This is a genomic window from Phaeobacter sp. CECT 5382, from assembly GCF_001457775.1.
In the GTDB taxonomy this organism is placed as follows: Bacteria; Pseudomonadota; Alphaproteobacteria; order Rhodobacterales; family Rhodobacteraceae; genus Pseudophaeobacter.
This window is the reverse complement of the sequence record NZ_CYSG01000018.1, coordinates 1-55,304: the sequence shown is the minus strand read 5'-3', so window position 1 is coordinate 55,304 and position 55,304 is coordinate 1. Positions and strand designations below refer to the sequence as shown.

Sequence of the window (55,304 nt, the reverse complement as noted above, 5' to 3'; positions counted from 1 at the left end):
GGCCCTGAACATTTCTCTCGGTCGGCTGAATACTCAGCTTCGCACCGCAACCGAAGCCGGGCTGATCACCATCAGCGACAGACCCGGCCCGGATAAAAGGCAGCGTTACGCCTATACGCTGACCACGCGCGGTGCAGCTGAAAAGAACCAGCTCACCGATCAATTCCTGGCCCGCAAGCTTGCCGAATACAACGCATTACATGCGGAACTTACCGGCACCGCAAGCGGCCTGCCCCACGTCAAACACAGGACACATCCAATGGAAAACAACCTGGCCCCCATCCCAGAGCTCTATGTCTCTTACGATTCTGCACAGAAACTCAAAATTGAGGCCGGCGAGCTGAAAAGCCACGATCTTACTCCGCGCCAGATCTGTGACCTCGAACTCTTGATGAACGGCGGCTTCAGCCCGCTGAAGGGGTTCTTGGGCGAAGCCGACTACAATGGCGTTGTCGAAAACATGCGTCTGGAAAACGGCGCCCTGTGGCCCATGCCCATCACTCTGGATGTCTCCGAAGATTTTGCTGCCAGCCTGAATGCAGGCGAAGACATCGCTCTGCGCGACCAGGAAGGCGTGATCCTGGCCACCATGACCGTGACCGACAGCTGGGAGCCAAACAAATCCCGCGAAGCCGAAAAGGTCTTTGGCGCCGATGACGACGCCCACCCGGCGGTCAACTACCTACACAATCAAGCTGGCAAAATCTACCTGGGCGGTCCCGTGACCGGCATTCAACAGCCTGTGCACTATGACTTCCGCGCCCGTCGCGACACCCCCAACGAGCTGCGCGCCTATTTCCGCAAGGTTGGCTGGCGCAAGGTTGTCGCCTTCCAGACCCGCAACCCTCTGCACCGCGCCCACCAGGAGCTGACCTTCCGCGCCGCGCGTGAAGCTCAGGCCAACCTGCTGATCCATCCGGTTGTGGGCATGACCAAGCCAGGTGACGTTGACCACTTCACCCGCGTGCGCTGTTACGAGGCGGTTCTGGACAAATACCCCGCCTCTACCACCTCGATGAGCCTGCTGAACCTGGCGATGCGCATGGCTGGCCCACGCGAAGCCGTCTGGCATGGCCTGATTCGCAAAAACCACGGCTGCACCCACTTCATCGTTGGCCGCGACCACGCAGGCCCCGGCAAAAACTCTGCCGGTGAAGATTTCTATGGCCCCTATGATGCACAGGACCTGTTCCGAGCCCATCAAGAAGAAATGGGCATCGAAATGGTCGATTTCAAACATATGGTCTGGGTGTCGGAACGCGCACAATATGAGGCCATCGACGAGATCGAAGACAAGGATAATGTCACCATCCTCAACATCTCGGGCACCGAGTTGCGCCGCCGTCTGGCCGAAGGTCTGGAAATCCCCGAGTGGTTCTCTTTCCCCGAAGTGGTCAAGGAGTTGCGCAAGACCAAGCCACCACGTTCCAAGCAGGGTTTCACTGTGTTCTTCACCGGCTTCTCCGGGTCAGGCAAATCCACCATCGCCAACGCGCTGATGGTCAAGCTGATGGAAATGGGTGGCCGCCCCGTGACACTGCTGGACGGTGACATCGTGCGCAAGAACCTCAGCTCTGAGCTGGGTTTCTCGAAAGAGCACCGCGACCTCAACATCCGCCGCATCGGCTATGTTGCCTCCGAGATCACCAAAAACGGCGGCATCGCCATCTGTGCCCCTATCGCGCCCTACGCGACCACCCGTCGTGCGGTACGTGAAGACGTTGAATCCTTTGGTGCGTTTGTCGAAGTGCATGTCGCCACCTCGATCGAGGAATGCGAACGCCGTGACCGCAAAGGGCTCTACAAGTTGGCCCGCGAAGGCAAGATCAAGGAATTCACCGGCATCTCCGACCCCTATGATGTGCCTGCCAATCCTGAACTGAGCGTTGAGACCGAGAATGTCGAAGTCGACAACTGCGCCCATCAGGTTCTGCTGAAGCTGGAAAACATGGGTCTGATCGCAGGCTAAGCCCGACAAGATCATGACAAATAGGAAAAGGCCGACGCTTTTGTCGGCCTTTTTTCGTGACTGCAGGCTTTGTCGGCAACCGCGCCCACCTCAAATTCAATGCAATAGCTGGCAGTGCCTTTGGGCAACCGCCCTACAGGCTGTTTTGCAAGGCCAGCGCCGCGCGCAGGGGCAGATCACAAAAGGCCGACGCTTGTTCCTTCAGCGCACGTAGGGCTGGCAGTCGCCGGGCATAATCGTCAGGGCCGATGGTCTTCAGGGCCGTCTCGAAATCCTGTTGGTCGGTGCACAGGATCATCCCGTCGCCGCTGAAGAAATCCGTGACATTGGGACAGCCCCAATAGATCGGCACGGTCTCACACAAGATCGCATCAATCAATTTTTCCGAGAAGTAATTCGGTTCCTGCACATTTTCGATCACCACGGAATAGCGATAGGGAGCCAGCCCTTCGGCCTTGTCCTCAAAGGGCGTGTAGCCACGCCCCAGGATCTGGGCCTCGGGCATATGCGCCTGCAAATAGGTAACAATTTGATGGCGCAGCTTGTGGCCGGGGTGATCGTTTTTGGCCGAGGCAATCAGTGAAAGATCTGTGGTCTTGGTAGTATCCAGCTGCCGCCAATCTGGCACCCAGGTGGTGCCATAGGGCAGCATCAGCCCATTCGGCAGACGCGCCAAAAGATCGGGATCGTAGGTAAAGACACGAAAGAAACGCCGATGGCTCAGGCGGAGCATCCGGTGATGCGCCAGCGACATGATCTTGGGCTCCATCACCATCATGGATATCTGGGCCGGGCAGCCGCGATGTGACTGAAAATGCATCGCCCGCTTGGAAAAAACGATCAGGTGGTCGTCCTTCGCCATGTCTTTCACCTGACGTCCGATCAGGCGCTCCGGGCAACCCAGTGGCCAGATCATCTCCGACAAGGGGCGCGCCGCCAGGCTTTTGCCAAGCTTGCCGCCATAGGGCATGACTGCGATTGCAGGGGTCGACATTGTCACAGGTCTCCACGTTTCAGATCTGGACTCACAGCTGATCCGGCAGATCAACTGAGCCACGCATCAGCACAAAGCCTTTGCCAGCAACCTTAACGCCTTGCAAGTCGTCAGCACTGCCAATCCGGGTTACGCGGGCCTTCCCCGGTCGACCCAAACCATGCCCCTGCTCTGCCACGAAACTGTCTTTTGACATCAAGCCATGGCGCCAAAGATAGGCCGCCATCGCGCCTGTAGCAGAACCGGTAAAGGGGTCCTCTGGCGGGCTGGGCGGGGCCATCAGCAGGCGCGAATAGGTGTCCCCCGCTTCAGTTGCGCCATTCAACGTCACCAGAAAGGGCTCCATCATGTCGATCCCATCGGCGCCCAGCGCCTGTCCTAACTTTGCCAGCGCTGTCAGATCCAGCCTGGCAGCTTTCAGGGCGGCCTGATCGCGCAGGACCGTGATGCAAAATGGCAAACCCGTAGAGACTTTTTGCGGCGCACCGACGATGGCCTCAACCGGCAGCGAAACCGCTGCCGCCACCAGTTCAGGATCGGGACAAATGCCGAAAACTGGCTGCACCTGGGTCATTTCAATGAGATCCCCATCTATGGTCACCGGCACCAGTCCGGCACCGGTCTCCAGCACCACTTCCCCCTCCCCGATCAACCCGCGATCCCGCATGGCTGCAACCGTGGCAATCGTCGGATGGCCAGCAAAGGGAATTTCGCGACTGGCCAGAAAATAGCGTACCTTGATGTCCGCGATCTCGGATGGTCCGGTAAAGGTGCATTCGACCAAAGAGGTTTCGCGCACATAAGCTGTACAGACCGCCTCAGGAAGATGTGCAGCGGCGTGCACCACGGCGCAGCCATTGCCGCCAAATGCGCGATCAGAAAAGGCATCGACCCAATCAAATTCAAATCGGCCAGTCTCCAACCGACCAGTCTCAACTTGGCTCATTGCGCTCTCCCATGTCTGCGACGCTTTGATCTCAGCTATAGCGATGATGCTCCTGCTTTGGAACAACAGCGAGGGGTGAGGTCTGATTTGGGGAGGCGCAGAAGTAAAATACGGCAGCCCCAGCGCTTATGGCTGGTCTGCCGTATCTCTTTGGCGTCATAGGGTCCGCCTGCTCAGCAAGCAGCCCTGACTTTAGTGCACTGGAACTGGCGAGAGATCATTCTGGCGCGCCAGAACAAAAGCTGTGTTGCGATCCGCAACCAGCGCCAGCTGTTCGCCCGCCGCGTCGTGCACCGCATAAAGCAGGTCGCGGCCTTCGGCGCTGGCGCGCATATCTTCGGGCAGATCGGAGACGGCAACCGCCTTCACGTAGACGATCCGCGCGCTGGTATTGCCAAAATCAAATGGTGTGTGCATTGCTCTTACCCCTTCTTGATATTGATTGTCTGAACCACGGTTTCGGGCCGCGAACGGGTGAGATCCACGTGCAGCAGCCCGTTTTCCATCACCGCTTCGCCAACATCGACCCCATCGGCGAGAACAAACATGCGCTGAAACTGGCGCGCCGCGATTCCCCGGTGCAAAAAGACGCGGCCTTCGCTGTCTTCGCCCTGGCGTCCGCGAATGACCAGCTGACGGTCTTCGACAGTTATCGACAGATCTTCCTCGGCAAACCCGGCAACCGCCAGGGTGATCCGGTAGGAAAAATCCGACGTCTGTTCAATGTTATATGGCGGATAGCCTTCATTCCCGGACTTGGCAGACCGTTCCAGCAAGCGTTCCAATTGCTCAAACCCTAACATATGCGGGTATGAGCCCAGAGTGAGTTTCGACACGTATTTCGTCCTTTATCTTAAAAGCGACGGTGAGAACGGCCCCGTTTCGGCAACCGCGTCTCTAGGATATGGTAACTTATGGCAAATTCTCAAGTGTATGGCTGCATAGGTCTAGCGGAAAAGATGTTAAGGAAGTATCTTGGCGCTCCCAGTGCCCCCCAAATTTCGAGTCGCTCATGAACGCTACAACAGACATTTCAATGAAGACCAACGAGGTACTGAAGGTCGAGTTGGAAGTCTTTCGCAGGCAACACCGGGATCTTGATGAGGCCATTGCAGCACTGCAGGAACGTGACACCAGTGATCAGCTAACAATCCGACGGCTCAAAAAGAAGAAACTTGGTCTCAAAGACAAGATCGCGCAGATCGAAGACCGTTTGACGCCAGACATCATCGCCTGACATGAATCGTCGCCTGTAACGCACCATTGCCTGTCACGCATCATTGCCTGTTACAGGGCTTTGCCGCATTGGTCCTGACATCGTGCATCTCAGTTCTCCGTTTTGTTGTAGCATTGTCGCATTGCACGAAAACCCGCATCGACTATAGTGCGCGCTCCTTCCACCCCAGCGGCCCAGTGACGGGCATGCGGCATGACAGGACCGAATTACATGCCAGACAGTTCTTCTGACATCAAAGTAGGCATCATCATGGGCAGCCAGTCTGACTGGCCAACCCTGAAAGAAGCCGCCACCCTTCTGGATGAGCTCTACATTCCCTACGAGGCCAAGATCGTTTCGGCGCATCGCACCCCTGACCGGTTGTGGGCCTATGGAAAATCTGCGGCAGATCGTGGTTTGCAGGTCATCATTGCAGGTGCAGGTGGTGCTGCCCATCTGCCCGGCATGGTTGCCTCCAAGACCCGCGTGCCTGTTGTAGGCGTGCCGGTACAGACCCGCGCGCTTTCTGGTGTCGACTCGCTCTATTCCATCGTGCAGATGCCCAAGGGATTTCCTGTCGCCACCATGGCGATTGGCGCCGCCGGGGCTGCCAATGCCGGCCTGATGGCCGCCGGCATTCTGGCCCTGCAGGATCCCGCACTGGCGCAGCGACTGGATGACTGGCGCGCCGCGCTGTCTGCCTCGATCCCAGAGGAGCCTGTTGATGACTGAAGCGTTACAACCTGGTGCCACCATCGGCATTCTGGGTGGCGGGCAATTGGGGCGCATGCTGTCGGCTGCCGCGTCGCGGCTGGGGTTCAAAACCCACATCTTTGAACCCGGTGCCAACCCACCCGCAGGCGACGTGGCCCATCGCATTACCACCGCAGGCTACGAAGACCACGCAGCGCTAGTCGCCTTTGCCCAGTCGGTCGATGTTGTCACCTATGAATTTGAAAACATCCCAACCGCCGCCCTAGACGTGCTTGAACAGCACTGCACCATTCGCCCAGGACGCGAAGCGCTGCGTATTTCCCAAGACCGGCTGACGGAAAAGACTTTCCTGCAGGAACTGGGCCTCAAGACCGCCCCCTTTGCCGATATCAGCGATGCAGCCAGTCTGGACGCCGCGCTGGCAGAGATCGGCGCACCTGCAATCCTCAAGACGCGCCGGTTCGGCTATGATGGCAAGGGCCAGGCCCGCATCATGACGCTGGACGCCGCCCCCGAGGCCCTGGATGCCATGGCTGGGGCCCCCTCGGTGCTCGAAGGATTTATCAATTTCAGCCATGAGGTTTCGGTGATTGCCGCGCGCGGGGCGACCGGCGAGGTCTCCTGCTATGACCCCGGCGAAAACGTGCACCGCGATGGCATCCTGCACACAACCACGGTTCCGGCCCGCCTGAGCGCAAGCCAGCGCATGGATGCGGTTCTGCTGGCCGCCAAGATCCTCAATGCGCTGGACTATGTTGGCGTGATGGGGGTTGAGCTGTTTGTCACGCCACAGGGTCTGGTGGTGAACGAGATCGCGCCACGGGTGCATAATTCCGGCCACTGGACCCAGAACGGCTGCGCGGTGGATCAGTTCGAACAGCACATCCGCGCTGTGGTCGGCTGGCCATTGGGTGACGGGCAGCGTCATGTCGATGTGGTGATGGAGAACCTCATCGGCGATGACATGGACCGCCTGCCCGATCTGGCCAAGGAGCGCGACTGCGCACTGCATCTCTATGGCAAGGCCGAGGCCAAACCCGGCCGCAAGATGGCCCATGTGAACCGGATTGTTCGCTCCAAAACCTGATCAAGAAGCGAGAGCCACCTATTAGGTGGCCTCGTGGCCCGACCATCACGACAACTGAAACAGTTTCAAGAACGATCACCCCCTGCGTTAGCCAACGGGGTGATCAACCAAAGAAACGTGTAGCAACCTCACCGGACATATAACTCACGCGACCACCGGAGACTGTTGCCGCCACCCTTTCGCTCACCTTGTCGAGGATCACCAAATCTGCACGCATGCCAAGCGTGAAATCGCCACGGTCCGCCAGCCCCAGCAAATCTGCCGGACCAGATGAGACCAAAGCCCAGGCCCCAGCCAGATCCAATAAGCCCGACCGCGCCAGCATCAGCGCCGCGCGGCGCGGGCTGGGATAGTGATAATCCGAGGCCAGCGCATCACAGAGCCCCATGGCAATGAGATCCAGCGCCGAGGCATTGCCCTTGTGCGAGCCCCCGCGCACCACATTGGGTGCGCCCAGAATGATATGATCGCCACCCGCGCGCGCGGCCTCTGCCGCTTCAAGCGTTTCGGGAAATTCACTGATCTCAGCGCCGCGCGCCCGCCATGTCGCTCGATCCTCCGCCTTACGGTCGTCATGGCTACCAATGCGCAGCCCCTGTGCCGCCAAACTGGCGCAGAGTGCTTCCAGTGCGGTCGGAACCTCAGGACTGCGGCGATGCATCTCCAGCAGCATCTCAAAGTGTTTCTCAGGGTTGCGCCCCGCTTTCAGCGCCTGCCCTGTCAGCCGAGGCGGCTTTCTGCCTTCGGCCAGACGGTCATGGGGCAGGTGATCATTGAAGACCACATAGGGCACCTGCCAGACCGCGATCTTTTCGGCAAGGTCAGCGTAGTCCTCCAGCATGTGGGTTTCAAACCGCAGCTGGGGCACAAGATCCGTCACCAGATCGCCACGCACCAGCCGGATGGCCTCAAAGACCTGCGCCGCATAGTCGGGGCTGCGCAATCCCCCTTCCCAGCTGTAGAACTGCGCCAAGACAGCGGTGGTCATACCATTGGCCGCCAACTCTGCCTCAGAGGCGACAACGCCCTCTTCCATCTGCTTCATGGCGCCGCGCCGCGGGGCCATGTGACGCTCAAAACCGTCGCCGTGCGGGTCAATGATCCCCGGCAAAACCAAATAGCCAGACACATCAACTTTGCGTGCGGCAGATGTCGCACTAATCCGACCATCGGCCAGGTTCAACTCACTATGGCTATCCAGCCCGTCCGGGTGCAGAATATCCGCCCCTTGCAGGGTCATCTCAAGCGTATTCATTGATCTTCCGTTCTTATCGTTCAATCGGCCTGAGCAGCAGCTTATTGCGCAGCGCAGCGCGCGCCCAGACAGCGCCCGTCGATAACCCCATAGAGCGCCTCTAGCCAAGTGATTTCACGATCAAACTGCCCGGTCGACAAAAAGGACAGCACCTGCGCGATCACTTCGGGGTCATTCATCATGAAGGTATGCGTCACCGGCAGCACGATATGATCCGCCATTCCTGCAACACGGGTGCTGGCGACGGAGACCTTGCCATCATCAACGCCCGGAATCAGCGCAGAAAACACCGGGCTGATGGATTGGTTGCCGGCGATCACGCCCAGAGGGAAATCCACCGAAGGCAGGGATTTTGGCAGGCTGTCCGGGCCAGTTCCCAAGGAAGCCCCGGCAGGCCCGTTGATCAAGCCAAAGACCTTCCAATCGCCCAGCTCATCAACCACTTCGCTGCCCTGATTTGGAGGCCCCAGCATCACCGTGCGCCCCAGATCTTTCGGGAGATGTTCAGGCGCTTTGAACCAGTCACGCAGCAGAATGCCCCCCATGGAGTGGGTGACGAAATGCACTCTTTGCGCCCCACAGTGGGCAATCGCGTCTGGCAAGGTTTCAGCCGCCAGGTCCGCTATAGGACGTTCGGTTGATGCATATCCTGGCCGCACTACCTGAAACCCGCGAGCTTCAAGCACCTGTTCCATAACCACAAAGGAGGTCTCCGATCTGGCAAGCCCGTGCAACAGCACAACACAATCAGCTATAGCCGTGCTTGGCAGCAACGCCAGAACCACGGCAGAAAAACGGGGCAAGATATGTTTCACAAAACGTCGCATCCCTTGCAGATAGGTCGAATACTCCAACGAGAAAAGCCCTGACGGCATTTGCAGCCTTTGAAAAAGCCAGATCCCTTGTCAAAGGCGCTTTGGCGACCAGATGACCAGTGCGATGCCGCCCAGAACTGCCGCTGTGCCCAGGGTCAGCCGCAGCCCGACCGGTTCTGCCAGGAATACCACACCACCAAGGATGGCAATCACCGGAACGCTCAGCTGAATGGTGGCGGCAAGGGCCGGCTGCAACTGCGGCAGGACCCGGTACCACAGCGCATAGCCAAGACCCGAGGTTATGGCCCCCGAAACCACCGCCAGAGCAAGGCCAAGCCCACTGACAACCAAGCTTTCCTGCAAGATCAAAACAAAGGGCAGCATCATCACAGCCGCCCAGATAAAATTGACGCTTGTTGCCACCAGAGGATCACGCTGCGCGCGCCCCAAAAGGCTGTAAATCGCCCAGCCCAACCCGCTCATGCCCATGAGAAGCGCATCCCTGAACGTCACCTGCAGGCTCTCATCGGGCCAAATCACATAGGCCAGCCCAGCAAAGGCAATTGCCGCCCCAGCCAGCTGTCCCGGACTGACGCGACTGCCCGTCACGGCCCCCCAGCCAAACATGGCAATCTGCACAACGCCAAACAGGATCAAGGCGCCAAGCCCCGCGTCAAGCCCCTGATAGGCCAGGCAAAATCCGATCATATAGAGCGTAAGTGACCCGCCCCCCTTGAGGCTGGACATCAAGGGTTGCCGTGGCACGGCACCACGCAGATAACATAAAAACACTAGCATGGCCGCCCCGGATGCTAGCCGCAAAAGGCCAAAGCCAAGGGCATCCATGTACCCTCCGCCGATGGCCATACGGCCAAGCACCGAATTGGCTGCAAAGGCGACCAAAACAACAACAATCAGCGCAATCAGCTGCATCCCCGGCCCTCGGTCAGGCCGGTAGTGCCGGCTCAGTCGTGAAGTATCCGCAAATCGGTATCACCATGACCACAGGTGTAGCAACAGTCCTCGCAACGCTGTGAATTGTTCAGCCCGACCCCCCAGTATTTGTCAGTATTGCCGCGCACCCAGGCGCCATAACAAATGGTCTCGCCAGTGCTGCAATTCAGATTGTAGACCTTCTCATCGTAGTCATCGAGAAGATAGACTTCGTCATCCCCGGGCCAGGCACGATTATAGTCCTGACTGTAGAATTCCAGACTGACGATATGCGGGTAGTCGCTGCGGATGGTCCATCTCAGGTTATCGGCTGAAGCCGGAACAACGCTTCCTATAACCAGTGCTACTGCTGCAAAAAATGCCAGAAACTTCATGTCTTCCCCCAGAGCTGCTCATCCAAACAGTTTCAAGGTTAGGGGCCGACGAAGAAAAATCAAAACTTTTTGCGGATTACACCTCGGCAAAAGCAGCCGGATAGATCAGCTCCGCCTCAGGCACATCCTCTCCGGGGGCCGCAAGCATTGTGTATTCCAGCGGATAGGGTGTCGTCAGCCGTGCCGCACGCGCGCGGGAAAAGCCGCATGTCTCGTAAAAACCTGGCTGCCCAAGAACCACGATAGCGGGCACCTCAGTACCTTTCGGGATTTCAGCCGCCAATGCGAGTTCACTCACCAGACGTCGCCCTATTTGCCACGCACCTTTGGGTTGTCCCTGCGGTGCACTGGCTCCGCGCTGAAAGGCTGGCCAGACGGCAACTGGCGCCAGGCACAATCAACCTGCAGGGGCTACCATGCGTGACAGGGCTGCATAGCCAGCAATACGCCCCTGCCAGTAAACCACTGTTTCGCTTACCATGTCACCGTTGCGGCGCAGGGCATGGACAAGCGCAACCTCCGCTTCACCACCAAAGGCGACCCGCAAAAGCGCATCAACTTCGGTCACCTCATCTGGTCGCATGTCTCGGCTGCTACCCGGTCCGATTGGCATGTGCTTTCTCCAGACTTGGCTTTCAGCAACGTATCACCAACTTTCCTTGGGCGAGCAACAAAAAAGGGGCCGCCCAAAGGCGACCCCAAATCATCCAGCAGGATGGCGTGATTTACCTTTTCGGCAGGTCTTCCATATGGAAGACCGCCTGTCAGGCATCACAAACCCAAAGGGTTTGCAATTACATCATGCCGCCCATGCCGCCCATGCCGCCCATGTCGGGCATGCCGCCGCCAGCTGCGCCGCCGTCTTTCGACGGTTTGTCCGCAACCATGGCTTCGGTGGTGATCAGCAGACCCGCAACCGAAGCTGCATCTTCCAGCGCGGTACGTGCCACTTTGGCAGGGTCGATCACACCAAAGGCAAACATGTCGCCATATTCTTCGGTCTGAGCGTTGAAGCCAAAGTTGTTGTCGTCGCTTTCGCGCACTTTGCCAGCAACCACTGCACCGTCAACACCGGCGTTTTCAGCGATTTGACGCAGAGGCGCTTCAATGGCTTTACGCACGATCACGATACCAGCGTTCTGGTCAGCATTTGCGCCTTCCAAGTTTGCCAGCGCTTTACCAGCCTGAACCAGAGCAACACCACCACCAACGATGACGCCCTCCTGAACAGCAGCGCGTGTCGCGTTCAGTGCATCGTCAACGCGGTCTTTGCGCTCTTTGACTTCGACTTCGGTCATGCCGCCAACGCGGATAACAGCAACACCGCCAGCCAGTTTGGCAACGCGTTCTTGCAGTTTTTCACGGTCATAGTCGGAAGAAGTTTCTTCAATCTGAGCACGGATCTGAGTGACGCGCGCTTCGATTTCTGCTTTCTCGCCGGCACCGTCAACGATAGTGGTCTCGTCTTTGGTGATTTCGACTTTCTTGGCTGTGCCCAGCATGTCCATGGTGACGGACTCAAGCTTCATGCCCAGATCTTCGGAGATCACCTGACCGCCGGTCAGAATGGCCAGATCCTGCATCATGGCTTTGCGGCGATCGCCGAAACCAGGTGCTTTGACTGCAGCAATTTTCAGGCCGCCGCGCAGTTTGTTGACAACCAAAGTTGCTAGGGCTTCGCCTTCGACGTCTTCGGCGATGATCAGCAGTGGCTTTTGCGACTGGATCACCTGCTCGAGCAGTGGAACCATCGACTGCAGCGAAGAGAGTTTCTTCTCGTGCAGCAGGATCATGCAGTCTTCGAGATCTGCGATCATTTTGTCGGCGTTGGTCACGAAGTAGGGTGACAGGTAGCCACGGTCAAACTGCATGCCTTCGACAACATCGGTCTCTGTTTCCAGGCCTTTGTTTTCTTCGACAGTGATCACGCCTTCGTTGCCAACTTTCTGCATCGCGTCTGCGATCTGCTGGCCGATGGCGGCTTCGCCGTTGGCGGAGATGGTGCCAACTTGCGCAACTTCAGCGGAGTCTTTGACTTCGCGTGCCATGTCTTTGATGCCCTGAACAACAGTCGAAGTCGCAAGATCGATGCCGCGCTTCAGATCCATTGGGTTCAGGCCAGCAGCAACCTGCTTGAGGCCTTCTTTGACGATGGCCTGGGCCAGAACGGTGGCTGTCGTGGTGCCGTCGCCTGCTTCGTCATTGGTGCGGGAAGCAACTTCCTTGACCATCTGAGCGCCCATGTTTTCGAACTTGTCTTCCAGTTCGATTTCTTTGGCAACGGACACACCATCTTTGGTGATGCGCGGTGCGCCAAAGCTTTTGTCCAGAATGACATTGCGGCCTTTGGGGCCCAGGGTCACTTTGACAGCGTCAGCCAGAATGTTGACGCCGGCCAGCATACGGTTGCGGGCATCGGTGTCGAATTTGACGTCCTTAGCAGCCATGTTTTATTCTCCTCGAGAAAATCTGTGTTTGATAGCGAAATGTCTTGGGATCAGAGAAGCGGTAAGGCTTACTCGATGATACCCATGATGTCGCTTTCCTTCATCATCAGCAGCTCTTCGCCGTCGACGGTGACTTCGGTGCCGGACCATTTGCCGAACAGGATGGTGTCGCCGGCTTTGACAGCCATTGCGATCAGCTCACCGTTGTCTTTGCGTGCACCTTCGCCGGTTGCGACGACCTGGCCTTCGCTGGGCTTTTCTTTGGCGGATTCGGGAATGATCAGGCCACCAGCGGTTTTTTCTTCGCTTTCAGTGCGACGAACCAGCACGCGGTCGTGAAGTGGTTTCAATGCCATCTTTGCAGCTCCTTATAAGGCTCAAAGGTTGTTATCTCTATTCCCTCTACTCCCCGCAGAGGGCGTTATCACTCACACCTGATGAGTGCTAACGGAGGAATAGCTAGGCACGAGATCGGCATGAGTCAACCAAAATGGACAAGAAATTTTGTGCAAAAATACGCCACCGGCGACAAAGCGGGAAAAATCACTCGGAGGCGGCTGCTTCATCCGTCTCAGACGTCACAGGCTCCCAGCTATAGGCCCAGTGTTTCAGCCCTGCCTGCCCTGCTTCTGTCAGCTGATAAATGCCTGTGGAAACCCTTTCGAACCAGCCATAATGATTGGCCGCCATCAGCGATGTCGCCCGCCCCACCCCCGATGCCTTGGCGACCTCTGCGCCTTTGCTTGCGCCCGCCTCGGCCAGGCAGGCCGCGCAGCGCAGCGCATCCTGGCGGTAGGCGGTGACGATGCCCTGGCGCGTGGCCCCACCGGCATTTGGATCTCCCTCAAGCCGGTTGAATTCCCGCAGCAGTCGCTGTTGGCGCTTTTTAGACTTGCGCGGCGCATAGGGGCCGGGATCGCAGTGCACCTCGCAGCGGCCGTCCGGCAGCACGGTAATCAGACCAAGGCACAGCCGCCGACAAAGCGCCAGATTGTCCTTGAGCATCCGCCGCGCTTGCCGCCCCTTGGGGCGCGGCACCGCGATATAGACCAGATCGGTCACCGATTGGCGGGTTACTGCCTGATGGAACAGAGACAGCGAAAACCGCAGCTTCAGCTCCACAATCACGGGATCCTCATCGCCGCGGCGCGCCATCACATCGGCGGCACCGACCTCGCCCTTGACCTCATAGCCCTGCGCTTGCAGCAGGCTTTTAACGGGCGGGTATAACTGATCTTCGCGGTCCATGAATGCGACCATAGGTCGGCCTCAGGGAAAACGAAAGAGCAAGAGGCGTCAGGCTAAAAGGTTGCAACACCCGAAGGCCAAGGCTAGCCTCAGGAGGTGTTTTCACGGAGGCAGAATGCGCTTTCTTCTCATCATTTTCTGGCTGTTTTTCCCCGCTTTGGCGCAGGCCGCATGCTCCGGGGAAGATCTGCGCCCACGGCTTTCTGCTAAATCAGCAGCACGGCTGGAACAGGCCGTTGCGAAAGTCCCCTTTGCCGAAGGCAATCACTGGATTGCCAGACGCGGAGAGCAAAGCATCCATGTTGTCGGCACCATGCATTTGGGAGATGGGCGCATGCACCGCGTGATGCGCCAATTACGTCCCCTGATCCTGTCGTCGGACCTGGTCTTCCTTGAACAACTCGCCTCAAACCTGCCGGAGGATCCGCAGGAGGTCATGAAAACATATCAGCATCATTTTGTGATGCCCCGTGGCAAGCGCCTTGATCAGCTCCTCAGCCCTGCCGATTATGACGCCATCAGACTGCAAGCCCAGCTCCTGGGGATCAGCCAGGACATTGCCCCCTTCGTCCAACCATGGGTCTATTCGCGGCGCTTGCGGGCTTCTGGTTGCGGCCCCCGTGGATTGACCGGACCCCGCGGTCTGGACGAGCGCATTCGCAGGTTTTCGCTGAAAAGAGGGATTGCACTGGCCGCACTGGAAAAACCGGGGGACGGGTTACGCGCTTTTTCAGGGCGACCGCTGAAGGATCAGCTGCGTTTGCTAGAGCTGAACCTCCATAACTCCTTTTCCAATAATGACCTGGCCGTCACACGTCGTGAAGCCTTTTTCGACGAAAATCTCACCGAGGGATGGATCCTCACCAGCTGGAAACGCGCTGAAGCCGCAGGCAGAGATCGCGCGCAGATAGAGCGCCTTGACGCACAGCTATTTCGACGTCTTCACGACAATCGTAACAAAGCTTGGATGTCGGTGTTGCGCAGCCGGACGGAGAAAGACATCCTGGTGGCCGTTGGAGCTGCACATCTGCCCGGTCGCAACGGTGTTTTGAATCTTTTGCAACGCCAAGGCTACATCTTGGAGCGCACCAAGTTTCGCTAGAGAACGTACAAATGCCGCATCGCAGCACGGGTGCGGTACAGGTGGGGTGACAAGCTGAGACCTGCAGCTTATAAGGCGCGCAAACTCTCCCTTTAGTTCACAGGATAGCATGATGACCGTCCAAGTTTTTGGCCATAAATCCCCCGACACCGATTCCACTGGCTCTCCTATCATCTGGGCCTGGTACCTGAACGAGATCAAAGGCGTCGCGGCTGAGCCCAAATTGCTGGGCGAACCAAACACCGAAGCTGCCTTCATGCTGCAGCGCTGGAACCTGGACAAGCCCGCGATCATCGCCGATGTGGCTGACGATCAGGCCGTTGTCATCGTCGATACCAACAACCCGGCTGAGCTGCCCGCCAATATCAATGGCGCCGATGTTCAGGCCATCATCGACCACCACAAACTGGTTGGCGGCCTGGAGACCAAAGGCCCTATCGACATCACCATCCGTCCACTGGCCTGCACCGCCACCATCATGCACGACCTGATCGGCGACGATATGGCCAAGATGCCCGAAGCCGTCAAAGGTGCTGCGTTGACCTGCATCCTGTCGGACACGCTGGAATTCCGCTCGCCCACCACCACCGATCATGATCGCGCCGTGGCCGAAAAGCTGGCTGCCGATCTGGGCATCGACATTGCCTCCTATGCCGCCGACATGTTCGCCGCCAAATCCGATGTCTCGTCCTTCTCTGACGCAGAACTGCTGCGCATGGACAGCAAGGAATACGCAGTGGACGGCACCAAGTTCCGCGTTTCGGTACTGGAAACCACAGCCCCCGCAGTTGTGCTGGACCGCAAGGCCTCGATCATCGACAGCATGACAGCGGTCGCCACTGAAGATGGCGTTGATCAGGTTCTGCTCTTTGTTGTTGATATTCTCAACGAAGAAGCCACCCTGCTGGTGCCCAATGATCTGGTGAAAGCCGTTGCAGAAAAAAGCTTTGGCGCAGCAGTTTCTGGCGACGCAGTTGTGTTGCCCGGCATCATGAGCCGCAAAAAACAGATCATCCCGAACCTCAAAGTCTGAGGCGCGCGGCACAACCGTTGGCCGCATCCGTAAGCATCAGGGCGTCCTTGTCAGGGCGCCCTTTTTTTCTGTGTTGCTTTCCTGCGTTGCCGCTGTCGTTCTTAACTCCAGACCGTCTGCGCCTTTGCAAACGCAGCCCCCTCGCACCGCAGCCAGAAATGTATATACATTGCAACGACATTGTAGTAACAAAGTTGTGCTCAAAAGGGAGCCGCCAGATGGCCAAGACTGAAAAACCCAAAAAAGGACGCAAGGATTCCCAGCTGATCATTCGTATTTCGAAAGAAGAGCGGGATGCATTTGTGGATCTTTGTGATGCGCTCGATACGAGTGCCGCGCGCGAAATTCGCCGCTTCATCCGGGGGTTCCTGACCGAGCACGACACCAAAACATCCGACGGCTAAGCGAAGGGATCACAGACATGACCAAAAAAGCAAAACTCAAAGACCTGAAAAAAGAAGTCGACCTGCGTAAGAGCAAGGTCGCACGCCAGGGAGAGAAACTGAAGGCTGCCAAAAGAGCACTTAAGAAAGCTGCCAAAAAGGCTCTTAAGAAAGCCGCATAAGCTTTCTTGCTTCAGGAGCAATGACCAGCGGCGCCGGAGCGCCGCCGGTTCTGGCTCTGCAGCCTTCGTGGCCCCTTGGGCCGACAAAAGCTGCAAAGTCCTGTCATTTAAGCAATCAGTGTCCGTTGCCGCCGCCGCCATTGCCACCGCCGCCATTGCCACCGCCGCCGTTACCACCGCCGCCATTGCCACCGCCGCCATTGCCACCGCCGCCGTTACCACCGCCGCCGCTGCCACCGCCGCCATTGCCGCCACCGCCGCCGTTACCGCCGCCGCCGTTGCCACCGCCGCCGTTGCCACCGCCGCCATTGCCGCCACCGCCGCCGTTACCAAGGCTGCCTCCGCCACTTCCGCGGTTGGCCGAGCCGGTTTTGCCTGCCCCTGTCAGAGCTCTGTCGCCCTTCATCTCGTCCTGCCCAGGCGTGCCTTTAGACTTGACCTGGTTCTCGTCATGGAACTGAGAAAAGACAACATCGTCATCTTCTGCCCAGGGATTCCCGTGAGCCGCAAATGCGGGGGTGGCTGAAACTCCAATTACCGCGGACGCCAAAGCCGGCGCAAGAAATTGAATGAAACCTTTGTTACTCATTGCTCTGCCTTTCCAGACTGCTTTTACAGTTCGCGCGCTATCACATGGCTAATTTTGAATGTTTAATAAACCCTTACTCCTGAGACATTTAAGAACCTGAGCAAAATCCTGCCACTTGGGCAGGACGCCGCTGACCACCGGCAGGGTTTTCCGAGTGGCGTAAGGCGAGTATCTCGTTCATATCTGGGCCTGCATTGCCACACCCCCAGGTTCACACAGGAAAGGCCCGTTTTATGACCCGCATTATTGAAACGCTTGCAGAGATTTCTGATCCCTATAAGGCACTGTTTGTCGATCTCTGGGGCTGTGTGCACAATGGCATCACCGCCTTCCCTGATGCTGTCGCTGCCCTCCAGGGCTACCGCGCCCGAGGCGGCAAGGTTGTGCTGGTGACCAACTCTCCCAAACCCCGCGCCGGTGTTGCCAGCCAACTCGCAGAGTTTGGCGTGCCGGACGATGCCTATGACACCATTGCCACCTCTGGCGATTCTGCGCGCTCCGCAATGTTTACCGGGGCCGTTGGCAACAAGGTCTACTTCATGGGCGAATGGCAGCGCGATGCCGGGTTCTTTGAACCCCTGCACGTCATCCACAACCCGGTCGAGATCACCCGTGTTTCCCTGGCCGAGGCCGAAGGCATTGTCTGCTGCGGCCCCTTTGACACCATGGCCGATCCGGATGTGAACCGTGCCGATTTTCTGCTGGCCAAACAAAAGGGGCTGAAACTGCTTTGCGCCAACCCTGACATCATTGTTGACCGGGGCGAGACCCGCGAATGGTGCGCCGGTGCTCTGGCGCGCCTATACACCGAAATGGGCGGCCAGAGCCTTTATTTTGGCAAGCCGCATCCCCCTATCTACGACCTCGCGCGCCGCCGTCTGGCAGAACTGGGCAGCGATATTGCAGATGGCGATATTCTCGCCATTGGCGATGGTCCCCATACGGATATTGCCGGTGGTATGGGCGAGGGGATCGATTCCCTTTTCATCACAGGCGGTCTGGCAGCCAGTGAAACAAAAACCACGCAACAGCCCGATGCCGCGGCCCTAGCCACCTATCTTGAGCAGGAACAATCGGCTCCCACCTATAGCATTGGCTTTTTGCGATAGGGCGAACAACCTATTATTTACAAATAGTTAAAACCCGAAAACCTGATCGGCAGAAGCTTGGCTTCTGCCGTTTTTCGTTGCGCTATCTTTCAACGTTTTGTCGCTGATCTCCCCGACACGGCGCTAGAAAAACCACTTGATTTTCTGCACCTGCAAAGTAATAAAGTTGCGACAGCTCCAATCCGAGCGCCTGAAAATTTCAAAGCCACCTTCAACGGGGCGATCTCATGGAGGATCAAATGTTGGACAACATGCCACGCGGAACCATCTGCATCGAAGACATCGAAATGGGCATGACACGCTTTGTCCGCAAAGTGATCACCGATGAGGATATCGAGATGTTCTCGCAGGTCTCCACCGACCGCAATCCGGTGCACCTGGACGATGACTATGCACAGGACACCATCTTTCAGGGCCGTATCGCCCATGGGATGCTGACAGCGGGTCTGATCTCTGCCGTCATCGGTGAGCAACTGCCCGGCCACGGCACCATCTACATGAGCCAGTCGCTGAAATTCCTCGCCCCCGTGCGCCCCGGTGATCTGGTTCTGGCCGAGGTCGAAGTGACCGATATCATCATCGACAAACGCCGGGTCAAACTGGATTGCCGCTGCATGGTCGATGGCAAAAAGGTTCTGGTCGGCGAGGCCATGGTCATGGCCCCCTCGCGCAAGTTCGACTAGGCACCTTTGCTTGTCTGAGAATGCATTTTAGCAGCAGCTAAAGAGATGGCACCGCGCGATGGCGAACCCAGTGCGTTGTCTTGGTGATCAGGCGCTTGCAAGCCCCTCGCATGGGCGCTAGGCAGTTCCTATGCGCATCATACGAGACTATCAATTTGTGGAAGAGCAAGATCGCGGCGCCAGCGTTGCGATCGGCAATTTCGACGGGGTTCACCGCGGCCATCAGTCGGTGATCGATCTGGCACGCGCTGCTGCACCAGACGCGCCTTTGGGCGTGATGACCTTTGAGCCGCACCCGCGCGAATTCTTTTCCCCCAATGCCCCGCCCTTTCGGCTGATGTCGCCCGAGGCGCGTGCCTCGCGTCTGGAAAAACTCGGCGTTTCGCGCCTGTACCAGCTGAATTTCAACGCAGCCCTCTCTGGCCTGACCCCGGAAGATTTCGCCCGCAAGGTCATCGCCGAGGGTCTGGGCCTGCGTCATGTGGTTGTGGGCGCTGATTTCTGTTTTGGCAAAGGCCGCAGCGGCACCGTTGAGGATCTGAAACGTTATGGTTCTGAGATGGGCTTTGGCGTCACCATCGCCCCCCTGATGGAACATTCAGAAGATACGGTGTCCTCCACGGCCATTCGCACCGCTCTCAGCGAGGGACGCCCCCGCGACGCAGCCGCCATGCTCAGCCATTGGCACCGGATCGAGGGCGAAGTCATCGGCGGCGAGCAACGCGGCCGTGATCTTGGTTTCCCAACGGCCAATATGTCGATCGACGGGCTGCATCCACCTGCCTTTGGTGTCTATGCGGTGCTGGTCGATGTGCTCGACGGGCCGCACAAGGGCAGTTATCAGGGGGCAGCTTCGGTTGGTGTGCGCCCGATGTTTGATGGCGAACACCCCAATATTGAAACCTTCCTGTTTGATTTCACCGGTAACCTGTATGGTGCCACGCTGTCGGTGGCGCTGGTGGACTATCTGCGCCCCGAAATGAAGTTCGACGGGCTGGAGGGGCTGGTGGCACAAATGAATACAGATTGCGCCCGTGCCCGTGACATCCTCGATCATGAGGCACAACTACCGACAAAGGCACTTCCATGAGCGAAGGCATCGACCGACGCGGTCTGGGCAAACGGTTCTGGGAAAAGAAACCGCTGGCAAAACTCAACGATCAGGAATGGGAAGCGCTGTGCGACGGCTGTGGCAAATGCTGCCTCAACAAGCTGGAGGACGAAGACAGTGGCGAGGTTGCCCTCACCCGTGTCGCCTGCCGCCTGCTGGATGACGCCACATGTCGCTGTGCGCATTATGAAAACCGCCACCAGTTCATTCCCGAATGCATCGTGCTAAAGCCCGATAATCTTGACACGCATGCCTATTGGATGCCGCAGACCTGCGCCTATCGTCTGCTCTGGGAGGGCAAGCCCCTGCCGCAATGGCATCCGCTGCTGACCGGTGATCCCGACAGTGTGCATGCGGCAGGTGTTTCGGTGCGCGGCTGGACCGTTTCCGAATTCGACACCCCGGAAGAAGACTGGGAAGACCACATCATCGAGGAGCCTATCTGATGTTTTTTGCCTCTGACAATTCCGGCCCCATCCCTGCGCAGGTGCTTCAGGCCCTGACGGAGGCAAACACAGGCTACGCCATGGGCTATGGCGCAGATGCCGAGATGGAACAGGTCACCACCCGCATCCGCGAGATCTTTGAGGCCCCTGACGCTGCCGTGTACCTGGTGGCAACGGGCACTGCGGCAAATTCATTGGCGCTGGCAACCCTGTGCAAACCGTTTGAGACGATCTTTTGCACCCCCACCGCGCATATCCACGAAGACGAGTGCAACGCGCCTGAGTTCTATACTGGTGGTGCCAAGCTGACGCTTGTGCCTGGCGCCCCCGGCTTTGACGACAAGATGACACCCGAAGCCCTGCGCGCAACCATTGCCAAGGAAGAAACCCGCGGCGTGCACGGCCCGCAGCGCGGCCCAGTCTCGCTGACGCAGGTGACCGAACGCGGCACCATCTATTCGCTGGCAGAGCTGCAAGCGCTATCGGCGGTCACGCGCGAATTCGGCCTGCCACTGCATATGGACGGCGCGAGATTCACCAATGCCCTGGTGGCGCTGGACTGCACCCCGGCCGAGATGACCTGGAAAGCTGGCGTCAACGCGGTGTCGTTTGGCGGCACCAAGAACGGACTCATGGGGGTCGAGGCGGTGATCTTCTTTGATCCCAAGCACGCCTGGGAATTTGAGCTGCGGCGCAAGCGCGGTGGCCATCTGTTTTCCAAACATCGCTACCTGTCGGCGCAGATGCTGGCCTATCTGACGGATGATCTGTGGCTGACGAACGCCCGCGCGGCCAATGCCAATTGCGCTACGCTGACTGCTGGTCTGCACCAGAAGGGCGCTCCCTTCCTGCATGACCCACAGGCCAATATGATCTTTGCTGCCCTGCCTCGGGCAACGCATCAGCGCCTATACGACAATGGTGCCTCTTATCACCTGTGGGATGGACCGCTGGAAGGCAACCCAGACGAGCTGGTTGCAGCGCGTTTTGTCTGTGATTGGGCCATCAGCCGCGATCAGATTGATCAGTTTCTCAACCTGATCTGACCGGTATCTTGCCGAGGTATATCTGCGATAAAACTTGGCCTGATGTCCAAACCAAATACAAAAACACCCCGGCCCAAGCCGGGGTGTTTTTGTAGTCGTTACGTTTTTTGCTCGTTAGGTAGAAATGCAGATCCATGCATGGGGCTCAACCTAGCGCTCCAAACTAGCGCTCCAAATCCGCCCAAAAGCTGCGCAGGATTTCCGCCGTCGTTTCAGCATGCGTGATCGGCAACATATGCCCGGCCTCCGGCACGACCAGCGCCTTGGCATGTTTCAAGCGACGGACCAGCCCGTCATTGATCAGCGGCATCACAGCCTGGCTTTTGCCACCGCTCAGCAGCAAAACTGGCATAGAGACCAGATCCAGCCCGCCGGGAGCCAGCAAGCCGATATCGTCCAGATAGAGCGTATCATGGCTGGCCGGAACCACCTTCATGGCGCGGATCATCGCAGCGCGGGCCTGTTCCGGCAGATCCGGCCACTTTGGCTCCCCCGTGCCCCACATGCGGTTAAAGAACCGCGTCGCGTTCTCCAGATCTCCTGCGGCGTAGAACTCGGCAAAGGGCGCCTCTTCAGCCTCCAATGCGGCCTGCGCCTCCGGGGCTTCAGCCCGCGTCACAGCAAACAGAACCGGCTCAATCAGCGTGAGGCTTTTTACCAGATCCGGGCGGGCGCGGGCCATACGCAACGCGACGGTCGCCCCAAAAGAATGCCCGACCAGATCGACCGGTTCCTCCTCTGCCTGCAACAGCTGAAGGCCAGCCTCAACATTGGCAGTTTGGAAATTGCCCTGCCCGTCCCAGTCTGGGCTGCGCCCGTGGGAATACATGTCAAAACCGGTCAGGGTGATCTCATCCTGCATTGCGGCTGCCAGTGCGCGCCAGGCACCGGAATGCGCCAGCGAGCAATGCACCGCCAGAACCCGGCGGGCACCTGCCCCAAAACTTCGCGAATAGATCTCGCTCAAAATGCCATCCTTTGTTTCATACCCTTTGTTGACCTAACCTGCGATATGCTGTTCCAGATCCTCGATCCGATCTTGCCCCCAGAACCGTGCCCCATCAGCCGTCACATAGAACGGCGCGCCAAAGACACCGGCCTTTACCGCATCCTCGAGGTTTTGCGCATATCTCTCCGCGCCGGCCAAAAGCCCGCTCTCCGCCAGTGCGGGGTCGAAGCCGGCGTTTTGCAAACAATCCTTGATCACGTCGTCCTGCGCGATATCGCGATCTTCAGCCCAGACCGCCCGCAGCAGCCCGTGCACCAATGCGCCCATATCGCCGCCACCAGCCGTCTGAGCTGCGATAATCGCATAAGACGACGGCGCCGCGTTGGTTGGCCAATGGGCAGGTTTCAGATTGATCACCATGCCTGACTTTTTCGCCTGCCGTTCCATCTCGATCAACCGGTACTCCTGCCGAGAGACGTGACGTTCCTTGGGGGCTGTACCTCCGGTGCGACCAAATAGCGCCATGATATCCAGTGGTTTGTAATTCACCTGCGCATTCTGGCGCGCCATCGCCTCTTCCAGCCGGGTTCCGGCCAGATATGCATAGGGTGACAGGGTCGAGAAATAGTAATCAATGGTCGCCATGGTGGTTTTCTCCAGCTTAGAACTAGGCTGGACGCTACGCGCATGCTAAGCGGTGAGCAAGATCACGAATCTGTCACATAGCCATTGCTGCCGGGGATATCAGCCAATGCCGACTTTGAACGAACCCAAGCTTATCGCTGGGAACGCCAACCTCCCGCTTGCCAAAACCATTGCCCGCCGTATGAGCATGCACCGCGGTGTCGACCAGGGACTGGTGGATGCACGTGTTGAACGTTTCAACGATGGCGAAATCTTTGTTGAGGTTTACGAAAACGTCCGCGGAGAGGACATGTTCATCATTCAGCCGACCTCCAATCCGGCGAATGACAACCTGATGGAGCTGCTGATCATCTCTGATGCGCTGCGCCGCTCGTCAGCCCAGCGGATCACCGCCGTGATCCCCTATTTCGGCTACGCCCGTCAGGACCGCCGCACCAAGGCCCGCACACCCATTTCTGCCAAATTGGTTGCGAACATGCTCACCGGAGCCGGCATCGAGCGGGTCCTGACAATGGATCTGCATGCTGCCCAAATTCAGGGTTTCTTTGATATCCCTGTCGACAACCTCTATGCCTCGCCAATCTTTGCGCTGGACGTGAAAAACCAGTTCAAGGATCGGATGGACGATCTCATGGTGGTCTCTCCCGACGTTGGCGGTGTTGCGCGTGCACGTGAGCTGGCCAAACGGATCAACGCGCCTTTGTCGATTGTCGACAAGCGTCGCGAAAAGGCCGGCGAAGTCGCCGAGATGACCGTCATTGGTGACGTCACCGACAAGATCTGCCTGATCATCGACGATATGTGCGACACTGCCGGTACATTGTGCAAGGCGGCCCAGGTGCTGCTCGACAATGGCGCCAAGGAAGTACACGCCTATATCACACACGGTGTGATGAGCGGCCCTGCTGTGGAACGCGTCAGCAACTCGGTAATGAAGTCACTGGTGTTGACCGATTCCATTCAACCCACCGAGGCTGTACTGGCAGCGCCCAATATCCGGATCCTGCCAACAGCACCGCTGTTTACACAGGCCATTCTGAATATCTGGCATGGCACCTCTGTATCCTCCCTGTTTGAAGACAAGACCCTGATCCCGATCTACGAGTCCCTTGGCTCCAACGGGGCCTGAGTCCCTCTCAGACCATTTTGAAAGGCCCCGCGCAGCTATCTGCCGGGGCCTTTTTCGTATCGAGTGTGGTCGACAATGCTGTGACGCGTCATCTTGTTCTTCAATGTCTGCAATGAGCCCAAATTGCAGGATGCTGCAGAATTCACGGATGGCTGCTTTTACCCCCAGACACGATCTTAGCCAAGCGGAAGACCTGGGTCAGTTGCTTCGATGCTTGGGCGCTGTGAGGCGCTTTCCCACCAATCGGCAAGTGCGGAATACTTGCTCAATGCCATCGCGCCTTCCGGCGCTTGGACGAAGTATGCAATCATTGGTGCAAGGTGGCAATCAGCAAGCGTAAAGGTCCGACCGTCGAGGACATGGCCCTCGGACACCAGCGCATCTAATGCGCCTAGAACGGGGAGCGAGGCTTCGATACCGGCTGCAATCTCGGTTTTGTTGCTCTGTTCACCAGCTGCCGGGCGGAATACACGGTGCGCGAACACCTGTCGAACCATGGGGCGGTAGCCATAAATGTCCATAATTGAAACGACTTGCGTCACACGTGCGAGAACCTCGGCTCTGGTTGGCATTAGGTCCGGACCACCAAAAGCAGCATCGACGTAGCGAGTGATTGCTGCCGTTTCATATACGTCAAATTCGCCATGGCTCAGGACGGGTACGCGGCGAAACGGGTGGCGCTTCAAATAGTCTCGTGGAATGTCGATCGCAAATGGATCAACTTCCTCCGTTTCATAGGGTACGCCCTTCTCGTGCAGCGCCACGCGCGCAATGCGATTGTAGACGCTGAACTGGTAACCACGAAGCACAACAGGTTTTCTCATTCTTCGATCTTAGTCATCCGCGGCTAGCGCTGAAAAAGCCGTTTACCAAAGGCGGACGGCAAAACCCGCATTGAAACTGACTTTCGCGACAATGGCTCGAAAGGCAGCTAAGTCCGCACAGCGGACATTCGCCATTACATAAGACCAACACGAGGCGGCCTTTGACCAGGGTTGACAAAAGCCCCCAATGCGCCGTCAGGCCTCAGCCCACGTCCCAGTCATCCTCAAAGGGCAGCTCTCCAATAGCGGTCCAGGCGGCGCGGAGGCGGGCAATGCGGCTGTCTCCCCAAGTGCGGAACACCACTTCAAAATCCGTGCTAGTGATATTCTCGGCTACCAACTCGGCGCGAATGGCGGCATTGGTGTCCATATCCCAGAGCGAGATCGAGACCTGCACGGCAGGCGGGCGGCGATAGGCCTCCTTGAAGCTCACCAGCTTACGCCGCTCTCGGGCGCCCTCACCGGTCCACATACTGCCACCACTGTCGAACTCGGAAAACAGGACCAAATCGCCCTGTTCAATACCAGTTCGTGGATTGCTCAATCTTTGCATCTGTCGCCGTTTCGATCGCTTGCCTCAGTCTCTCTGGAACCGAGAGATCTGCAAGTACACACTAAAAGAACTTAATTATCAAAAAACAAAACCGGCCCGTCATCACTGAGGGCCGGCTTTAGATCGTTTTGGTCACACCAGGCGGTGCACAGAGGGGCCTTAGAGGCTCATGTGGGTGCCCAGGGCCTCCATATCCGCCAGCAGCTTAGCTGCCTCTTCAACTAGGCCATGTGGTGGCTCGGCTTGTTGCGCGGTCTTGTAAAGCAGGCGAGCCTCTTCGATCAGCTCGTCCAGATGGGCACGGGTCATCTCGTCCATCGGGATCGCCTTTTCAGCGAGAACCGAAAGGGCCTCTGCGCTGATTTCGGCAAAACCGCCAGTGACCACAAACTCCGAAGTGCCTTGCGAGCTTTCCACCCGCAGGACACCCGGACGCAGGGTGGTGATGGTGGGTGCATGGTTCGGCATCGCCGTCATGTCACCCTCCGCGCCGGGGATCAGGACCGCGTTCACCTGAAGCGAAGCAAGGCTTCGCTCCGGGCTCACGAGGTCAAATTGCATGGTATCAGCCATCAGGGCCCTCCTTAGGCCGCGTCAGCAGCCATTTTCTCGGCTTTTGCGATCACTTCATCGATGCCGCCAACCATGTAGAAGGCGCCTTCGGGGAGGTGGTCGTATTCGCCAGCCACAACGGCCTTGAACGACGCGATGGTGTCTTCCAGCGGAACCTGCTTACCATCGGCACCGGTGAAGATTTTCGCAACGTCAAACGGCTGGGACAGGAAGCGTTCGATCTTACGCGCACGGGCCACAGCCAGTTTGTCGTCTTCCGAAAGCTCGTCCATGCCGAGAATGGCGATGATGTCCTGCAGCGACTTGTAACGCTGAAGGATCTGCTGAACGTCGGTTGCAACTTTGTAGTGCTCTTCACCGATGACCAGTGGATCCAGCAGACGCGATGTCGAACCCAGTGGGTCAACAGCAGGATAGATACCTTTTTCCGAGATCGCCCGATCCAGAACGGTTGTCGCATCCAGGTGCGCAAACGAGGTCGCAGGAGCAGGGTCAGTAAGGTCATCCGCAGGAACGTAGACGGCCTGAACAGAGGTAATCGAACCATTTTTGGTCGACGAAATCCGTTCCTGCATCGCACCCATGTCGGTGGCCAGTGTTGGCTGGTAGCCAACCGCAGAAGGAATACGACCCAAGAGAGCCGAAACCTCGGAACCCGCCTGTGTGAAGCGGAAGATGTTGTCGACGAAGAACAGAACGTCGGAGCCTGTGTCATCACGGAACTGTTCCGCCAGGGTCAGACCTGACAGAGCAACCCGCATACGCGCACCGGGAGGTTCGTTCATCTGGCCGTAGACCAGCGCAATTTTCGACTCTGGCAGGTTATCAGGAACGATAACACCGGATTCGATCATCTCGTGGTAAAGGTCATTCCCTTCACGGGTCCGCTCACCAACACCGGCGAACACGGACACACCAGAGTGCACCTTCGCGATGTTGTTGATCAGTTCCATGATCAGAACGGTTTTACCAACGCCGGCACCGCCGAACAGACCAATTTTACCACCCTTGGTGTAGGGGGCCAGCAGGTCGATGACCTTGATGCCGGTGGTCAGGATCTCGGTTGCGGTGGACTGCTCGTCAAAAGCAGGCGCATCGCCGTGGATCGCACGGGTTTCAGTGGACTCTACGGGGCCCTTTTCATCAACGGGCTCGCCGATGACGTTGAGGATACGGCCCAGGGTCGCATTGCCGACTGGAACCGCGATTGGGGCGCCAGTGTCTGTCACGTCCTGACCGCGAACGAGACCTTCGGTCGCGTCCATAGCGATGGTACGGACTGTGTTCTCACCCAGGTGCTGGGCAACTTCGAGAACCAGTTTCTTACCGTTGTTGTCAGTGGTGACGGCGTTGAGGATTTCCGGCAGGGCATCCTCGAACTGCACGTCCACAACGGCGCCAATCACCTGCGTGATTTTGCCTTTTGCGTTTGCCATGTGTTTGTCTCCGGTTGTCTCTTAGAGCGCCTCAGCGCCCGAAATGATTTCAATCAGCTCGTTGGTGATGACGGCCTGACGCGAGCGGTTATACTCGATTGTCAGCTTGTCGATCATCTCGCCAGCGTTACGGGTGGCGTTGTCCATCGCGCTCATCCGGGCACCCTGTTCGGATGCACCATTTTCCAGCAGAGCCGAAAAGATCTGGGTCGATACACCACGGGGCAGCAGGTCGGCGAGGATCGCCTCTTCGCTGGGCTCGTAGTCGTAAACGGCCGATGAGCTTTCGACTTCACCGCCCTCGTAAGAGGCCGGAATGATCTGCAGGGCTGTTGGCACTTGGGTCACAACATTGACGAACCCCGAGAAGAAGATCGTCGCAACGTCGAATTCACCAGCGTCAAAGCGCGTCAGGATGTCCTTTGCAATGCTCTGCGCATCGACATAGCCGATCCGTTTCACTTCGCTCAGGTCCACGTGGCCGACAAAATCATCGGCAAAGTCACGACGCAGTGCGTCGCGGCCCTTTTTACCAACGGTCAGGATCTTGACCGTCTTGCCAGCTGCTTTCAGCTCTTGCGCCTTTTGGCGCGCCAGCTTGGAGATGTTGGCGTTGAAGCCACCACACAGGCCCCGCTCGGCGGTCAGGACAACAAGCAGTTGAACCTGATCGCTACCGGTGCCGCGCAGCAGTTTCGGTGCGCTATCACTACCGCCAACAGACGCCGCCAGCCCTGCCATCACGGCGTTAAACCGTTTTGTATAGGGACGCGAATCTTCAGCAGCTTCCTGGGCGCGGCGAAGTTTCGCCGCGGCCACCATTTGCATGGCTTTTGTGATCTTACGCGTGCTTTTGACACTCGCGATCCTGTTTTTCAGGTCCTTGAGATTTGGCATTGCCTTATCCCCTTACGCGAAATCTGCGGCGAATTCGTCCAGCGCTGCTTTGATCTTGTCGGCAGCATCGCCCTTGATCTTGGGATCTTCGGTGGAAATCCACTCCAGCAGATCTGCGTGCTTGCCACGCAGGTGCGCCAACAGACCCGCCTCATAGCGGCCAACCGCCTTGACGTCGATCTTGTCGAGGTAGCCATTGGTACCGGCGAAGATCACGCAGACGATTTCAGCGTTGGTCAGCGGTGCGTACTGTGGCTGTTTCATCAGCTCGGTCAGACGGGCACCCCGGTTCAGCAGCTGCTGAGTGGCGGCGTCCAAGTCGGAACCAAACTGCGCAAAGGCAGCCATTTCACGGTACTGAGCCAGTTCCAGTTTCACCGGACCCGCAACAGATTTCATTGCGTTGGTCTGGGCGGACGAGCCAACACGCGAAACCGACAGACCGGTGTTCACAGCAGGACGGATGCCCTGGTAGAACAGCTCGGTTTCCAGGAAGATCTGGCCGTCGGTGATCGAAATCACGTTGGTCGGAATAAAGGCGGAAACGTCACCGCCCTGGGTTTCAATAACGGGCAGAGCCGTCAGAGAACCAGCGCCGAAGTCTTCGTTCAGTTTGGCCGAACGTTCCAGCAGGCGGGAGTGCAGATAGAAAACGTCACCAGGATAGGCTTCACGACCGGGTGGACGACGCAGCAGCAGGGACATTTGGCGATAGGCCACAGCCTGCTTGGAGAGATCATCATAGATGATCAGGGCGTGCTTGCCACCATCGCGGAAGTATTCGGCCATTGCGGTCGCGGCATAGGGTGCCAGGAACTGCAGAGGGGCCGGGTCGGACGCGGTTGCAGCAACCACGATCGAGTATTCCATCGCACCGGTTTCTTCCAGCTTTTTCACCAGCTGAGCAACGGTGGAACGCTTCTGACCCACAGCAACATAAACGCAGTACAGTTTCTTCGACTCGTCGTCGCCTGCAGCTTCGTTGTAGGTTTTCTGGTTCAGAATGGTGTCGAGAGCAATCGCGGTTTTACCGGTCTGACGGTCACCAATGATCAGCTCACGCTGGCCACGGCCAACTGGGATCATCGCGTCAACCGACTTGAGGCCAGTCGCCATCGGCTCGTGAACCGATTTACGCGGGATAATGCCGGGCGCTTTGGAGTCGGCAATGCCGCGCTCTTTGGCGTTGATCGGGCCCTTGCCGTCCAGCGGGTTACCCAGACCATCCACAACGCGACCCAGCAGTTCGGGGCCAACAGGAACGTCCACGATCGAGTTGGTGCGCTTTACAGTGTCACCTTCTTTGATGTCGCGGTCGGAGCCGAAGATAACGATACCTACGTTATCGGCTTCGAGGTTCAGCGCCATGCCCATAATTCCACCAGGGAATTCGACCATTTCGCCAGCCTGAACATTGTCGAGACCGTAGACGCGGGCGATACCATCACCAACGCTCAGCACGCGACCAATTTCAGCCACCTCGGCTTCCTGACCAAAATTATTGATCTGGTCTTTTAGGATCGCAGAAATCTCTGCTGCTTGGATACCCATTTATCCGACCTCTTTCATTGCATTCTGTAGGGAGTTGAGCTTGGAGCGGATCGAGCTATCGATCATCTTCGAGCCCACTTTAACGACGAGACCGCCAATGATGCTATCATCGACGGTTGCATTGATGGTAATCTTCTTGCCCACGCGCTCTGCCAGGGTCTTGGCCAGCTTTTCGCTTTGGGTCTTGGTCAGCGCTTTGGCCGAGATCACCTCGGCTGTCACTTCACCCCGGGCCTCTGCAAGACGCGCCCGCAGGGCCGTCAGCAGAGCTGGCAGGACGAACAGACGACGCTTTTGCGCCATCAGAGCCAAAGTATTGCGCAACACGGGTGCAAGACCCATCTTGTCGGCAATCGCCGTGATGGCTCCACCCTGCTCATCTCGAGAGATAAGCGGTGAGCTGATCAGGTTGCGCAGATCTTCACTGTCAGCCAGGGCAGCTGCCAGATCATTGATGCTGGATTCAAGGCTATCAAGCGCCTTGCTTTCTTCGGCGATCTCAAAGACCGCAGTGGCATAGCGCGCAGCAATGCCTGCTGAAATCGAAGCTGGTTCGGACACGTCCACCCTTCCGACATTTGGCCCCGGTTGGCTTGTCTGCGGGCAGACGGCGTCCGGGGGCGTGAGCAAGCCCCGCCAAAGTGGCAGGGCGTTAAAATCAGCGTGGATGTAACAGAGCGTTAGCAACCTATCAACTGTCTATAGTGGTATGCCGGAAATGGTTGAGTTAAGTGTTTTCAACAACTTAAGCAAAGTGCGGCCCTTTGCCCCTCTAAATCAGGACAAATTATTCCCCCGAACTGCAGCGATTTGCGATTCCTCGGAGGGTAAAAACGACACAAAGCAGCAAACAGAGACTGCTCAAACCATGGCACTATCAAGAGGCGATCACAAAAAATGTCAAAAATAGAATCATCTTCACGGTCCAGCCCTATTTCCTAGCTCGCCTTATGGCCTGCCGCTCTCCGCCCGATATGGTACCCGACATTCAGCGCGACATGGGGCCTGACATTCGGCCTGACATTCGGCCTGACGTTCGACCCTGCCGCGACGACACTCAGACGGCATTCAAAGGAAGGTTTGGGGCGAATTTCAGGCTGATTTCGCGTCAAATGGATATGATCTCAGACAGGTTCCGGCAAGGGATTGGACAACCCTTCGAGAACCCGGATCGGATTAGCCCGCTGAACCCGTGTCATGTGACCGCGCTGCGGATGGGTTTGCTTGCTGACCTCAACCATGAAAACCCCACCGGCCAGCATTGTCGGCAAGCGGCGCCCGATACGGTCAAACATGGCGCCAGACTTCAGCCAAAAGCGTTTCTGACTGGGCAAGCGATACAGCGCGGCCGCGTGGCGCTCGATGGTGAATTCATGGAATCGAAGCTGGTTCTCCAATTGGATCAAGGTGTAGGGGCGCCCATAGCCAAAGGGGGTCTTATCCGAGCGCGCCCAGAACCCAGCCCGGTTCGGCACCACAAAGATGGCCCGTCCCCCGGGCCCCAGCACCCGCCGACATTCTTCGACCAACTCACTGGGCCGTTCTGACGTCTCAAGCCCGTGCATCACCACCAGCCGGTCCACCCTCCCCGTCTCGATCGGCCAAGAGGTTTCCTCGCACAGAACCGAAACATTGGGCATCCCGGCCGGCCACTGCATTACCCCCTGCGGGCCCGGCATCAGGGCAATGACCCTGCGGGCCTCTGCCAGGTACGGGCGCATCAAGGGGGCAGCAAAGCCAAAACCCGCCATGGTCTGGCCGGTCGCATCTGGCCAGAACTGCAGCAGCCTGTTGCGGATCGACGCCTGTGCGGCACGCCCCAGAGTGCTGCGATAGTAGAAGTTCCTAAGGTCCTGAACATCAAGATGCATTGCGAGTGCCTGCTGCTTCGGCCAATCTGCGGCCAGGTTAACAATCCAGTTTAACAATACCGAGGCGAAAGACCATGCCCCTAGAAATCATTACTCTGCCCTGCCTGTCGGATAACTATGCCTATCTGCTGCATGATGCCAAGAGCGGCCGTACGGCCCTGGTCGATGCCCCGGAAGCCGCCCCGGTCAAGGCCGCTCTGTCCGCGCGGGGCTGGGGGTTGGATGCAATCTTGCTGACACACCACCACTACGACCACATCGACGGGGTAGAAGAATTGCGCCGCACCTATGGGGCCAGCGTCTACGGTGCCAAGGCAGACGCCCATCGGCTGCCACCGCTCGATCATGCCGTTTCTGTTGATGAGAGTTTCGATCTCTTTGGCGAACCCGTTATTGTGATCGACGTTTCCGGTCACACCATTGGCCATATCGCCTTTTACCTGCCCGATAGTGCCGCAGTCTTTACCGCCGACAGCCTCATGGCTCTTGGCTGTGGCCGTCTGTTCGAAGGCAGCCCGGCCATGATGTGGGACAGTCTGCAACGCCTGATGGACCTGCCCCCGGAAACACTGGTCTATTCTGGTCACGAATACACCCAGTCCAACGCGCGGTTTGCCGAAACCATCGAGCCCGACAATCCAGCCCTTCAGGCCCGCGTTGCCGACATCGACGCCAAACGAGCCAAAGGCGAAGCCACTGTTCCAGTCATTTTACAGCTAGAGCTGGACACAAATCCGTTCTTGCGCGCTGGAACAGACGAAATCAAAGGCGCATTGAGACTGCAAGGCACTGATGATGAACATGTTTTCGCCGAAATTCGCAAAAGAAAGGACAACTTCTAGGCTCTGATATCGGGGCCGTTTTTACACCCTAGCGACAGCTTTAAGGCCGCTTTCGAAAGAAATGTGACCTAAATTTGAAAGAAAGTCCTTGAAGCTGCCGCTCTATCAACCAAACTCTAATACTATGACGACATGGTTGATGCAGGGGCAGGATGGTAAACAGACCTAGCGCCTCGGCCAACCCAAGAACAGAGGAGCACGCCCGTGCCTTCATTCTCGAGCACATTAGAACAAGCCATTCATGCCGCGCTCGCGCTGGCAAATGAAAGGCGCCATGAGTTTGCCACGCTGGAACACCTGTTGCTGGCCCTGATCGAAGAACCCGAAGCCGCCCGTGTCATGCGCGCCTGTAGCGTTGATCTGACCGAACTGCGTGCCTCGCTGGTTGAATTTGTCGATGAAGATCTCGCCAACTTGGTAACGGATGTTGATGGTTCTGAAGCTGTGCCTACCGCCGCTTTCCAGCGCGTGATCCAGCGCGCAGCCATTCACGTCCAAAGTTCCGGCCGCACCGAGGTCACTGGCGCCAATGTCCTGGTTGCGATCTTTGCCGAACGCGAAAGCGATGCGGCTTATTTCCTGCAGGATCAGGACATGACCCGCTATGATGCGGTGAACTTCATCGCCCATGGTGTGGCCAAGGATCCCGCCTTTGGGGAATCCCGTCCGGTCTCCGGCGCGCCCGAAGGCGAAGAAGAAGCCATCAGCGGCGGCCACATCCCGGACGGCGACAAGAAAGAGAGCGCGCTTGATAAGTACTGCGTCGATCTCAACGCCAAATCCCGCGAAGGCGATATCGACCCGCTGATTGGCCGTAGCCAGGAGGTTGAGCGCTGCATTCAGGTGCTGTGCCGCCGTCGCAAGAACAACCCGCTGTTGGTGGGCGATCCCGGCGTTGGCAAAACCGCTATCGCCGAAGGTCTTGCACGCAAGATCGTTCAGGGCGAAGTGCCCGAAATCCTGTCCAACACCACCATTTTCTCGCTGGATATGGGGGCGCTATTGGCCGGCACCCGCTATCGCGGCGACTTTGAAGAACGCCTGAAGGCGGTCGTGACCGAGTTGGAAGACCATCCCGATGGCGTGTTGTTCATTGATGAAATCCACACGGTGATTGGTGCCGGTGCCACTTCTGGTGGGGCAATGGATGCCTCCAACCTGCTGAAACCTGCCCTGCAGGGCGGCAAGCTGCGCACCATGGGGTCCACCACCTACAAAGAGTTCCGCCAGCACTTTGAGAAAGACCGCGCCCTGGCGCGTCGCTTCCAGAAAATCGACGTTAGTGAACCCACGGTGCAGGATTCCATCGAAATTCTAAAAGGGCTGAAGCCCTATTTCGAGGAACACCACAATATCAAGTTCACAGCCGATGCGATCAAAACCGCTGTGGAGCTGGCTGCGCGCTACATCAATGACCGCAAACTGCCAGATAAGGCCATCGACGTCATCGACGAAGCAGGCGCGGCCCAGCGTTTGGTGCCCGAAAGCAAGCGTCGCAAGACCATTGGAGTGAAAGAGATCGAAGCCGTTGTGGCCAAGATCGCCCGCATTCCGCCAAAGAGCGTGTCCAAAGACGATGCCGAGGTGCTGAAAGATCTGGAGAAAAGCCTGAAACGGGTGGTCTTTGGTCAGGACGATGCTATCGACGCCCTGTCCAGCGCTATCAAACTGTCCCGTGCCGGTCTGCGCGAGCCGGAAAAACCAATCGGCAACTATCTGTTTGCGGGCCCTACCGGCGTCGGCAAGACCGAGGTGGCCAAACAGCTGGCGGACACCTTGGGCGTGGAGCTGCTGCGCTTTGACATGTCGGAATACATGGAGAAACACGCGGTCTCTCGCCTGATTGGTGCCCCTCCCGGCTATGTCGGCTTTGACCAGGGTGGATTGCTTACCGATGGCGTTGATCAGCACCCGCATTGCGTGCTGCTGCTCGATGAGATCGAAAAGGCGCATCCGGATGTCTTCAACATTCTGTTGCAGGTGATGGATAATGGCCAGCTGACCGATCACAACGGCCGTGCGGTGAATTTCCGCAATGTCGTGCTGATCATGACCTCCAACGCTGGTGCGTCGGATATGGCAAAGGCTGCCATCGGCTTTGGCCGTGATCGCCGCGAAGGCGAGGACACCGCCGCGATCGAGCGTACCTTCACGCCGGAATTCCGCAACCGTCTGGATGCCGTGATTGCCTTTGCGCCACTGCCAAAAGAGGTGATCCTGCAGGTCGTCGAGAAATTCGTTCTGCAACTCGAAGCCCAGCTGATGGATCGCAACGTCTCGATCGAACTGACCCGCAAGGCCGCTGAATGGCTCGCTGACAAAGGCTATGATGACCGTATGGGGGCACGTCCGCTGGGGCGGGTCATCCAGGAGCACATCAAAAAACCGCTTGCCGAAGAACTGCTCTTTGGCAAGCTGGCCAAGGGTGGTCTGGTCAAGGTTGGCATCAAGGACGGCAAGCTGGATCTGCGCATCGAAGGTCCTGGCAAGCCACGGATCTCGGGCGACAAGCCCCCGCTACTGACTGCCGAATAATGATGCAGAAGCCTGTTGGCGCATTGCTCTTAACGCTCGCCGCGACCCCGATCGCGGCGAGCGATTTTCAACTGCAATGGCCGCTGGATTGCAGTCTCGGTGAGACCTGCCATATCCAGCAATATGTCGACCATGGCCCCGGTCCGCGTGTCCAGGACTATCAGTGCAACCCTTTGACCTACAATGGCCACAAGGGCACTGATTTCGTTATCCCTTTCCTGCGAGAGGTCGCCGCTGGCGTCGCCATCAAGGCCGCAGCGCCTGGCGAGGTTTTGGCAACGCGCAACGAAATGCCGGACACCTATGCAACCGAGGAAAACGCCGAAAGCCTGAAAGGGCGCGAATGCGGCAATGGTGCAGTCCTGCGCCATGCGGATGGTTGGGAAACCCAGTACTGCCACATGAAGCAGGGCTCTGTTCGGGTGCAAAAGGGCGACCAGGTCAAAGCTGGCACCCAGCTCGGCGAGGTAGGCCTTTCAGGCAAAACGCAGTTCCCCCACCTGCACCTGTCACTGCGCCACCATGGAGAAGTTGTTGACCCCTTTGCCCCGCAAGGAGTTGAAAGCTGCCCTTCCAGCGTCGAATCCGAAGCCGCGCACGTGCCCGGCCCAACGCTCTGGGCCGACCCGCTCCCCTATCAGCCCGGTGGCTTTCTCGGCAGCGGTTTCAACACGGCTGTTCCGGACTTTCGCGCCATCAAATCCGGTGATGCGGCCCTTTCACGCCTGTCTCCAACCGCGCAGGGGCTGGTTTTCTGGGCCTATGCCTATGGCGGCCGCAGAGCCGATCGAATTCGCCTGTCTATCACCGGGCCAACGGGATTGTTTTCCGTTCATGAGATCACGCTTGAACGTAACCAGGCACAGTTTTTTCGCGCTTCGGGAAAACGCCTGCGCAACAAGACCTGGCCGCAAGGAACCTATCAAGGGATGGCCGTGCTGATGCGGGGTGATGAAGAAATCGACCGGATCACCCAGGAAATCCTAATCTACTAGAACGCCTCGTCTGCCTGCTGCCTCCCGCTATGAATGCATGTGAATACGAGCAGTCCAGTCTGGTTGCACTGCATCTGGTGCCGCCCGTTTGGTATTCCCCGCCTAGCGTTCGGTGAACTTCAACTCGATCCGGCGGTTCTGCGCCCGGGCCTGCGGTGTGTCAGCAGGGTTCACAGGCTGGAATTCACCAAACCCATTGGCTGCCAGCCGGTCCGGGGCCACGCCCAGATTTTCAATCATGAAACGCACCACCGAAAGGGCGCGTCCCTGGCTCAACTCCCAATTGTCACTGTATTTGGCACTGCCCGCCATCGCGGTATTGTCGGTGTGGCCATCCACCCGAATGATCCAGTTGAGCTCAGGTGGGATCTCTGCGGCAACCGTTTGCAGGATCTGCGCAACTTTTGCGATCTCGACTGTGCCCGCCGCCGACAGATCCGCACTGCCCGACGCAAACAGCACCTCAGAGGCAAAAACAAAGCGGTCGCCTTCGATCCGCACCCCATCCTGATTGCCCAGAACATCACGTAGACGGCCAAAAAATTCGGACCGATAGCGCTCCAGATCTGCCGCCTTGTTGGCCAACTCGGCTGCTTCGATCTCCAACCGTTTGCGCTCGCGTTCTTCCAGCAGGCGGCTGCGGCGCTCCTGCGAGGCGGCACGGGCAAGCGCTGCATTCAGATCCTGGCCCAGGTTTTGCAGCTGCACCTGCTGCGCCGTATCTCGGGCCTCATAGTCATCCAGGATCGCCTGCAACCCGCCCAGCTGTTCACGCAGGGCCGCAACTTGCTGGTTGAGCAGCGCGGTTTCACGTTGCGCTTCGGTCGAAACGGTCTTCTGTTCCGCCAACGCGGCTTGCGCCTGCGCCAAAAGGGCTGCGCGCTCCTCAGCTAGGCTGCGTTGATCTGCAACCCCGGCTTCTGCCTCCTTCCGAGCGTTGAGCGCGGCCAGCAGGCGCTGTTGCAGCACAGCCTGATCACCGGCCGCAGCCTGGGCGTTTTCCAAGGCCTCCAGCGCCTGCAACAGACGCCGTTCGACCGTTGCGCGATCTTCTGCGGTGGATGAGGCTGCTGACCGCGCCAGCGCCAGGTCCTGCTGGGCCTGCGCCAACTCTGCTTCGAGACCGGCCATCACACTGGCTGTATCTGTTTGCAGCTGTGCCAGTTTCGTTTCCAGACTACGACGAGCGCTTTCGCTTTCGGCCTGCATCGTCGCCAGCTGTTGTTCCAGCCCATGTTGCGCTGTGGCAAAATCCTGTTGCAGACGGGCCAGTTCATCCTGGTATTGCGTTTGCGTCTCCACATTCGCGGCCCGCTGCCGCGCCAGTTCCGCCTCCAGCGCAGCCTCGCTTTGTGCCGCCTGTTGACGTGCCAGATCCAGATCGCGCCCCAAACGCTCACGGGTGGCGGCCCCGTCCAGCTGCAAGCGCTCCAGTTCCACCTCCAGTGCCGCAACGCGCCCTTCGGCGGCGGACTGGCTCACCTGCATCTGGGCCAGAACCCGCGTCAGCCGTTCGGCCAACTCATCACGTTCTTGCGACTGGGCCCGGGCGGCCTCAAGCGTGGCAAGGGCTGCCTCCAATTCGCTGTTCAACTGGTCCCGCGCCACCTGCGCAGCCGCCAGCAGCGTCAGGGTGTCTTCGGCCTCCTGCCGTTGGTGTTCAAGCGAAAGCGTCAGGGCGGTCAATTCTGCATCCGCCGTCTCAAGCCGGGCACGCAGCGCCTCGGCGGCTGCGACCTCAACCAGACGTGCCGCTTCTTCGGCGGAAAGCTTTGCGCTGAGGTCTGACAGCTCAGCCTGACGTGCAGCCCCCTCAGTCTCCAGATCTGCAATCAAAGCCTCCAGCGCCTCACGCTTGGCGGCAGCAAGACGTGCAGCCTCGACCTTGATATCGATCTCGTCGCGGGCCTGCGCCAGGGCCAAGTTCAGGGCGTCCTGTTCGCTGAGAAGGCTGCTGCGTTCCGCGTCCAGGCGATCCCGATCCGCAGTCAGACTTGCGATCTGCGCCTGCGCTGCATCCCGTCCGGCGATAAAGGCCGCGACCTGGGCCTCAAAGGCGGTGATCTGTTGTTGTGCCTGCGCAAGATTGGCCAGTTGCTGATCCCGTTCAGCTGTCAGCCCGGTGATGATGTTTTGCTGTTCGGCAATCGCATTCTGGGCCTGCGCCAGATCCTCTTGCGTGGTCGAAAGCGTTGAGCTTAGCGCCCCAAGCCGTGCGTTGAGGCGATTGTTGGCGCGCTCTTCCAGTCCCAGTGCACTGGCCAGCGCCTGTACTTCGGTTGCCAGTTCATCCAGCTCGCTTTCTTGCCCGGTGATGGTCTCGCGCAGGACAAATTGCACCACCATGAAAATGGTGAGAACAAACATCAGCACCAGTAAAAGACCGGTCATGGCATCGACAAAACCGGGCCAGATCGAGTTCTGAAACCTTTGGCCGGTGCGCCGCGACAGAGCCATGGCTTAATCCTCGTCCTGACTAAAGGCGCTGTGGATCGAAGAGGGCTGCACCGGAGCAGATTGAGCCGGGTCAGGCTGGCCCGGTGCTTGAGTCGCTGTTTGGCTAGGCGTCTGACGCATACGGCCACGGGGCACCGCAAAAGCCTTGACCATCAGGTCGATATCCTTGCGCAGCTCTGCAAGGCTTTCCTGACGGCCGGCAGATATCTCTTCGAGAATACGCAGCATCTGCACATCGATCGACCGCAGCCGCATCCGGCTTTCGGCATCCATCCCGACGTCACCATGGGCACGCATGATTTCGGTCAGGGTTTCTTGCCCAATCGCCACCCGATCAAGGGCTGCCGACAGGCTGGCCGTCTGATCCTGGCGCGCATTCATATCGGTAATGGCATCCACCAGTTGCGCCAGTTTATTGTCCACTTCGGCGCGGCTTTGGGCGTTCTGCACAAACATCGCCTGCAGGGCGTCCATCTGTTCGGCCATGGTATCCAGCACTTCTGACACCACACCAGTCTCAGAACTATTGCCCTCTTCGCCGGAGGAAAAGCTGACCCGCGTAAACGACGACAGCCATTCTTCCAGCTCACGGTAGAACCGGTTCTGGCCGTGACCGGCAAACAGTTCCAAAAGGCCAACGATCAGCGATCCCGCCAGCCCAAGCAACGACGAGGCAAAGGCCACGCCCATGCCGCCCAGCTGCGCTTCAAGCCCGGTCATCAACCGGTTAAAGATCGCCAGCCCTTCTTCGCCCTCTTGCGGGGCCAGACTACGAATGGTGTCGACGACGGCGGGAACAGTTGTCGCGAGGCCGTAGAACGTGCCCAACAGACCCAGAAAAATCAACAGGTTGACGATATAGCGGGTTATTTCACGCTCTTCGTCGATACGCTGCGCCACTGAGTCCAAAATCGAACGCGTCGAAGAAGAGCCCAGCTGCATCCGCGCGGCACGGGACCGCAAAAGCGCCGCCAATGGTGCCAACAAGGAAGGGGCGCGATCCTCGCCGCGGCTGCCGCCGGAGGCAAAGCTTTCGATCCAGCGTACCGATCCGATCAGCTGCAACACCTGCCAGAAACAGGACAGCACCCCGATCACAAAAACAAAAATGATAAACCCGTTGAGCCAGGGATTGGCCTGGAAGACCGGCAGAACCTTGGGCAGGGCAACAAAGGCGCCAAAGCCTGCCATCCCCAATGCGATCAACATCAGAATGATCTGTCTTACCGGTTGCGAAAACTGTGGCCTGATCTTGCGGTCTGGTTGCGCCATATTCGGAGGGGTCCTGACCCGATGTAATGCTCTTTGCCCGAGGCAGCTTAAAGGCAAAGAAGCAAAAGCGCCAAGGCTTTATGCCGTAATTTGGCGCACACGGGTCATCAACCACTCCAGTTCCGCATCCCCAAGGCCGATCTCGGCCAGATGTTCAGCAGTGTTGTAAAGATATTCGGTATTAGGCCCCCGCCCACCAACGGCCCTGGCAATGATTTGCGCCTGTTTTTCCAGCTCCATACCCCCGCAATACTGCACGTGATCGGGGTCGATCACATAGGTCACGGCCGTCACCGCCTCGCCTGAGGCCAGTGCGACCGGCAGGTCGCGCTCCAGATAGGCAGACGAGACCAGCTCGCGCTCACGCAGATAGTCCAGCGTGGCGCTCTCTTCACCGGCAGCCACGCAAAGGGCCAACCCCTGACAATGGCTTCCTGCAATGGCATCCAGCGCCAGAACCAGACCGGGATTTTCCTCGGTGCCGCGGTGATGGATCGAAGACATGCAGAACGAGCGCGCATAGCCCTGCAAGGTCGCAACTTCGCGGCGTGCGACCGGGAACCCCGGGTTCCACAACAGCGATCCATATCCGAATACCCACATTGTCATGCTCTATGGCCCTTTCTGATCGCGGCCTATAAACAGCAAATTGCAGACTAAAAAAAGAGGGTTTTGCAGAATGCGCCTGCTGAAATGGCTGTGCCTGGGTGCGGCACTCTGGATGACCTATTGGAGCGTCGCGGCCTGGGGTCTGCGTACCGGGCTGGAGCAGTGGTTTGAAGAACAGCGCCGTCAGGGCTGGCAGGCGGAATATGCCGAGCTGACCACAGCCGGCTTCCCCGGCCAGCACGTGACCCGGCTGCAGCATCCTGTGCTAGCAGATCCCGGAACCGGGGCCGCCTGGAGCGCCGACTGGGCTGAATTTGCAAGCCCGGCCCTGTGGCCCGGCGCCCAGACCCTGCGCTTTTCCGACAGCCCGCAGCGATTGTCCTATTTCGACCAGACCCTGACCCTGATGGCCCGCAATATGCAGGCCGAAATGCAGCTCTCACCGGGGTTGGCGCTGGAGCTGGAGCACCTAGCGCTGAGTGGCACGGATTGGCAGGTTGCAACGGCTGACGATCCTGTACTGGAGGCCACAAGCCTCACTCTGGTGATGCAACAGCAATCTCGTGCGGACCGCTACACCCTCACCGCCCGTGCCGAAGGCTTCACGCCCGGCCCCACCTATCGTCGCCTACTGGCAGCGTCTGATCAATTGCCGCAGAGCTTTGAAACCCTCGGCCTGTTGGCGGAAGTGACGTTTGATACCGCCTGGGACCGCCGCGCCATCGAGCTGCGACGCCCGCAGCCCCGGCAGATCTCGCTCACCTTGGCCGAAGCCCAGTGGGGAGATCTGAGCGTAAAGGCCACCGGTGATCTGACCGTGGACGAGGCAGGAAGCTTGAGCGGTATACTGGCCCTTCAGGCGCAAAACTGGCGCTCGGTTCTCGATATGGCGGAACGCAGCAGCCTGTTGCCTCCCAGCCTGCGCAGCGGGCTGGAACAGGTTCTGGCGGTCTTTGCAGGCCGTGCGGGACAGCCGGAAAAATTGGATATCACCCTCACGTTCGACACAGGGCAGATGTGGGTGGGGCCATTGCCGCTGGGACCAGCCCCGCGCCTGATCCTGCGCTGACGTTCAAGAACCGCCCGGCATTTCAGCCCTGATATCTAAAGCACCAGCCGCCAGGCCTAGCGGCAATAGGAACCACCGCGATGCCGCGCGACATCCAGATGGAAGTGATCCTGATGGTAGCGATCCGCTTCGGGGCCCAACACGGTGCCAAAGGGGCCACAGGCCGCCTTCCAGATTTTGACCAACCGTTTGCGGGTTGATCGTGTGCGCCAGCCTTCCAGAACCGTCACCATGGTGCCATCTTCCAGCTTGAAGCCCGAAATATCGATGGCCTTGCCACGCCCATGTTCAGAGATCTTGGCTCCGGGGCGGTTGTTGCGCGTGCGACAGGCATAATGCGCTGCCACCCGCAGCGTGACCACGGGGTTGCGGCGGCCAAAGGCGGTTCTGACATCCTTGTCGACCCAGCGCTTCAGCGCCTTGGCCATGTCGCAGGTCATCAGGGATTCCTGGCTCAGGGTGACACCGGCGACGGATTTCACCCGCACCGCATCCTTGGCGCCACAGCCCGGAAGGGTCGCCGCTACAGATCCCACTGTGCGGCCCTGAATTTCGATGTCGCCACAAACCGATCCCTTGCGCAGTTTACGGCGCTTGAACAGGGCCTGCTCGACGACGCTGTCAGGCCGCAGCCAAGGTCGCAAAGATTGATCAGGCCCAAGCTGCGACAGATCACTGGGCAGGGCTGCCACAGCGAGGATCTGGGCGGAAACAGGTCGTAAGACGGGCCGCATTTTCGTGGACGAGCTGCTCAAATCTACCGGAGTTGCCACCAAAGTTTGCGGCAACAGGGCGGCGGTCTGAACCACCGAACTCTCACGTAGAGCGTTCTCGGTGATCCCGGTCGAAATGGCACTGTGCCTTTCATCGGGCCCGTCAATAGGCCTGTCAATAGGCCTGTCACTGGGGCGCAGCGAGGTTTCTGGCGCATGCGCCTGCACGAGCGCGCTCTGTGCAAGACAGAATGCAGTCGCCAATATCGCCCTGCTCAGCCCCGTGCGCGCGCTCATTTTTGCGCCCGCCCAAAGTCCGGCGCTGCTGTATCCTGCCCGGCCTCGATAATGCCGCGACGGATTGCCCGTGTCCGGGTGAAATAGTCGTGCAGATGGTCCCCATCGCCGGTGCGAATGGCCCGCTGCAGCGCAAAGAGTTCTTCGGTAAAGCGGCCAAGGATCTCCAGCGTCGCGTCCTTGTTGGTCAGAAATACATCGCGCCACATGGTGGGATCCGAGGCGGCAATCCGAGTAAAGTCGCGAAAACCGGCCGCCGAGTATTTGATCACTTCGCTATCGGTTACCCGGCGCAGATCATCGGCGACCCCGACCATAGTATAGGCAATAAGGTGGGGCGCATGACTGGTGACAGCCAACACGAGATCGTGGTGGTCGGCATCCATCTCATCGACATTGGCCCCCATGCCCTCCCATAAGGCGCGCAGTTTCGCGACCGCCTCAGGGTCGCTGCCCTCCACCGGAACCAGCAGGCTCCAGCGATTATCAAACAGTTCGGCAAAGCCTGCTTCGGGGCCGGAATGTTCGGTCCCTGCCAGCGGGTGCGCCGGCACGAAATGCACGCCTTCAGGGATATGTGGCGTGACTGCCTCGATCACATGCGCCTTGACGGAGCCCACATCCGATACGGTTGCGCCGGGCTTCAGCGCCGGGCCGATTTCGGCCATCACCGGCCCCATCGCACCCACCGGCACACAAAGCACCACCAGATCCGCGTCTTTGACGGCCTCTAGCGCTGTGTCACAGATGCGATCACACAGGCCGATACGGCGGGCTGTATCGCGGGTCTCGGCACTGCGAGCATAGCCTGTGACCTCACCGGCCAATCCGGCGCGTTTCATCGCCCAAAACATCGAAGAGGCAATAAGCCCCAGCCCGATCAGGGCGACGCGGTTGTAAACAATATTGCTCATGCGGCACCCTGCCCTGCTTTGAATTCCGTAATCGCTGCCAACAGACGCCGGCAAGAGGCCTCGTCGCCCACTGTGATGCGCAGCGCATTGGGCAGATTATATCCCGCAACCCGTCGCACGATCAGCCCCTGACTCTGCAAATAGCTGTCGCAGGCTTCGGCTTCGGCCTGATCTGAGAGGCGCGCCAGAATGAAATTGGTGCAGGAGGTATCAGACGCAATGCCAAGTGCCGCCAGCGCCTGCGCCAGCCATTCGCGCCATTTGGCATTTTCCGCCCGGCAGTGAGCAATGTAGTCCTGATCCCGAATGGAGGCTTCAGCCCCCGCCAAAGCAGTCGAAGATACATTGAAAGGCCCGCGTACCCGGTTGAGCACATCAATGATGGCCGCTGGGCCATAGCCCCAACCGATCCGTGCCCCGCCCAGCCCGTGGATCTTTGAAAACGTCCGGGTCATGAAAACATTGTCGCGATCCGCAATCAGCGCAGCACCGGCATCAAAGCCTTCGACATATTCGGCATAGGCCCCATCCAGCACCAGCAAAGCGCCCTGCGGCAAACCATCAGCCAGCCGCGCCACCTCGGCGGCGCCAATCATGGTGCCGGTGGGATTGTTGGGGTTGGCGATGAACACCAGCTTGGTGCGATCAGTACAGCCCGCCAATAGCGCATCGACATCAGTGACCCGCTCGCGCTCCTTAACCTCAACCGGGGTGGCCCCAGCTGCCAGCGCGCTGATGCGATACATGGCAAAGCCGTGTTCCGTATAGAGCACCTCATCGCCCGGGCCTGCATAGGCCTGACAGAGGAAAGCAATCACCTCATCACTGCCGGCGCCACAGATGATCTGATCCGGGTTCAACCCTTCGACAGTGCCAATCGCCTGCCGCAGCGCCAGATGATCGGAGCTGGGATAGCGATGCATCATCGCCGCCGCTTGCTGCATGGCTTCTATCGCAAGCGGGCTGGGTCCCAGTGGGTTCTCATTCGAGGAGAGCTTTACCGTGTTGCTCACCCCTGCCACATGGGCCGCGCCGCCCTGATAAAGAGCGATATCCATAATACCGGGCTGCGGCGTAATCTGGGTCATTCTGCGGGCTCCTTGACTTCGGGCTCCTTGGTTCCCCTTCGTCATAACGAGGCAGACCGCGATGGGAAAGCCGCAAGATCACATCACAGCCTTTCCCGAGCTTTGAAGTCACTCCGCAGCCAGCGCCTGGAACCGGGCCGTGGCAGGATCTGCCTGATAGGTTGAAGCCAGGTCTTCTGCTCGCTGCGTCAACTCATTCACGCTGTCGATGATGTATTGCACCGTCTGCTCGGCCATCAGGTAGGAAAAATTGAGCCGCACCCAGCCGGGTTTGCGCAGCTCTTTACCAGCCTGCAGATCGCGAAACAGGGCCTCGGATTCGGGTCTTTCAATGCCGAGCAGGCGATGCGCATAGGGGCCGGCGCAGGCGCAGCCACCCCGGGCCTGAATCCCGTAATAGTCGCTCAACATCCGGGTAAAGAGCTGTTGATGAACAGGCACACCGGAAGATCCCGTGACCGTGAAGGAAAAGATCGGCAAGCGGTGCGCCGCAGGATGCCCCAGCAGGGTCAAATGCGGGTTATCCGCCCAGCCCGCCCGCGCCATAGCAGCGTATTTTTCTTCGCGCACTGCGATTTCGGCCTCCCCCACGGCTTCTTTGACCAAAAAGGCCAGGGCGGCGCGAATATCGCCAATCACATTTGGCGTTCCGGCCTCTTCGCGGGCCGCCAGATCAGGGCTATATTCGTGTCCCCAGGGGGACACAAAACTGACGGTGCCGCCCCCAGGCCAAGACGGGCAGCGCCGCTGTGCCGCATGCTTGTTGACGATCAACACACCCGAACTCCCCGGCCCGCCCGGGAATTTATGTGGTGAGATCACGACGGCGTCTTTGTGCGCACCATCCACGCCAGCCATGCAGATCGGCAGATAGGGGCCGGCACCGGCATAATCCCAGACTGCCAGTGCGCCCGCCGCATGCAGCAGGCGACTGATCGCGTCGGGGTCGGTGACGATACCAGTCACGTTGGACGCGGCAGAGAAACTACCGATCATCAGATCACTCTCGCCATGCGTCAACAAAGCCGCCTGCAGCGCGTTAAGATCCGGCCCGCCCTCGCGGGCTTCGGGGATTTCAATCACCCGCGCCTTGCTTTCGCGCCAGGGCAGAATGTTGGAATGATGCTCATACGGACCGATGAAAACGACTGGATCTGAGGCCTCATTGACCCCCAAAAGACTGATGAGCCGGTTCAACCCCGCCGTCGCGCCCGATCCGGCAAAAATCACTGTGTCATCAGCTCCCGCCTGAGCGATACGTGCAATCTCGGCCCGCGCCTCGCGGCGTAATCTTGTCATATAAGAGCCGCAGAACGATGCTTCGGTATGGGAATTCGCATAGTAGGGCAGCACCTGGGTCGCGATGAAATCTTCGACCTGCTGCATGGCCCGACCCGAGGCAACATAATCGGCATAGACCAGCGGCACTGGCCCTTCGGCACCGGGGATCATCGCGCCTTCGCCAATGAGCCCCTCGGCTAGGCTATCGTCCTGGGCAGCCTTCTGCAGCATCTTTTTGAAAGGCGTAAGGGGGGCGGCTGAGGTCATGATGGGCTCCTGATGCATAGCTTTCGGAGATCTTCCCATCCAGATTGCGCGATTTCTTTATCAATCTTTGATTGATTTTTGCAATATTCGGGTCATATGATCGAGGAATGACCAATAATGTAGATCATATCGACACCTCCATTCTGCGTGCCCTGCAGCAGGACGCCAACCTGTCCCAACGTGAGCTGGCCGAGATAGTCGGCCTGTCGCAAAACGCCTGTTGGCGCCGCCTCAAGGCGCTCACCGACAACAAGGTTCTGCAAGGCTCAACCGCACGCGTCGATCGGGCCAAACTGGGACTGGAACTGGTGGTTTTTGTTATGCTGCGCACGCGGCACCATTCTGCCGATTGGCTGGACCATTTTCGCCGCCACGTGCTGACGATCCCTGAAGTCGTGGATTTTCACCGTATTGGTGGCGACTATGACTATCAGCTGAAAGTGGTGACCCAGGACATGCGCAGCTATGACCGGGTCTATCAACGCTTGATCAGCGGCATCGAGCTGGACAGCGTGACTTCATACTTCGCGATGGAAACCATTGCCGAGGGGCGCCCGCTGCCACTGTGAAAGCAGCCGCGGGAAAGGTCTGGTACAGACCTGATGCAGAATTAGTGACCAAAAGCCTTGTTTGGCATCCAACCTGCACGTTTGCCTTTTGGGCCCATGCGCATGTGCAGGCAGGAGGTTCCATACCGTTGGAAATACAGAATATCCAAGGCATACCAGCCAGCGACGGGCACCTCGACCTCACTCATGATGGTGGTATCACAGGTTTGGCGCCCGTCGAATTTGCCCACAACCTTGCCACCAATTTTGGCCCTTATCCCGTCATTGGTCAAAAAATCGATATTGTGAACACCCGGCGTGTCGAAATGCACATAGCCCTTGATCGAGGCGACGACATGCTCAGCCCGCTTTGAGGTCAGCGTCAGATCACCTTCATTGGTGTCACGATAATCCAGCCCGCTGAGCGCCCGTCCCCGCTCGGCAGAAATCTTCAGCGCTGACGAGGCCTCGCTCAGGGTTCTGACGTCCTGTGGATAGGCATAGCGCACCGAAAGGCCTGATTTAACACCCGAGGGCTGAGGGTTGGCTGGCTGGAGCTTCAGCGGCGCCGCACTGACCAAAGTACTGATGAGGATTGCAGCAGCGGTCAAAACACCGGTTCTGATCTGGAACATTCTCGTCTCCTGTTTAACGCAGACCCCTTAGTGGCCCGCCCTTGCCTCAAAGGTAACGACACAGCGCGCCAAATGACAATGGCATTTCAGCGCAGGGCTGGCCGAAGCGGATTTTTCGCCTACGAAGAACCGCTAATCAGAAACAGCCCGCGCCCAATACAGGTGCGCAGACAAGACACAAAATGCAAAAAGGGCCGCCAAAATGGCGACCCTTTCCTTCGGAGGCCCAGGGGGCCACCCAATTAGTTCTTGGCGTAGAATTCCACAACCAGGTTTGGTTCCATGACAACCGGATAAGGCACATCGGCCAGACCAGGTGCGCGCACGAATGTGGCGGTCATTTTGTTGTGGTCGGCTTCGATGTAGTCAGGCACATCGCGCTCGGCCAGCTGGGTCGCTTCGATCAGAACTGCCAGTTGCTTGGACTTGTCACGTACAGCGATCACGTCGCCTTCCTTTACACGGTAGGAAGGAATGTTGACGCGCTGGCCATTGACGGTCACGTGGCCGTGGTTGACGAACTGGCGGGCCGCAAAAACGGTTGCAACGAATTTGGCGCGGTAAACAACGGCGTCCAGGCGGCGCTCGAGCAGGCCGATCAGGTTTTCACCGGTGTCGCCGTTCACACGAACAGCTTCGGCATAGATGCGGCGGAACTGCTTTTCGGTCATGTCGCCGTAGTAGCCTTTCAGCTTCTGCTTGGCGCGCAGCTGAATGCCGAAATCGGACAGTTTGCCTTTACGGCGCTGACCGTGCTGGCCGGGGCCATATTCACGACGATTGACCGGGGACTTAGGACGACCCCAGATGTTTTCGCCCATGCGGCGGTCAATTTTATACTTGGCAGACGTACGTTTAGTCACGACTGTTCTCCTTTTTAGTGGCTCCGCAATTCTTTCCGAAAACCGGTCCCCACTTTTCGGATTGAGGACGCGGACGCCAGCAATCATGAACAGCCAGAACGCAGCCAGAAAAAACGGCGGCTATAAAGGGCGTTGTCCTCTTAGGGGGATCAGGGATCTTCCCTATGACAGGCATCCCCTTGCGGGGGCCACCAACACCAATGAAGTGGCGCTTATATGGGCAAAGACCGTAGAGTCAACACTGTCGCGACTGGTTTCTCATCCAAAGCCGGAGTTTATCTGGATTTAGGCCGCTTCGTGCATCAGGATTGCTGCCTCGGAGGCGCTGAGATTGCGGCGGGCATAGGAACCATAGGACATCGGGTCCCGCTCTAGCAGTGGTAAAAGCCCGGTCAGCCGGATGCGGTCACGGGTCTCAAGCGCCGACATCGAGGCACTGGCGGGATGGAAACTTTCGCTTTCAACCCCATTGGCCCAAAGCACCTGATGGCTTCCAAGAAGCAGATGAATATAGGTGACTTCCTTGACCGATGTGTCAGGCGCAATGGTACGACCATTGACCAGATCACGCGCTGCCACCAGGACTTCGGGGGTATTGAACAGCGCCTGAACATGACGCCCCCGCAGCAACATGCGATGCTCTGGCGAGACCAGCAGTTCTTTTTCAGGCCGGTCAATTCCCAGGGCCCCGGCGCGAATGCGGACAGGACGCAATTTTGGCACCACAAAAAGACGGGCACCACTGATGCGGCGGGATCCGATCCAGTGAATGTGCTGGGCGCCATTATCACGGGTCTGAACCTTGTCACCTTCGCGCAGGTCTTCGATACGGCGCGGCCCCTGCGGGGTGGCAATCTGGGTTCCCGGCGTAAAACAGATAACGCCGCTGCCGGGCTGTCCCGGCATGCTGTCGGCAGGACAGGCAATAGTGCCCAGTGAATGATGGACCACCCAAAGATCCGTGCCCTTTGGCGGGATTTCATTCACAAACATCAAAAGTGGTCTGGTGGAATCTGCGACCTCGATCAGCGTCACGGTATAGCTCTGAACGCCATTGGTAACGACAAAACTCTTGTCGAGCAGCGGGTCTTCGACCGGCACCTCTCTGACGTCGGTCCGGTTTTGCACGGCTGCGCCAACCAGCCGACGCACCGAGCGTGCCGCCCGGCGTCTCAGATCAGATTCTCCATCTGCCATGTCCAGTCGCAAAAGCTCAGCCGGGCCATCAACCCGCACCGTATCTCCATGCCATGACCACGCGGCCCCGACATCAACAGCGTCGATCGGTGCGGCCAAAAGACCGTCTATCTCTGTTTGCGCCCAAGAAATGACAAACGTGCCACGAAAGCCCGTTTTCATCTGCCTCTATGCCTGCTCTTAGTTTTTGTTATTAACGTTTTGTTAACAAACCTGACGCAGCAGATAAAGCGCAAACTCTGCCCTGACGTGGAGGGGGCTTTGGGTGTGCCGTCAAAACCTCAACTGCAACTGAAGAGAGCCGGTGATCTGGCCCTCATCCTGAGTGCTGAATTCTTCACTCAGGTAGGTCAGACCATAAAAAGCAGACGCGTTGTTCCCCTGCCAACGCAGGCCCAAGCGCGCGCGCTGACGGCTATGCTTCAGATCATAGTTGCTGCTGTCTGGCAAAAAGATCGACTCCGCGACATAGGCAACATCCGCTCCTGCCGTCAAAGACAGGCCCCTGGCCTCGCTCTGCTGGGTGCGATAGCGATGTCCCGTGACGGTTTCACGTACCAGCAATCCCCCCTGCCCCAGCTGCCCAAGGGTCAGATCCAGTCCGGCGCGCAGATAGGTCTCATCACCAGCCCGCGCTTCGACAAAGGGGCGCAGGCTCGCCTGTGGTGACAGCATCAACACCCGGCCAACTTCGGCAGAAATCACCGGGCGGATCTTGTTGGGCACCTGCAACGCCAGAACCGCATCTGTGACCTGCGGCGCACTGGTAATGTCGTGCAACCAGTCCTGCAGATCCGCCAGCTGCGTTTGCGGGCCAACCAAGGTCAGACCGCCACCGACTGAGATCTCAACATCGCCCCGCTGCATATGCGTGTTCAGCTCAGCGGTCAAAGCTCCGGCCCAAGGCCGGTCCGAAGGCTTGGCAACGGTCAGGCTTTCCGGGGCAAGGATCTGGCCCTGAATCCGCAGTTCCAGCAGTTCTCCGAACCCGGCTGGTGCCTGCCCGTTCCATCCATAACCGTAAATGCGCGACGAGGTGATCGACCCGGTGCGCCAGCGATCCTCACCATCCCCGAAAAGGTCATTGGAAAACATCAAGCCATAGCCGATCCGGTGGCGCTTGCCCGGTGATGCACCCGGTGTTGCGTCCGGTATTGCGCTTGGCGTTTCGCGTTGTGCCTGGTCCTCGGTTCGGGACACGACAGTCTCGGCCCAAAGGGCTGTCGGTACAGCCAGGCCGATGGCGAGGATGGTTATCTGTTGTGTCAGCTGTCGCGCCACTTTTCGAAACATGGATCAATCCCGATCTGATCTTGCGCCACCTTAGCAGCCGCCCTTAACAAGGCGTTAACACCCGGCCCGCGCTCCGGTCTAGTGCAGCAAAGACACATCCCGGACCAATCGAAAAGCACCCTGCCCCTGTCTTGCCACACCATCGCCACAGTTCAGCATGGCCCTCAAGGAAATAACGCCTGACAGGCTGCCCCAGCATGCCCCAGCTGACCTCCAGCCGGTATACCTAAGAGAGAGACAGTCAGGCTGGCCCGCCCTGGCGGAGGGTTTCGCGTGGCGATTGCCCAAATGCTGCACGATAGGCGATGGAAAATCGCCCCAGATGACTGAACCCGGCATCAAAAGCGACCGCATTTACTCGATGGTCGGAGGGCAGACTTTGCAAAAGATAATGCGCGTGGTTCAAACGCTCCCGCGTTAGATACTGCATTGGCGTGCAGTTGAAATGTGCTTTGAACCCCAACTGCAGGCTACGCAGACTGCACCGCGCTTCGGAGGCGATCCCGGCCAGGGTTAGCGGCTCTGCGAGATTGCTCCTGATATAGTCCACAGCCCGGCGCAGCTGAAACGACGGCAGCAGGTCCTGTCCCGTGTGCGCGCCCTGTTGCAGACTGTGGGAAATACTACTGGGTTGATGGGTCAGAAACCCAAGGATCAGCTCTTCCTCCAGACGCGCCTGATGCGGATGCATCTGCGTGCCAAAGGCCGCTCCATTCTGTGCCAAGCTGATCGCCGCGAACAGGGATTTCTGCCAGCGTTGCAATCCCGGTCTGCGCAGATCCACATGCGGGTCAAACAGCACCGCTTCCCCCAAAGGTCGGCCCAGCAGATCTTCGGCAAGTCGGTGCAGGGCTGCGCGGTCGACCTGCATCAACAGCTTGCGACAGCCTTGATGCCAAGTCATGCAGGTGTCGCGTGTCGGGTTGAGCACTGATGCCTGGCCGACTCCCGCCGCCACCTCTGCCTTGCCATTGCGTACAGCCGCCGTTCCGGCCAGCGGCAGCTGGATCAGATAGAACCGATCCAGCTCACCGGGGTTGATGGCAACCTCGCAGCCATAGCTGAGATAGTTCAATGACAGGCTTTGGCCTGCAACATGGTTGTGGCGCGCCTCAAACCGGCGGTGCTGAGGTCCAGGTGTCAGATCATGGGCGCAGAATTTTCCGGCAACCCGGTGCCGCGCGTCATCAATGTCCTGCGTTTTAAACAGGGGATGTGCGCTCAGCGGCTCTGCCAAATTCGTCAAGGTGCTGGGATCCATACCGCCACCCTGCATAAATTTCACACCTAAAACAAAGCTTTTCCGCCCAAGATGATTTTCTTTGCGCAATTTGGACAAAGAAAATATCAATCGAGCCCTAGGCTCACGCAATAATCTTTCAAACTCGGGGAGGAGAACATGAAAGAAACTGCTGGCATTACCCAATCTGCCGATGGGATCAACGGGGTGGCCTGGAATGTGGTTGGCCATACTTACACACCAAAACTGCACTCTGATAACGCGTTTATCTGGCATGCTGATATTCCGGCCGAAACCTTCGTGCCGCCACATATCCATCCCACACAGGATGAATGGATCTATGTGCTTGAGGGCAATCTGGAGGTGGAATTCGGCCACGATCAAGGCCCGCCGACAACCGAAAATGCAGGACCAGGCGACACGGTTCGCATGCCGATGGGGATCGCGCATGGCATCTTCAATCGCAGTGGCGCCACTGCCAAATGCGTCTTTGGCGTTGCTCCTGCACGCAAGCTCTATGATCTGTTTATCGCTCTGGATGGCGTGACCGACCCCGAAGAGCTGACCCGGTTGTCTGCCCTACACGAAGTCGATTTCCTGCCGCCCCCGGCCGAATAAGGAAGGGCATCAGATATGGTAAAACGCAAAACCATCGCCATCATCGGCGGCGGCGTCAGCGGCTTGGCCGCTGCCAAAGCCTTTGATGAAAAGGGCCACCGGGTGGTCGGCTTTGAACGCAGTCATGACTTTGGCGGCGTCTGGGAGCTATCGCGCTCCTACCCGGATGTGCAAACGCAATCCCCAAAGGAGCTTTATTGCTACACCGACCATCCAATGCCGGAAGACTACCCGGAGTGGCCAAAAGGCCCGCAGGTGCATGCCTATCTGCATAGCTATGCCGACAAACACAAACTCAGCCGCCTGTTCCGGCTGAACACCAATATCCAGTCGATGGACCGCCGGGCCGATGGCAAACCCGGCTGGACCCTCACGATTGATGAGGCAGGCCAGATCCGGCAGGAGGATTTCGACTTTGTCGCCATCTGCACCGGGCAGTTCTCGGAAAAGAACATCATCAGCCATCCGGGACAGGAGGAGTTTGTCGCCCAGGGCGGACAGGTCATCCATTCGTCAGACTACACCGATCCCGCGATGATGGAGGGCAAGCGGGTTGTCGTGCTCGGCGGCTCCAAATCGGCCACCGATATTGCGGTCAACGCGGCCAAGAATGGCGCCAAGCAGGTGACCATGGTCTACCGCGAAAACGTCTGGCGGGTGCCTTATTTTGTTGGCGGTATAAACTTCAAAAACCTGCTCTACATGCGCGCACAGGAACAGCAGTTCAACCAATGGGGAAAATCCCCGCTGCAGCGGGTCATCGCCGCCGTACTGAAACCCTTGGTCTGGGCAAATTTTCGTGGCCTGGAGACCCTGCTCAAACTTCAACTGGGTCTGAAGAAATGGAACATGGTGCCGGACACGCCGATCGAAAAGGAGGCGTCCTGCTCTTTGCCGATCGTCACCCCCGGCCTGTTTGAAAGTTTCAAATCCGGAAGCGTGAAACCCATTCAGGGCACCTTTGATCACTATGAGGGCGATGAGGTGATCCTGACCACCGGCGATCGGGTAAAGGCCGATATCATCGTGCTGGCGGTAGGCTGGAAGCTGGGTATTCCCTATCTGGCGCAGGAATACCGCGAAAAGCTGATCGAGGCAGACGGGCAATACCGTACCTTCCGCCTGTCTGTGAACCCGGACCTGCCCGATATGGGCTTTGTCGGCTTCAACTCCAGCTTCTGCACTGTTTTGTCAGCCGAGATGATCGCCAATTGGCTGGTGCGCTATGCTGACGGTCAGCTTGCGCAGCAACCCAGCCGGGCCGATATGGATAAAAACATAGACATGATGCTAGATTGGCGGCGGCGCGAACGCCCGGCTGCTCAGGTCTATGGCGGGCTCTGCTCAGCGCCTTTCCACTTCAAGCACTTTGACGAGCTGCTGGCGGACATGGGGGCACGCAAATGCAAGCGCTCCAATCCCCTGGCTGAACAGTTCTCCTATCCGAGTGCACCGGCCTATGGCGAATTTCTCGCCTCGACGCCGCAGTACCGCGCCGAATAGACCGGAACGCGGCGACCAGGCTTCAGCGCTGTGCCCCTCGGCGTGGCGCTGAAGCAGCTTCAAAATTCAACCCAATAATGGCGCCCACTGCATCCAGACCGATCTGCGACAGCTCCCCCGGAGCGAAGGCTTCCGGCAGGGCACCGCCCTCCATCCACAAACCATCAATCAGGGCGTTGCAGGCTGTCGCCAGCTGGTACAACCGTTCGGGTCTGGCCGGGATACCAGCCTCCTCCAGAGCCGCGCGAATCAACTCCTGCAGGCGGTCGCGAAAATCGATATAGGTCCGGGCGTGGGTCTCTTTCATCTGCGCGTCATGCTGCACCTTGTTCAAGAATCCCGCCCACAAAGCAATGGACCGCGGATCCACCACCGGCGGCGTCAGAGATGACTGCACAAACACCCGTAACCTGTCCGCTGCAGAACCTTCGACCTCTGCCGCTGGCGCAAAGGTGAGATCCGTCATCTGGGTCATGTGATAGTCAAACGCAGCTGTCACGAGCTCTTCTTTGGACGAAAAATAATGTCTTATCAGCCCCTGAGTGACTTCGGCACGCTCCGCAATGCCGCGCACTGTGGCGCCGCGCACACCTTTTTCGGCGATCAGAGACAGGGTTGCCCTGATTAATGCCTCTTTGCGCTGTGCCGCACTTTCGCGCGTAAATTTTCGCCGCTCGTCACCCATCCCTGCTCCTTTCGCAGCCCGTTTCTTCCCCTCAATAATTATACACTTGCATAACTAACAGGGTTCGGCCTTACTACCTCCAATAACTGAGGAAGCCGCACAATGCCAATTGCGCCAATTGCGCCAACTGCCGCCGCAGCAGACCAAGAGAGCCAACCGCAAGCAGAAGTCGACGCACAAAAAGATGCCGTGCGCATGGCTTTGTTGCACAAATCGGTTTCTGAGGGGACTTCCCCTTTCCCCGGACGGAAT

At 58.4% G+C, this 55,304-nt stretch carries 58 protein-coding genes (1 of these 58 running past the window's edge); 21 read left to right on the top strand and 37 right to left on the bottom strand.

All coding sequences use genetic code 11. The features are described from left to right. Positions 1 to 1,969 carry the 3' portion of a bifunctional sulfate adenylyltransferase/adenylylsulfate kinase gene (locus PH5382_RS16055; RefSeq protein ID WP_058335410.1) on the top strand. Its footprint begins 107 nt before the window's first position, so the window shows 1,969 of its 2,076 coding nt (coding positions 108-2,076); its start codon lies beyond the left edge, outside the window; it ends in the stop codon at positions 1,967 to 1,969. 133 nt (positions 1,970 to 2,102) lie between these two features. Here PH5382_RS16055 and PH5382_RS16050 read toward each other — a convergent pair whose 3' ends face one another. The 4 genes from PH5382_RS16050 to PH5382_RS16035 form a co-directional block, all read right to left on the bottom strand. Further along, on the bottom strand, positions 2,103 to 2,963 hold the full coding sequence (locus PH5382_RS16050) for a glycosyltransferase family 10 domain-containing protein (protein ID WP_058335409.1): 861 nt from the start codon (positions 2,961 to 2,963) through the stop codon (positions 2,103 to 2,105). Positions 2,964 to 2,994: 31 nt separating this feature from the next. Then, positions 2,995 to 3,909, bottom strand: coding sequence for a PhzF family phenazine biosynthesis protein (locus PH5382_RS16045; RefSeq protein WP_058335408.1), 915 nt, complete (start codon positions 3,907 to 3,909; stop codon positions 2,995 to 2,997). 192 nt (positions 3,910 to 4,101) lie between these two features. After that, positions 4,102 to 4,326 (bottom strand): DUF1150 family protein, encoded by a 225-nt coding sequence (locus PH5382_RS16040; RefSeq protein ID WP_058335407.1) that lies wholly within the window; start codon positions 4,324 to 4,326, stop codon positions 4,102 to 4,104. A 5-nt stretch (positions 4,327 to 4,331) separates the two neighbouring features. Next, complete coding sequence (locus PH5382_RS16035) at positions 4,332 to 4,745, bottom strand: Hsp20 family protein (RefSeq protein WP_082645719.1); 414 nt, start codon at positions 4,743 to 4,745, stop codon at positions 4,332 to 4,334. Positions 4,746 to 4,921: 176 nt separating this feature from the next. On the opposite strand from PH5382_RS16035, the gene PH5382_RS16030 reads away from it, so the two are divergent. From PH5382_RS16030 to PH5382_RS16020, 3 genes are all read left to right on the top strand, one after another. Further along, positions 4,922 to 5,146 (top strand): YdcH family protein, encoded by a 225-nt coding sequence (locus PH5382_RS16030; protein ID WP_058335405.1) that lies wholly within the window; start codon positions 4,922 to 4,924, stop codon positions 5,144 to 5,146. Positions 5,147 to 5,356: 210 nt separating this feature from the next. Beyond that, on the top strand, positions 5,357 to 5,857 hold the full coding sequence (gene purE / locus PH5382_RS16025; RefSeq protein WP_058335404.1) for a 5-(carboxyamino)imidazole ribonucleotide mutase: 501 nt from the start codon (positions 5,357 to 5,359) through the stop codon (positions 5,855 to 5,857). Continuing rightward, positions 5,850 to 6,926, top strand: a complete 1,077-nt coding sequence (locus tag PH5382_RS16020) for a 5-(carboxyamino)imidazole ribonucleotide synthase (protein WP_058335403.1) — start codon at positions 5,850 to 5,852, stop codon at positions 6,924 to 6,926. The genes purE and PH5382_RS16020 overlap by 8 nt, the downstream gene beginning before the upstream one ends. A gap of 103 nt (positions 6,927 to 7,029) precedes the next feature. Here the strand turns inward: PH5382_RS16020 and PH5382_RS16015 are convergent, their stop codons facing one another. From PH5382_RS16015 to PH5382_RS15975, 9 genes are all read right to left on the bottom strand, one after another. Continuing rightward, positions 7,030 to 8,181 carry an alpha-D-ribose 1-methylphosphonate 5-triphosphate diphosphatase gene (locus PH5382_RS16015; protein WP_058335402.1) on the bottom strand — a complete coding sequence of 384 codons (1,152 nt, stop codon included), beginning with the start codon at positions 8,179 to 8,181 and terminating at the stop codon, positions 7,030 to 7,032. A gap of 41 nt (positions 8,182 to 8,222) precedes the next feature. Next, positions 8,223 to 9,008, bottom strand: coding sequence for an alpha/beta fold hydrolase (locus PH5382_RS16010; RefSeq protein ID WP_058335428.1), 786 nt, complete (start codon positions 9,006 to 9,008; stop codon positions 8,223 to 8,225). A 78-nt stretch (positions 9,009 to 9,086) separates the two neighbouring features. After that, positions 9,087 to 9,929 carry a DMT family transporter gene (locus PH5382_RS16005; protein ID WP_058335401.1) on the bottom strand — a complete coding sequence of 281 codons (843 nt, stop codon included), beginning with the start codon at positions 9,927 to 9,929 and terminating at the stop codon, positions 9,087 to 9,089. A gap of 32 nt (positions 9,930 to 9,961) precedes the next feature. After that, positions 9,962 to 10,324 carry a hypothetical protein gene (locus PH5382_RS16000; protein WP_058335400.1) on the bottom strand — a complete coding sequence of 121 codons (363 nt, stop codon included), beginning with the start codon at positions 10,322 to 10,324 and terminating at the stop codon, positions 9,962 to 9,964. Positions 10,325 to 10,400: 76 nt separating this feature from the next. Then, the gene (locus PH5382_RS20185) at positions 10,401 to 10,622 is read right to left on the bottom strand and encodes a hypothetical protein (protein ID WP_231751908.1); all 222 of its coding nucleotides are present in this window, start codon (positions 10,620 to 10,622) and stop codon (positions 10,401 to 10,403) included. Positions 10,623 to 10,721: 99 nt separating this feature from the next. Then, positions 10,722 to 10,937 carry a hypothetical protein gene (locus tag PH5382_RS20180; protein WP_058335398.1) on the bottom strand — a complete coding sequence of 72 codons (216 nt, stop codon included), beginning with the start codon at positions 10,935 to 10,937 and terminating at the stop codon, positions 10,722 to 10,724. Between the two features lie 181 nt (positions 10,938 to 11,118). Beyond that, positions 11,119 to 12,771 carry a chaperonin GroEL gene (groL, locus tag PH5382_RS15985; RefSeq protein ID WP_058335397.1) on the bottom strand — a complete coding sequence of 551 codons (1,653 nt, stop codon included), beginning with the start codon at positions 12,769 to 12,771 and terminating at the stop codon, positions 11,119 to 11,121. A gap of 68 nt (positions 12,772 to 12,839) precedes the next feature. Beyond that, on the bottom strand, positions 12,840 to 13,127 hold the full coding sequence (gene groES, locus PH5382_RS15980) for a co-chaperone GroES (protein ID WP_054459652.1): 288 nt from the start codon (positions 13,125 to 13,127) through the stop codon (positions 12,840 to 12,842). Positions 13,128 to 13,314: 187 nt separating this feature from the next. Continuing rightward, on the bottom strand, positions 13,315 to 14,019 hold the full coding sequence (locus PH5382_RS15975) for a DUF2161 domain-containing phosphodiesterase (protein WP_058335427.1): 705 nt from the start codon (positions 14,017 to 14,019) through the stop codon (positions 13,315 to 13,317). 115 nt (positions 14,020 to 14,134) lie between these two features. On the opposite strand from PH5382_RS15975, the gene PH5382_RS15970 reads away from it, so the two are divergent. The 4 genes from PH5382_RS15970 (at position 14,135) to PH5382_RS20045 (ending at position 16,719) form a co-directional block, all read left to right on the top strand. Beyond that, positions 14,135 to 15,121, top strand: coding sequence for a TraB/GumN family protein (locus PH5382_RS15970; protein WP_058335396.1), 987 nt, complete (start codon positions 14,135 to 14,137; stop codon positions 15,119 to 15,121). 112 nt (positions 15,122 to 15,233) lie between these two features. Then, complete coding sequence (locus PH5382_RS15965; RefSeq protein WP_058335395.1) at positions 15,234 to 16,154, top strand: manganese-dependent inorganic pyrophosphatase; 921 nt, start codon at positions 15,234 to 15,236, stop codon at positions 16,152 to 16,154. A gap of 218 nt (positions 16,155 to 16,372) precedes the next feature. After that, a complete protein-coding gene (locus PH5382_RS15960) occupies positions 16,373 to 16,558 on the top strand; it encodes a hypothetical protein (protein WP_058335394.1) in 186 nt (61 codons plus the stop codon). A gap of 17 nt (positions 16,559 to 16,575) precedes the next feature. After that, complete coding sequence (locus tag PH5382_RS20045) at positions 16,576 to 16,719, top strand: hypothetical protein (RefSeq protein WP_197410063.1); 144 nt, start codon at positions 16,576 to 16,578, stop codon at positions 16,717 to 16,719. Positions 16,720 to 16,834: 115 nt separating this feature from the next. On the opposite strand, the gene PH5382_RS20040 is transcribed toward PH5382_RS20045, so the two are convergent. After that, a complete protein-coding gene (locus PH5382_RS20040) occupies positions 16,835 to 17,125 on the bottom strand; it encodes a hypothetical protein (RefSeq protein WP_197410062.1) in 291 nt (96 codons plus the stop codon). Between the two features lie 416 nt (positions 17,126 to 17,541). Here PH5382_RS20040 and PH5382_RS15945 point away from each other — a divergent pair, with 416 nt between their 5' ends. From PH5382_RS15945 to PH5382_RS15925, 5 genes are all read left to right on the top strand, one after another. After that, positions 17,542 to 18,417 carry a TIGR01459 family HAD-type hydrolase gene (locus tag PH5382_RS15945; protein WP_058335391.1) on the top strand — a complete coding sequence of 292 codons (876 nt, stop codon included), beginning with the start codon at positions 17,542 to 17,544 and terminating at the stop codon, positions 18,415 to 18,417. Positions 18,418 to 18,656: 239 nt separating this feature from the next. Next, positions 18,657 to 19,100: a MaoC family dehydratase gene (locus PH5382_RS15940; protein ID WP_058335426.1), complete on the top strand. Its 444-nt coding sequence runs from the start codon at positions 18,657 to 18,659 to the stop codon at positions 19,098 to 19,100. Between the two features lie 130 nt (positions 19,101 to 19,230). Then, positions 19,231 to 20,190, top strand: coding sequence for a bifunctional riboflavin kinase/FAD synthetase (locus PH5382_RS15935; RefSeq protein WP_058335390.1), 960 nt, complete (start codon positions 19,231 to 19,233; stop codon positions 20,188 to 20,190). Beyond that, a complete protein-coding gene (locus PH5382_RS15930; RefSeq protein WP_058335389.1) occupies positions 20,187 to 20,657 on the top strand; it encodes a YcgN family cysteine cluster protein in 471 nt (156 codons plus the stop codon). Before PH5382_RS15935 ends, PH5382_RS15930 begins: the two co-directional genes overlap by 4 nt. Next, positions 20,657 to 21,703 carry a threonine aldolase family protein gene (locus PH5382_RS15925; protein WP_058335388.1) on the top strand — a complete coding sequence of 349 codons (1,047 nt, stop codon included), beginning with the start codon at positions 20,657 to 20,659 and terminating at the stop codon, positions 21,701 to 21,703. The genes PH5382_RS15930 and PH5382_RS15925 overlap by 1 nt, the downstream gene beginning before the upstream one ends. A gap of 163 nt (positions 21,704 to 21,866) precedes the next feature. Here PH5382_RS15925 and PH5382_RS15920 read toward each other — a convergent pair whose 3' ends face one another. Continuing rightward, positions 21,867 to 22,670, bottom strand: a complete 804-nt coding sequence (locus tag PH5382_RS15920; RefSeq protein WP_058335387.1) for an alpha/beta fold hydrolase — start codon at positions 22,668 to 22,670, stop codon at positions 21,867 to 21,869. A gap of 33 nt (positions 22,671 to 22,703) precedes the next feature. Then, positions 22,704 to 23,297: a 2-hydroxychromene-2-carboxylate isomerase gene (locus PH5382_RS15915; RefSeq protein WP_058335386.1), complete on the bottom strand. Its 594-nt coding sequence runs from the start codon at positions 23,295 to 23,297 to the stop codon at positions 22,704 to 22,706. 106 nt (positions 23,298 to 23,403) lie between these two features. Here PH5382_RS15915 and PH5382_RS15910 point away from each other — a divergent pair, with 106 nt between their 5' ends. Beyond that, complete coding sequence (locus PH5382_RS15910) at positions 23,404 to 24,426, top strand: ribose-phosphate pyrophosphokinase (RefSeq protein WP_058335385.1); 1,023 nt, start codon at positions 23,404 to 23,406, stop codon at positions 24,424 to 24,426. A 176-nt stretch (positions 24,427 to 24,602) separates the two neighbouring features. Here PH5382_RS15910 and PH5382_RS15905 read toward each other — a convergent pair whose 3' ends face one another. The 8 genes from PH5382_RS15905 to PH5382_RS15870 all read right to left on the bottom strand — a co-directional run bounded on the left by PH5382_RS15905 (position 24,603) and on the right by PH5382_RS15870 (position 32,131). Beyond that, entirely contained in the window at positions 24,603 to 25,250 is a 648-nt protein-coding gene (locus PH5382_RS15905; protein WP_058335384.1) for a glutathione S-transferase family protein, read from the bottom strand. 202 nt (positions 25,251 to 25,452) lie between these two features. Further along, positions 25,453 to 25,803: an H-type lectin domain-containing protein gene (locus PH5382_RS15900; protein ID WP_058335383.1), complete on the bottom strand. Its 351-nt coding sequence runs from the start codon at positions 25,801 to 25,803 to the stop codon at positions 25,453 to 25,455. 159 nt (positions 25,804 to 25,962) lie between these two features. Next, on the bottom strand, positions 25,963 to 26,376 hold the full coding sequence (locus tag PH5382_RS15895) for a F0F1 ATP synthase subunit epsilon (protein WP_058335382.1): 414 nt from the start codon (positions 26,374 to 26,376) through the stop codon (positions 25,963 to 25,965). 11 nt (positions 26,377 to 26,387) lie between these two features. After that, positions 26,388 to 27,812 carry a F0F1 ATP synthase subunit beta gene (gene atpD / locus PH5382_RS15890; protein WP_058335381.1) on the bottom strand — a complete coding sequence of 475 codons (1,425 nt, stop codon included), beginning with the start codon at positions 27,810 to 27,812 and terminating at the stop codon, positions 26,388 to 26,390. 21 nt (positions 27,813 to 27,833) lie between these two features. Next, positions 27,834 to 28,709: a F0F1 ATP synthase subunit gamma gene (locus PH5382_RS15885; RefSeq protein WP_058335380.1), complete on the bottom strand. Its 876-nt coding sequence runs from the start codon at positions 28,707 to 28,709 to the stop codon at positions 27,834 to 27,836. A 12-nt stretch (positions 28,710 to 28,721) separates the two neighbouring features. Beyond that, the gene (gene atpA / locus PH5382_RS15880) at positions 28,722 to 30,260 is read right to left on the bottom strand and encodes a F0F1 ATP synthase subunit alpha (RefSeq protein ID WP_058335379.1); all 1,539 of its coding nucleotides are present in this window, start codon (positions 30,258 to 30,260) and stop codon (positions 28,722 to 28,724) included. After that, positions 30,261 to 30,821, bottom strand: a complete 561-nt coding sequence (locus PH5382_RS15875; RefSeq protein WP_058335378.1) for a F0F1 ATP synthase subunit delta — start codon at positions 30,819 to 30,821, stop codon at positions 30,261 to 30,263. A 563-nt stretch (positions 30,822 to 31,384) separates the two neighbouring features. Beyond that, a complete protein-coding gene (locus PH5382_RS15870) occupies positions 31,385 to 32,131 on the bottom strand; it encodes a class I SAM-dependent methyltransferase (RefSeq protein ID WP_058335377.1) in 747 nt (248 codons plus the stop codon). 74 nt (positions 32,132 to 32,205) lie between these two features. On the opposite strand from PH5382_RS15870, the gene gloB reads away from it, so the two are divergent. From gloB to PH5382_RS15855, 3 genes are all read left to right on the top strand, one after another. After that, entirely contained in the window at positions 32,206 to 32,973 is a 768-nt protein-coding gene (gene gloB, locus PH5382_RS15865) for a hydroxyacylglutathione hydrolase (protein ID WP_058335376.1), read from the top strand. Positions 32,974 to 33,177: 204 nt separating this feature from the next. Beyond that, positions 33,178 to 35,508, top strand: coding sequence for an ATP-dependent Clp protease ATP-binding subunit ClpA (clpA, locus tag PH5382_RS15860; protein WP_058335375.1), 2,331 nt, complete (start codon positions 33,178 to 33,180; stop codon positions 35,506 to 35,508). Then, on the top strand, positions 35,508 to 36,503 hold the full coding sequence (locus PH5382_RS15855) for a M23 family metallopeptidase (RefSeq protein ID WP_058335374.1): 996 nt from the start codon (positions 35,508 to 35,510) through the stop codon (positions 36,501 to 36,503). The genes clpA and PH5382_RS15855 overlap by 1 nt, the downstream gene beginning before the upstream one ends. 102 nt (positions 36,504 to 36,605) lie before the next feature. On the opposite strand, the gene PH5382_RS15850 is transcribed toward PH5382_RS15855, so the two are convergent. The 3 genes from PH5382_RS15850 to PH5382_RS15840 form a co-directional block, all read right to left on the bottom strand. Continuing rightward, entirely contained in the window at positions 36,606 to 38,960 is a 2,355-nt protein-coding gene (locus PH5382_RS15850; protein WP_058335373.1) for a peptidoglycan -binding protein, read from the bottom strand. Between the two features lie 3 nt (positions 38,961 to 38,963). Further along, a complete protein-coding gene (locus tag PH5382_RS15845; RefSeq protein WP_231751907.1) occupies positions 38,964 to 40,232 on the bottom strand; it encodes a biopolymer transporter ExbB in 1,269 nt (422 codons plus the stop codon). 78 nt (positions 40,233 to 40,310) lie between these two features. Then, entirely contained in the window at positions 40,311 to 40,841 is a 531-nt protein-coding gene (locus PH5382_RS15840; protein ID WP_058335372.1) for a gamma-glutamylcyclotransferase, read from the bottom strand. Positions 40,842 to 40,911: 70 nt separating this feature from the next. On the opposite strand from PH5382_RS15840, the gene PH5382_RS15835 reads away from it, so the two are divergent. Continuing rightward, positions 40,912 to 41,910 (top strand): DUF2125 domain-containing protein, encoded by a 999-nt coding sequence (locus PH5382_RS15835; protein ID WP_058335371.1) that lies wholly within the window; start codon positions 40,912 to 40,914, stop codon positions 41,908 to 41,910. Between the two features lie 56 nt (positions 41,911 to 41,966). On the opposite strand, the gene PH5382_RS15830 is transcribed toward PH5382_RS15835, so the two are convergent. The 4 genes from PH5382_RS15830 to PH5382_RS15815 form a co-directional block, all read right to left on the bottom strand. Then, positions 41,967 to 42,920, bottom strand: a complete 954-nt coding sequence (locus PH5382_RS15830) for an extensin-like domain-containing protein (protein ID WP_058335370.1) — start codon at positions 42,918 to 42,920, stop codon at positions 41,967 to 41,969. Next, a complete protein-coding gene (locus tag PH5382_RS15825; protein ID WP_058335369.1) occupies positions 42,917 to 43,834 on the bottom strand; it encodes a prephenate/arogenate dehydrogenase family protein in 918 nt (305 codons plus the stop codon). Before PH5382_RS15825 ends, PH5382_RS15830 begins: the two co-directional genes overlap by 4 nt. After that, entirely contained in the window at positions 43,831 to 44,922 is a 1,092-nt protein-coding gene (gene hisC / locus PH5382_RS15820; protein ID WP_058335368.1) for a histidinol-phosphate transaminase, read from the bottom strand. Before hisC ends, PH5382_RS15825 begins: the two co-directional genes overlap by 4 nt. 108 nt (positions 44,923 to 45,030) lie before the next feature. Further along, positions 45,031 to 46,470, bottom strand: a complete 1,440-nt coding sequence (locus PH5382_RS15815) for an aminotransferase class V-fold PLP-dependent enzyme (RefSeq protein ID WP_058335425.1) — start codon at positions 46,468 to 46,470, stop codon at positions 45,031 to 45,033. Positions 46,471 to 46,577: 107 nt separating this feature from the next. Here PH5382_RS15815 and PH5382_RS15810 point away from each other — a divergent pair, with 107 nt between their 5' ends. Then, complete coding sequence (locus PH5382_RS15810; protein WP_058335367.1) at positions 46,578 to 47,039, top strand: Lrp/AsnC family transcriptional regulator; 462 nt, start codon at positions 46,578 to 46,580, stop codon at positions 47,037 to 47,039. Positions 47,040 to 47,080: 41 nt separating this feature from the next. Here PH5382_RS15810 and PH5382_RS15805 read toward each other — a convergent pair whose 3' ends face one another. The 5 genes from PH5382_RS15805 to PH5382_RS15785 form a co-directional block, all read right to left on the bottom strand. Beyond that, complete coding sequence (locus PH5382_RS15805) at positions 47,081 to 47,653, bottom strand: hypothetical protein (protein WP_058335366.1); 573 nt, start codon at positions 47,651 to 47,653, stop codon at positions 47,081 to 47,083. 242 nt (positions 47,654 to 47,895) lie between these two features. Next, positions 47,896 to 48,516 (bottom strand): 30S ribosomal protein S4, encoded by a 621-nt coding sequence (gene rpsD, locus PH5382_RS15800; protein ID WP_058335365.1) that lies wholly within the window; start codon positions 48,514 to 48,516, stop codon positions 47,896 to 47,898. Between the two features lie 285 nt (positions 48,517 to 48,801). Next, a complete protein-coding gene (locus tag PH5382_RS15795; protein WP_058335364.1) occupies positions 48,802 to 49,875 on the bottom strand; it encodes a Hint domain-containing protein in 1,074 nt (357 codons plus the stop codon). 111 nt (positions 49,876 to 49,986) lie between these two features. Further along, positions 49,987 to 51,006: a lipid A-modifier LpxR family protein gene (locus tag PH5382_RS15790; RefSeq protein ID WP_058335363.1), complete on the bottom strand. Its 1,020-nt coding sequence runs from the start codon at positions 51,004 to 51,006 to the stop codon at positions 49,987 to 49,989. A 241-nt stretch (positions 51,007 to 51,247) separates the two neighbouring features. After that, complete coding sequence (locus tag PH5382_RS15785) at positions 51,248 to 52,267, bottom strand: AraC-like ligand-binding domain-containing protein (RefSeq protein ID WP_058335424.1); 1,020 nt, start codon at positions 52,265 to 52,267, stop codon at positions 51,248 to 51,250. Between the two features lie 138 nt (positions 52,268 to 52,405). On the opposite strand from PH5382_RS15785, the gene PH5382_RS15780 reads away from it, so the two are divergent. Next, the gene (locus PH5382_RS15780; protein ID WP_058335362.1) at positions 52,406 to 52,864 is read left to right on the top strand and encodes a cupin domain-containing protein; all 459 of its coding nucleotides are present in this window, start codon (positions 52,406 to 52,408) and stop codon (positions 52,862 to 52,864) included. Positions 52,865 to 52,879: 15 nt separating this feature from the next. After that, positions 52,880 to 54,367: a flavin-containing monooxygenase gene (locus PH5382_RS15775; RefSeq protein ID WP_058335361.1), complete on the top strand. Its 1,488-nt coding sequence runs from the start codon at positions 52,880 to 52,882 to the stop codon at positions 54,365 to 54,367. Between the two features lie 22 nt (positions 54,368 to 54,389). Here the strand turns inward: PH5382_RS15775 and PH5382_RS15770 are convergent, their stop codons facing one another. Beyond that, entirely contained in the window at positions 54,390 to 55,052 is a 663-nt protein-coding gene (locus PH5382_RS15770) for a TetR/AcrR family transcriptional regulator (RefSeq protein ID WP_058335360.1), read from the bottom strand. Between the last annotated feature and the right edge of the window lie 252 nt (positions 55,053 to 55,304).

What these genes read in the sequence shown, in the direction of transcription:
- PH5382_RS16050 (WP_058335409.1), bottom strand. Translation starts at nt 2,963, where the DNA reads ATGTCGACCCCTGCAATCGCAGTCATGCCCTATGGCGGCAAGCTTGGC.
- PH5382_RS16045 (WP_058335408.1), bottom strand. Translation starts at nt 3,909, where the DNA reads ATGAGCCAAGTTGAGACTGGTCGGTTGGAGACTGGCCGATTTGAATTT.
- PH5382_RS16040 (WP_058335407.1), bottom strand. Translation starts at nt 4,326, where the DNA reads ATGCACACACCATTTGATTTTGGCAATACCAGCGCGCGGATCGTCTAC.
- PH5382_RS16030 (WP_058335405.1), top strand. Translation starts at nt 4,922, where the DNA reads ATGAACGCTACAACAGACATTTCAATGAAGACCAACGAGGTACTGAAG.
- purE (WP_058335404.1), top strand. Translation starts at nt 5,357, where the DNA reads ATGCCAGACAGTTCTTCTGACATCAAAGTAGGCATCATCATGGGCAGC.
- PH5382_RS16020 (WP_058335403.1), top strand. Translation starts at nt 5,850, where the DNA reads ATGACTGAAGCGTTACAACCTGGTGCCACCATCGGCATTCTGGGTGGC.
- PH5382_RS16015 (WP_058335402.1), bottom strand. Translation starts at nt 8,181, where the DNA reads ATGAATACGCTTGAGATGACCCTGCAAGGGGCGGATATTCTGCACCCG.
- PH5382_RS16010 (WP_058335428.1), bottom strand. Translation starts at nt 9,008, where the DNA reads ATGCGACGTTTTGTGAAACATATCTTGCCCCGTTTTTCTGCCGTGGTT.
- PH5382_RS16005 (WP_058335401.1), bottom strand. Translation starts at nt 9,929, where the DNA reads ATGCAGCTGATTGCGCTGATTGTTGTTGTTTTGGTCGCCTTTGCAGCC.
- PH5382_RS16000 (WP_058335400.1), bottom strand. Translation starts at nt 10,324, where the DNA reads ATGAAGTTTCTGGCATTTTTTGCAGCAGTAGCACTGGTTATAGGAAGC.
- PH5382_RS20180 (WP_058335398.1), bottom strand. Translation starts at nt 10,937, where the DNA reads ATGCCAATCGGACCGGGTAGCAGCCGAGACATGCGACCAGATGAGGTG.
- groL (WP_058335397.1), bottom strand. Translation starts at nt 12,771, where the DNA reads ATGGCTGCTAAGGACGTCAAATTCGACACCGATGCCCGCAACCGTATG.
- groES (WP_054459652.1), bottom strand. Translation starts at nt 13,127, where the DNA reads ATGGCATTGAAACCACTTCACGACCGCGTGCTGGTTCGTCGCACTGAA.
- PH5382_RS15975 (WP_058335427.1), bottom strand. Translation starts at nt 14,019, where the DNA reads ATGGACCGCGAAGATCAGTTATACCCGCCCGTTAAAAGCCTGCTGCAA.
- PH5382_RS15970 (WP_058335396.1), top strand. Translation starts at nt 14,135, where the DNA reads ATGCGCTTTCTTCTCATCATTTTCTGGCTGTTTTTCCCCGCTTTGGCG.
- PH5382_RS15965 (WP_058335395.1), top strand. Translation starts at nt 15,234, where the DNA reads ATGACCGTCCAAGTTTTTGGCCATAAATCCCCCGACACCGATTCCACT.
- PH5382_RS15960 (WP_058335394.1), top strand. Translation starts at nt 16,373, where the DNA reads ATGGCCAAGACTGAAAAACCCAAAAAAGGACGCAAGGATTCCCAGCTG.
- PH5382_RS20045 (WP_197410063.1), top strand. Translation starts at nt 16,576, where the DNA reads ATGACCAAAAAAGCAAAACTCAAAGACCTGAAAAAAGAAGTCGACCTG.
- PH5382_RS20040 (WP_197410062.1), bottom strand. Translation starts at nt 17,125, where the DNA reads ATGAAGGGCGACAGAGCTCTGACAGGGGCAGGCAAAACCGGCTCGGCC.
- PH5382_RS15945 (WP_058335391.1), top strand. Translation starts at nt 17,542, where the DNA reads ATGACCCGCATTATTGAAACGCTTGCAGAGATTTCTGATCCCTATAAG.
- PH5382_RS15940 (WP_058335426.1), top strand. Translation starts at nt 18,657, where the DNA reads ATGTTGGACAACATGCCACGCGGAACCATCTGCATCGAAGACATCGAA.
- PH5382_RS15935 (WP_058335390.1), top strand. Translation starts at nt 19,231, where the DNA reads ATGCGCATCATACGAGACTATCAATTTGTGGAAGAGCAAGATCGCGGC.
- PH5382_RS15930 (WP_058335389.1), top strand. Translation starts at nt 20,187, where the DNA reads ATGAGCGAAGGCATCGACCGACGCGGTCTGGGCAAACGGTTCTGGGAA.
- PH5382_RS15925 (WP_058335388.1), top strand. Translation starts at nt 20,657, where the DNA reads ATGTTTTTTGCCTCTGACAATTCCGGCCCCATCCCTGCGCAGGTGCTT.
- PH5382_RS15915 (WP_058335386.1), bottom strand. Translation starts at nt 23,297, where the DNA reads ATGGCGACCATTGATTACTATTTCTCGACCCTGTCACCCTATGCATAT.
- PH5382_RS15910 (WP_058335385.1), top strand. Translation starts at nt 23,404, where the DNA reads ATGCCGACTTTGAACGAACCCAAGCTTATCGCTGGGAACGCCAACCTC.
- PH5382_RS15905 (WP_058335384.1), bottom strand. Translation starts at nt 25,250, where the DNA reads ATGAGAAAACCTGTTGTGCTTCGTGGTTACCAGTTCAGCGTCTACAAT.
- PH5382_RS15900 (WP_058335383.1), bottom strand. Translation starts at nt 25,803, where the DNA reads ATGCAAAGATTGAGCAATCCACGAACTGGTATTGAACAGGGCGATTTG.
- PH5382_RS15895 (WP_058335382.1), bottom strand. Translation starts at nt 26,376, where the DNA reads ATGGCTGATACCATGCAATTTGACCTCGTGAGCCCGGAGCGAAGCCTT.
- atpD (WP_058335381.1), bottom strand. Translation starts at nt 27,812, where the DNA reads ATGGCAAACGCAAAAGGCAAAATCACGCAGGTGATTGGCGCCGTTGTG.
- PH5382_RS15885 (WP_058335380.1), bottom strand. Translation starts at nt 28,709, where the DNA reads ATGCCAAATCTCAAGGACCTGAAAAACAGGATCGCGAGTGTCAAAAGC.
- atpA (WP_058335379.1), bottom strand. Translation starts at nt 30,260, where the DNA reads ATGGGTATCCAAGCAGCAGAGATTTCTGCGATCCTAAAAGACCAGATC.
- PH5382_RS15870 (WP_058335377.1), bottom strand. Translation starts at nt 32,131, where the DNA reads ATGCATCTTGATGTTCAGGACCTTAGGAACTTCTACTATCGCAGCACT.
- gloB (WP_058335376.1), top strand. Translation starts at nt 32,206, where the DNA reads ATGCCCCTAGAAATCATTACTCTGCCCTGCCTGTCGGATAACTATGCC.
- PH5382_RS15855 (WP_058335374.1), top strand. Translation starts at nt 35,508, where the DNA reads ATGATGCAGAAGCCTGTTGGCGCATTGCTCTTAACGCTCGCCGCGACC.
- PH5382_RS15850 (WP_058335373.1), bottom strand. Translation starts at nt 38,960, where the DNA reads ATGGCTCTGTCGCGGCGCACCGGCCAAAGGTTTCAGAACTCGATCTGG.
- PH5382_RS15845 (WP_231751907.1), bottom strand. Translation starts at nt 40,232, where the DNA reads ATGGCGCAACCAGACCGCAAGATCAGGCCACAGTTTTCGCAACCGGTA.
- PH5382_RS15840 (WP_058335372.1), bottom strand. Translation starts at nt 40,841, where the DNA reads ATGACAATGTGGGTATTCGGATATGGATCGCTGTTGTGGAACCCGGGG.
- PH5382_RS15835 (WP_058335371.1), top strand. Translation starts at nt 40,912, where the DNA reads ATGCGCCTGCTGAAATGGCTGTGCCTGGGTGCGGCACTCTGGATGACC.
- PH5382_RS15830 (WP_058335370.1), bottom strand. Translation starts at nt 42,920, where the DNA reads ATGAGCGCGCGCACGGGGCTGAGCAGGGCGATATTGGCGACTGCATTC.
- PH5382_RS15825 (WP_058335369.1), bottom strand. Translation starts at nt 43,834, where the DNA reads ATGAGCAATATTGTTTACAACCGCGTCGCCCTGATCGGGCTGGGGCTT.
- hisC (WP_058335368.1), bottom strand. Translation starts at nt 44,922, where the DNA reads ATGACCCAGATTACGCCGCAGCCCGGTATTATGGATATCGCTCTTTAT.
- PH5382_RS15815 (WP_058335425.1), bottom strand. Translation starts at nt 46,470, where the DNA reads ATGACCTCAGCCGCCCCCCTTACGCCTTTCAAAAAGATGCTGCAGAAG.
- PH5382_RS15810 (WP_058335367.1), top strand. Translation starts at nt 46,578, where the DNA reads ATGACCAATAATGTAGATCATATCGACACCTCCATTCTGCGTGCCCTG.
- PH5382_RS15805 (WP_058335366.1), bottom strand. Translation starts at nt 47,653, where the DNA reads ATGTTCCAGATCAGAACCGGTGTTTTGACCGCTGCTGCAATCCTCATC.
- PH5382_RS15795 (WP_058335364.1), bottom strand. Translation starts at nt 49,875, where the DNA reads ATGAAAACGGGCTTTCGTGGCACGTTTGTCATTTCTTGGGCGCAAACA.
- PH5382_RS15790 (WP_058335363.1), bottom strand. Translation starts at nt 51,006, where the DNA reads ATGTTTCGAAAAGTGGCGCGACAGCTGACACAACAGATAACCATCCTC.
- PH5382_RS15785 (WP_058335424.1), bottom strand. Translation starts at nt 52,267, where the DNA reads ATGGATCCCAGCACCTTGACGAATTTGGCAGAGCCGCTGAGCGCACAT.
- PH5382_RS15780 (WP_058335362.1), top strand. Translation starts at nt 52,406, where the DNA reads ATGAAAGAAACTGCTGGCATTACCCAATCTGCCGATGGGATCAACGGG.
- PH5382_RS15775 (WP_058335361.1), top strand. Translation starts at nt 52,880, where the DNA reads ATGGTAAAACGCAAAACCATCGCCATCATCGGCGGCGGCGTCAGCGGC.
- PH5382_RS15770 (WP_058335360.1), bottom strand. Translation starts at nt 55,052, where the DNA reads ATGGGTGACGAGCGGCGAAAATTTACGCGCGAAAGTGCGGCACAGCGC.